Raw genomic sequence first — 57,550 nt, 5'->3', positions numbered from 1 at the left:
GGCGCAAGCCGTTCCTGTGCGGGGCCGCGCTGGTCGGGACGGTGGGCCTGCTCGGCATGGCGGGGGCAGACAATGCCTGGCAGGGCGCAGCGGCGTTCTGCGTCTATGCCACCGGGACCGCGGTGTTCCTGAGCCTCCATGTCACGTTCGCGATGCAACTGCTTCCCCGCCCCGATCGCAGGGGGCGCGACCTGGGGCTGGTCAACCTGACCAACACCGCCCCGGCGATCGTCGGCACGCTGATCGTGTGGCAGCTTGCCGCGCCGCAGGATTTCACGCCGGTCCTGCTGGCGTTCGCGGCGATCAAGGGCATCGGTGCGATCGTCATCCTCGCGGTGCGCGAGCGGCCGCGAATGCCGGCCCGCTAGCCGCGGCCCGCGCGGGCATCAATCGGTGGAGCAGCCCGCCACGACGTCGGCTTCCGACAGGCTGCCGAGCGCGACCCGTGCGAGGCTGAAACGCGCTGCCCCATCGGTCACCAGGCGAAACGGTGCGCTGATGCCGGCCATGTCGGCGCCCGCCGCGCGAAAGCACTTCAACGGCACGCCAAGCGTGCGCCATTCGCCGGTCGGCAGGGCGCTGAACGCGTCGATGGCCACGGGCGTGCCGCATTCCTGCCCCTCGCAACGCACGGCCATGTCCAGCGGCTGCGCCAGCGGCGCATCGAGGCGCACCGTGGCCAGCAGCAGGACGTCGCCATTCGTCTGCCGCGTCAGGTCTATCGCGTCGAACGTTCCCAGTTCGATCGCGGTGCCTGCCGGATCGGCCGCGATGGTGAAGCTTCGCGCGCCTTCCTGCACCTCGTGATCGGTCGCCGCGATCCGCACGCGGCCCGACAGCGCTTCGGCCGGGACGGTCGTGACCCGCAGCGAATCCCCCCCATCGGCGCGGGTGACGGTGAGCGACCAGGCGGAAGCCGGCACGCCGCGCTCGAAGAACACGCCGCCATTGCCCCCGTCGTCGGTGACGCCGCTGTCTTCGGCCAGGGGCGCCCATGGGCGGGGGCCGTCGGCGTAGCGCAGGCCGTATCCGAACGGGAACAGCGTCGGGCCGCCGTGCCGCGCCGTCGCCGGCCAGGCCGCCGGCAGCAGGCCGCGGAAATCGTGCCGGGGCGCGCCGTCCTCGCCCGCGAACAGCACGTCGGCCACGCCCCCGCCCTCGGACCCGGGCAGCCACGCGGTGACGAAGGCGTCGGCGGCATTGAGCGCCTCGTTCACGTAGAGCGGCCGCCCGGTGACCATGACGGCCACGACAGGGATCCCCTGCGCGCGCAGCTTGCGCATCGTCTCGATCGGCCGGCGCAGCTCGGGCCGCAGCTGGAGCGAGGCGATGTCGCCCTGGAACTCGGCATAGGGCGTTTCGCCGAAGACCACGATCGCCGCGTCGGGCCGCTGGCCATAGTCGCCCTCGACCGACAGTTCGGCATGGCCGCCGGCGGACGTCACCGCGCTCTCGATCCCGTCCCAGATCGAGGTCGCGCCGGGGAACAGGCTGTTGTCGAGCCCGGTGCCCTGCCAGCTCAAGGTCCAGCCGCCCGACTGGCGCGCGATATCGTCGGCCGCGTCGCCCGCGACGAGGATGCGCGCATCCGGCTTCAGCGGCAGGACGCCGGTGTTCTTGAGCATGACCAGCGACTTGCGCACCGCCTCGCGCGCGACCGCGCGGTGGTCGGCCGCGCCGAGCAGTTCGTACTGCCCGGAGAGCGGCCGCTGCGAAGGCTTGCCCATCTTGAACAGGCCGAGCCGCTGCTTGACGCGCAGAACGCGGGCCACGGCATCGTCGAGCCGCTCCATCGGTATCGTGCCGTCGCGCACCTGGGCCAGCGTGCTGCGATAGAGGCTGCGCCAGCTGTCGGGCGCCATGAACATGTCGATCCCGGCCGCGACCGCCTTCGGGCAGCTCGCGTTGGTGCAACCGGCGACCTGGCCGTGGGCGTTCCAGTCGGTGACCACCAGCCCGCCGAAGTTCATCCGCCCCTTCAGCACGTCGGTCACCAGCCCGCGATGGGCCGAGAGCTTGACCCCGTTCCAGCTGGAGAAGCTCGTCATCACCGTCGCGACGCCGTTCTCGATCGCCGGGATATAGGGCGCGCCGTGGACCAGCCGCAGCTCCAGCTCGGAGATCGCGGCATCGCCCTGGTCCTTGCCGTCGATGGTCGCGCCGTCGGCGAGGTAGTGCTTGGTGCTGGCGGCGACGTGCGGGCCGGCGAGGATGCGCGCGGTCGAAGGCGGCCCCTGGAGCCCGCGAATCATGCTGCCGACATAAGCGGCGACCAGCGCGGGGTCGGAGGAATAGCCCTCGTAAGCGCGGCCCCAGCGAAAATCCTGCGGCACGGCGACGGTCGGGGCGAACGTCCATTCCTGCCCGGTGACGCGGATCTCGACCGCGGTGACCCGGCCGATCCGCTCGATCAACTCGGGGTCGCGCGCTGCGCCGAGGCCGATGTTGTGGGGAAAGATTGTCGCGCCGACGATATTGCTGTGGCCGTGGACCGCGTCGGTGCCCCAGACGATCGGTATCGCCGGTTCGCCCGCGGGGGCGTCCATCGATGCCTCGTGGAACGCGTCGGCCAGCGCCAGCCAGTCCTGCGGCGGGGCGAGGTCGTTGCCGCCCGGACCCGAGTTGCCGCCGTTGAGGACCGAGCCGAGCCGGTACTCGCGCACTTCGGCGGGGGTGACGCTGGCGATGTCGGCCTGGATGATCTGGCCCACTTTCTGCTCCAGCGTCATCCGGGCGAGCAGGTCCTGGACCTCGGCCTCGTCCTGCGCGGTCAGGACGACGGGGAAGGCCACTTCGGGCCACCGCTCGGGATGGACGGTCGCCTCGGGCGGCAGGGCCTGGGCCGATTCGCCCGCGTCCGCAGCGCCCGTCTCGGCGCCCGTCTCGGCGCCCGTCTCCGCGCCCGGGCCGGTGCCCGGGGCGGTGCCCGGGCCGGCGGTTGCGAGCGCGGCGGCGGCCGCGGTCGATAGAAGCGTCTTCGAAAGCATGTATCCCCATCCCATCCGGCCGCGGCCGCCCGTCGTTCTCCTCGGGTCGAGCCGGGTCTGACAACCTTGACAGAAAATATCGCGGAAGGTCGCGATTTTTCCGCTAGTGACAGGTGCTGTTTGACAACGTTGACAGATTTATGCAACCAGTAAAGTCGCATTGGGTCGCCGGTGCCCGAGTCGGGCCAGGCGATCGGCGCATTACGAGAGAAATCCGCACGCGAAGATGCGGTTTTGGGAGGATACTGAAATGCACAGCCGGAGTTCACGAAACCGTTCCACGTTCCTGGCCGCCGCATCGGTCCTGGCCCTGGGCGTTGCCACCCCGCCGGCCTTCGCCCAGGCGGCGGACGCGGCCGACACCGGCCAGCAGGCGGCCCCCGAAACGGCTGCCCAACCGGCCGCGGAGCCGGGCGGCGACGTCATCGTCGTCACCGGCTTCAGAGCCTCGCTCGAGAGCGCGCTCAACGCCAAGCGCGAATCGAATCTGATCATCGAATCGGTCACGGCCGAGGATATCGGCAAGTTCCCCGACCAGAACGTGGCCGAATCGCTCCAGCGCCTGCCGGGCATCCAGATCGACCGCGAGAACGGCCAGGGATCGAAAGTCCGCATCCGCGGGCTGGAGCAGAACGTGACCCTGCTCAACGGCGAGCTCTTCGTCAGCGGGCTGGAAGTCTACAAGGTCGGCGAAGGCAATTATAACCGCAACGACAGCCTCGAAGGCGTGCCGTCCGAGCTGATCGGCGGGATCGAGGTGTTCAAGTCCCCCAATGCCTCGCTGCTGGCAGGCGGGCTGGGCGGCATCATCAACCTGAAGACGCGCAACCCGCTGAACCTGAAGGACGGGCTGACGCTGGCCGGCAATGCCAAGATGAGCAAGGGCAGCGAGATTTCAGGCTGGGAGCCGGCGGGCGCCGCGGTCCTGGGTTACAATTTCAACGACCGTCTCGGCGTGATCGCCTCTTTCAGCTACGAGAAGACGAACAATCACGTCAACGTGCTGGGCGGCGACAACCGCGGCAACTGGGCCTTCGACGAGGGGCGCCGCGACCGCGACACCGTGCCGACCAACTATTACGCGCCCGAGTACCGCTACGTCACCGATCGCGACCAGTATCGCCGGCGCTGGGGCGCCTCGCTGGGGATCACCTATCGCCCGACCGACACGCTCGAAGTCAGCGCGCAGTATTTCCATTCGGACCTGAAGATCGACACGCGCGAAGCCTCGGTGAAGTTTCCCTTCGGCCAGGGCGAATCGCAGGGCCTCGTCGGCGATTACACGATCAACGACAACGGCGTCCTGCTGGAGGGCACGGTCCGCGCCCAGTCGGCCGAGGCGATTTCGTTCGTCGACGTTTCGAACATCAAGTCCGACAACCTGCAGTTCGCCGTCGATTGGGACAACGACACCAATTTCCGCGCCTCGATCATGGCCAACTACGCCTCGTCGAGCATGGAGCGCGAGGTTGCCAACAACGACGTGCGCTATACCGCCTACGGCGTGCGCGGGCCGGGCACCTCGGGCCCGCAGCCCGGTTTCACGCCCAACGACGCCGCGCCGCCGACGTTCGATTTCACTTACGCCAACGGCGATTTCCCCAGCTTCGGGATCGCGCCGAGCAGCCCGCAAGACCTGTTCAGCAACCCCGAATACGGGTTCTTCAAGTCGCACTGGGCCTTCGGCGACCGGTCGGACATCGACGGGCATTCGCTGCGGGCGGACTTCGCCTACGACGTCGACGACAGCTTCGAGGACACGGTCACGCTCAGCGCCGGCTTCCGCTATGGCCAGCGCACGGTCGATTTCGTTTCCGGCCGCTACCTCGCCGATTACAGCGGCAAGGGCGAGATGGATGCCACCGCGATCCCGGAAGACGAGCGGGTCGAAGGCTATTCGTACAACTGGACGCCCTACGGCTATTTCCAGGACGGCGCGATCGGGTACAAGATCTGCGACCTGCCCGAACCGAACAAGCCGGCCGCTTTTGCCGGGTGCAGCCGCTTCGGCAATTCGCCGGCGCTGATCACCCCCTACCAGACGCCGGTGAGCAATCCCGAGCGGGTCGAGGCGATCGAGAACTTCGCCGGCGGCGGCCGCGTCCAGGGCGACACGGTGCTGGTGGCCGACCGGTCGCAGATGACCAATGCGCTCGAATGGATCCAGGCGCTCTATCCCGACACGCCGTTCACTTTCTTCGAAGACCCGCTGCAGACCTACCGCGTGAAGGAGGAGACCAAGGCCGGCTACGTCATGGCAGACGTGGGCGGGGTGGACGATCCCTATCACGTCAACGTCGGCCTGCGGGTCGTCAACACCAAGCTGACGGTGGACCAGAACCAGCCGGCCAATGCCGATCCCAGTTACTGGGGCACCGACAGCTGGAACGGCGTGCTGCGCGATTTCACGACCAATACCGTCGTGCGCAGCTATACCGATTTCCTGCCCAGCGCGAACGCGGTGTTTGACGTGAGCGAGGGGACCAAGGTGCGGTTTTCGGCCGCGCGCGTGGTCGCCCGCCAGCCGCTCGTCTCGCTGGGCCAGGGTTTCTCGACCCAGTTCACGCGCGACCCGGCGGACGACCTGTTCAAGTTCACCAACGGCTCGCGCGGCAACGCGGAGCTCGATCCGTTCCGCGCCTACCAGTTCGACCTCGGGGTGGAACACTACTTCGGCGACCAGGGCCTGCTGTCGGCGGGGCTGTTCTGGAAGGAAGTGGATAGCTTCATCGTCAACGAAACGGTGGCGGTCTTCGTCAACGACCAGGGCGGCGGCCGCATGGGGCCGGTCTCGCAGCCGGCGAACGGTTCGGGCGGCCGGGTCAAGGGGCTCGAACTGGCGGCGCAGTACGCGTTCGATTTCGGCCTCGGCTTTACCGCGAACTACACGTTCTCGGACACCGAGACAGACTTCAGCACCGATTTCACCGACAGCCTGCCCCTGCCCGGGGTCTCGAAGCACTCGGCCAACGGCCAGATCTATTTCGAACGCTACGGCTTCGCCGCGCGGGCCAGCTACAGCTGGCGTTCGAAGCAGTACATGGGCAACTTCGGCTTCGCCGACGGCTCGGTCACGCGGACGCTGGGCATCTACCAGAAGGCCTATGGCCAGCTCGACGGGCAGATCAGCTACAGCGTGACCGACAATTTCGAGGTCTTTGCCGAGGCGATCAACATCACCAAGGCCGATACCAGCGTCTACCTGCAGTTCCCCGAGCTGCCGTTCCGCTACCAGTCGGGATCGCGCCGGATCTACGGCGGGGTGAAGTTCACTTTCTGAGTTTTCGGTCCTCCCCGAAAACCGGTGGCGGCCCTTGCTTGCAACGGCCGCCATCGCGTTTTTCGGGGGGGGCTCGGCGGGGGGCTCGGCGGGGGGCGACCGGAAGCCCGCCGGGAAAGACGGGACAGGAAAGGCCGGGACGCCAGGGGGCAAGCCATGACGGGGGACGCGACGGGCGGTAGGGCGACGGGCGGTGATGCGACGGGCGGCGCGGGGCCGCTGCGATCGATCTGCATCGTCGGCGGGGGCACGGCGGGCTGGTCCGCCGCGGCCCTGCTGGCCCGGGTGCTGCGCGGCAGCGGCTGCCGGATAACGCTGGTCGAATCCTCGGCCATTCCCACGGTCGGGGTGGGCGAGGCGACGATCCCGCCGATCTTCGATTTCCTGCACAATATCGGCGCGGACGAGGTGGAATTCATCCGCCGCTGCCAGGCGACGTTCAAGCTGGGCATCCGCTTTCGCGACTGGCTGCACCCGGGGCACGAATACTGGCACCCGTTCGGCAGCCTGGGCGTGACGATCAACCGGCGCCCCTTTCACCATTACTACTGCCGCACCCTTGCCGAAGGGCACGGCGAAACGCTGGCCGACCTGTGCCCCGCCGCCGCGCTGGCCGAAGACGGCAAGTTCGCCTTCCCTTCGCCCGACGGGCAGTGGCCCGGCGGCGCCGTCGCCTATGCGCTGCATTTCGACGCCGGGCTGGTCGCGGCCTTCCTGCGCGACCATGCCGAGCGCGCGGGGGTCGAGCGGCTCGACCGGAGGATCGTCGGCGCGCGGCGCGGCGAGGGGGAAACGATCGCGGCGATCGCCTTCGACGACGGCACGGCGCTGTCGGCGGATTTCTACATCGATTGCTCGGGCTTTCGCGGCCTGCTGATCGAGGAAACGCTCGGCGCCGGGTTCGAGGACTGGAAGCACTGGCTGCCCTGCGACCGGGCGATCGCCGCGCCCACCGCGGCGCAGGCCCGGCGCGCGCCGCACACGCTGGCCACCGCGCAAAGCGCGGGCTGGCAATGGTGCATTCCGCTGCAGCACCGCACCGGCAACGGCCTCGTCTATGCCAGCGACTTCATCGACGATGCCGATGCGGAGGCGGAACTGCTGGCCGGGCTGGACGGCGAGCCGCTGGCGCAGCCGCGCGTGCTGCGCTTCACCGCCGGGCTGCGCCGGCGCGCCTGGGTCGGCAACTGCCTCGCGATCGGGCTCGCGGCGGGCTTCCTCGAACCGCTCGAATCGACCAGCATCCACCTGATCCACACCGGGCTCAACCGGCTGCTGGACCTGTTCCCCGATCGCGGTTTCGACCCCGCGCTGCGGGCTGCCTACAACCGCGACGTCCACCGCGAATACGCGCATATCCGCGATTTCCTGCTGCTGCACTATGCCCCCAACCGGCGCGAGGGCGAGCCGTTCTGGGACCACATGCGCGGCCTCGCCCTGCCCGATACGCTGGCCGAGAAGATCGAGCTGTTCGAACGGACCGGGCGGATCGCCGCGCGCCAGCGCGAGCTGTTCGCCGACATCAACTGGTTCTACGTCATGCACGGCATGGGGCTGGTGCCGGCGGCGATCGACCCGCTGGCCGGGGCCGTGCCCGCAGCCGAAGTGCGCGAGGTGATCGGGCAGTTGCGCGGCGCGATGCTGGCCTTCCGCCGCGCGGCGCCGACCCACGATGCAATCCTGGCACGCTTGCTCGACCCGGCGGAAACGCGGCGGCCGGCGTTCGGCGTGGGGGCCGGCTGGGCCGGGCGCTGATCGGGCGCTGACCGGGCGCTGATCGGGCGGGGGGACCGCCGGGGTGCGGGCGGGCCGGGCGCGCGCCGGTCAGGCCGCGGGCGGCGGGGCGACGGTGAGGCGTTCGACCAGGCTGTGCGTGTGGACCACTGTGGGGCCGGGATCTTCGCCCGCCAGTTCGCGCAGCAGCATGTCGGCCGCTGTATGGGCCATCTCGACGACCGGCTGGCGCACCGTGGTCAGCCGCGGCCAGACCACGCGCGCGATTTCCGAATCGTCGAACCCGGCCACGCTCAGGTCTGCCGGCACGTCGAACCCCAGCTCGCGCGCGGCCGACATCGCGCCCACGGCCATGTCGTCGTTCTGCGCCAGGATCGCGGTCGGGCGCAGCTTGCGCGAGAGGATGCGCCTCGTCGCCTCGTACCCCGATTCGAAGCTGAAATCGCCGGTTTCGACCAGTTCGGGCAGGTACGCGACCCCCGCGTCCTCGAACGCGGCGCGATAGGCGGCCAGCCGCTGTTCGCTGACCGGGTGGGCCGGGTCGCCCTTGATGATCGCGATCCGCCGGTGGCCCTGGCCGATCACGTGTTCGGCGATCTCGCGCCCGGCGGCGATGTCGTCCATCGTCGTCGACAGGCCCACGCCTTCGCGCGATTGCGGGGTGATGCGGGCGAAGGGCACGCGCGCCTGAAGCAGCCCGTCGAGCACCTCGGGATGGTCGGCCGCGGGCGGGGCCAGGATCACCCCGTCGAGCGCGGCGGAGCGGATCGTGGCGACGACGTCCTGCGGGTGGTCGCCGACCGATTCGACCGGCAGCACGATCAGGCGGTAGCGTTCGCCGTGCAGCCGCTCGAGCGCGCCGCGCTGCAGCTCGACCACGTAGCTCGGGCTGGGTTTTTCATAGACCAGCCCGATCAGGTAGGATTGCCGGCGCACCAGCCCCTGGGCCATGACATTGGGGTGGTAATTCAGCGTTTCCGCCGCGCGCAGCACCTTCTTGCGCAGCGCCGGCGTGATGTGCGGTTCGTTGTTGAACACGCGCGAGACGCTCTTGGGCGACACTTGCGCCAGCTTGGCGACATCGACGATCGTCGAACGCTTCTTTCCGCGGGCCATCGACGGTTTCGTGGCGCAGTTGTCTCACGCTGTCAACGCGCGGGGCGGGGCCGGGGCCGGGGCTGGTGGTTGGGCCGGTGGCTGGCCGACAGGCGCGCGGCGTCACGGGGCGGCGGGGGGAATCCCGTCGGGCAGCAGGAACAGCGGCAGGATGCGGGTGACGAGATCGCGCATCGCGCGCTCGTCCTGGTCGAGCATCTCGCGCAAGTGGGGGCCGATCACCGCGTCGCCGAACGCGCTGACCGCCATCATCAGCACGGCGGCGCGCACGCGGGCATCGGCGTTGTCGTCGTTCGCCTGGCCCATGATCGCCTCGACCAGGGCGCGGACCGCGTCGCGCACCGGGGCGAGCTGCTCGACGTCGCCCGACAGGATGATCCAGGCGGCGAGCTGCCCGGCGCCGCCCCGGTCGAAGGCGTCGAACACCTTGTCCGTCACCGTGCGCGGGGCAGCTGCGTCGGTCTTGAGCAGCTCGACCACGTTGTCGAGCGCATCGGTGAGATCGCGGATCATCTTGCCCATCAGCGAGGACTGCAGGCTCGCGGCGGAGCCGAAATGGTGCAGGACATTGGCGTGCGACATGCCGATCGCCGCGCCGACATTGGCCACGGTGACGGCCGACGGCCCGCGATCGAGCAGCAGCCTTCGCGCCGCGACGAGGGCCTCCTCGCGCACTTCGTCGCCCATGCGCTTGCGCCGCCGGACCCGCGGAACTTTCGGGTCTGCCATCTGCCCCTCCATGACCAGCCGGCCAAATCCGGCCTAGATGCCTGATAGCACATACAGAAGTGCCCGCGCGCGTCACCCCCTGCCTGCGTCTTGCAGGACTCGTCTTTACATTTACATCAATGTCAATTAAACGGGGTCCCGAAGACAAGGAGGTTTGCAAATGGCCCGTTCACGAACACCCGACGACCTGGCGATCCGCAAGCGCAACTGGAAATTCGGCCGGGGCGAGGCGCAACGGCGCTGGTGGCACGGGGGCGACCCTGGGCGCACGGCGTTCTTCAACGCCCTGTCCTCGACCTTCCCGGTGGGGGAGAAGTTCTTCATGACCGCGGTGCGCCACTATCGCGACGACGCCCCGCCGGCGCTGCGCGAACAGATCGACGACTTCATCTACCAGGAATCGATGCACACGCGCGAACACGTGTTCTTCAACAAGCAGGCACGCGAGGCGGGGTTCGACATCGCCCCGGCGGAAGACCGCGCGGCGCGCACGATCGCCTGGGCCAGGCGGCGCCCGCCGATGATGCAACTGGCCGCGACCTGCGCGCTGGAGCACTTCACCGCCACGCTCGCCAACGCGGTCCTGTCCGACCCGGCGCACCTCGAAGGCGCCGACCCGGAGGCGCAGCGCATGTGGCGCTGGCACGCGATCGAGGAAATCGAGCACAAGGCGGTTGCCTACGACACCTGGCTCCACGCCTCGCGCCATCTGCCGCGCTGGCGGCGCTGGCTGCGGCGATCCTTCGCGATGGGGGCGGCCACCGTCCGCTTCCACTATGTCGTCTTCGCCAATACGGCCGGCCTCCTGGCGCAGGACGGGCGCAACGACTGGCGGACCTGGGCCCGGCTGCTGCGCTATCTCTACGGGAGCGGCGGGGCCATGCGCCTGCTGGTATCGGGCGCGCTGGGATACATGCGCCCCGGCTTCCACCCGTGGCAGCACGACGACCGCGCGCTGGTCGCCCGCGCGCTCGAGACGCTCGCTCCGCCCGCAGACGGAAAGGTGCCCGCATGAAACGCCTCGTTGCGATTGCCGCGCTGCTCGTCGCCGCCGTCCCGGCCGCGGCCAGCGCGAGCCCGATCACCGGCCTGTGGGCCACGGGCAGCGAGGGTGGCAAAGTCGAGATCTACCGCTGCGGCGAGGCGCTGTGCGGCCGGATCGTCGATGCCCGCCGCCTGCGCGCGAACCCCGACTTGCGCGACGTGCGCAATGCCGACCGCTCGCTGCGAAACCGCCGGCTGAAGGGGCTGGTCGTTCTGCGCGATTTCCGCGGCGGCCCGCGCGAGTGGAAGGGCGGCCCGGTCTACGACCCGGAATCGGGCGACGGCGCGGCCACCGGCTACCTGACGCTGCGGGCCGACGGCAAGCTGGAGGTCAAGGGCTGCAAGGCCGCGATCTTCTGCCGCACCAAGACCTGGACCCGCCTGCGCTGAGCACCCCCGCCGGCGCGCCGCCCGGGGCGATGCCGGTCAGCTCTCGCGGCGATAGAGGGTCACGCCCTCCGGCCCGCCGAAGGCATAGGACAGGCGGCAGAAGACATAGGCTTTCTCGACCGCGCCGAGCGAGAACGAGGCCGAATTGGGTACGTCGAGCTTCCAGTTGCCCGAGCGCCGCAGCGCCCCGGGCAGGACGAGCGCCACGTGGCCGGGCGACCCGGTGCTGACGGCGATCACCGCCGCCCCCTCGCCTGCCGCCTCGCTCGCCCGGCGCAGCGCGGCCTGGCTGGCCGCGGGGCCGAGGCTGCGCCAGCGCGACTGCGGCGCGGCCACCTTCGCCGCGATCTCGTTGGCGGTCAGCCAGCCGCCCGTGGGGCGGACGAAGTCGTCCACCCCGAATTCCTCCTGCAGCACCTTGCCGACGAAGTAGTTGCACGCCGCCCGATCGGCGAGCGGTCCGTCGACCGGGTGGTCGGGGCACGAAAGGTATGCGCCGAGCCGCGTATAGAGCGCGCGCTGGGCCGGGGTGTCGAGCCAGGCCTGCGGATCGCCGTCCATGCACGAAGACGCCGCGGCCAGGGCCGGCTGCCCGGCCAGCATGAGCGCGGCCAGCGCGGTGCCGGCGCGCCGCCGGTGCATCACGGCCGGCGACCCAGCGTGACCCACCGGCTGGAAACCGCCGTCTGCATGGGGGTCGATGCGGGCACGTCGATATAGCGGACATTGATGTGATCGCCCGGTTCGCGGGCGGCCAGCAGGTTCTCGATGTCGGAAATGCTGCTGACGGTCTGCCCGTCGAAATCGACGACCCACATGCCCGGCTGGAAACCCGCCTTGTGCAGCGGCCCCTGCGGCTCGATGCACGACAGCACGGTAACCTGGCGCGGCTGCGGCGGCATGTAGGGGCGGAAGATCGGCACCGTCATGTTGCCGGCTTCGCACAGCCCCATCGCGGCCTTCCACTCGCGGCCCGCCTCGATTGCCACGGGCACCGTCGTTTCGCGCTGGACCGTCTGCGTGCGGTAATCCAGCCATTCCTTGTGCTGTTCGATTTCCGCGGTGGTGTTGACCACCCGCCGAAAATTGTCGGTGCGCTGGTGGCTGCTGTTGGAAAAGCGCATGCCGTGGGCGATGAAGCCGGCATAATCCTGCGCGGACAGCGCGGCGGCCGCCTTGTCGATATCGACTTCGGCCATTTCATCGTCGTTGGCGATGGCGGTCGCATAGTCGCGATGCAGCTTGGCCAGGTCGTCCTTGCCCGATGCCTGCGCCTGTTCGGCCGCCTTCATGTGCCGGTCGAACAACTGCTGCTTGCTGAGCGCGGGGAAGAACGCGGCCTCGAAACTGTCTAGCATGTCGTCGGTCGCGTCGTAGGTCACGACGCGGGTGCCTTCCATCTGCTCGACGTTGGCATTGGACGTGAAGTTCTCTTCCAGCGAGGTCTTCAGCCGCGACCGCCGGCTTCCGAAGCCGAGAACCTGCCAGCCCGACGAAGTCCGCTTGGTCTTGGCGCGGCGCGTTTCCTCCACGAACTGGCGCAGGACCTGGCGGACGTCGTAGCGCCCCTCCACCACCGAGGTTTTCGCATCGAGGAAGCGATAGCCGACGTTGACCTCGAAATCGCCGGCCGCGATCTTGTTCTGCTGGTAGAGCGTGGGCGCGGTCACCGTCAGCGAGGGCATCGAATTGCCGAAATTGACCAGCGAGCCGGAATAATCGCGCATGGCGATCACTTCGCCGTCAACCAGCAGTTGCACCCGCACTTCGTTGAGGGTCGCCGCGTGCGGCTGATACCCTTCGTAGGCCTTCGCGTATTGCCCGAGCTTGTCGTAGAACGGCTTGTACTGCTGATAGGCCTGGAACACCAGGTTGCCCACCGCCGGGTTTCCGGCCAGCGGCGGGTGCACGAAGGGCCTGTCGGGGCCGGCCAGCCAGTGCGTGGCCCACCGGTTCAGCGATTCCCCCTTCAGCGCCGCCGCGATCCCGGCGCGTTCGCGCGCATCGGGCATCGAGGCATCGTACCGGATCGGCACCGATATCGAGGCGGCCGTCCTGTCCGAATACTGGCTGGGCGTGAACGGGATGCCCCGCTCGTCGTAAAAGGTCAGCGACTCGGGATCGACCGACATGACCGGCAGGAGCCAGAGCCGCGGCGAAACACCGGTCGCCGCCGGCTGCGCGAAGCCCGCGGCGCGATATTCCTCCAGCTCTCCGCTCCCATCGGGAACGAAGAACTCGCTAACCATAAAGTATTGGGAATTAGGCTGGATTCTTTCCTGGGCAACGACCGGCGTCGCCAGCGATACAGCCATGACGGTCGCCAGCGACCGAAGTGCACGATATGTCATGATCCGTTCCCCCCAAACGCATCGAGGCAACTTGATTACGCCTGTCGGGGCCTGGGTGCAAGTTACGCAAATTTGCGGAACGGCCTGCGAAGAGCTGCTGCGACACGTTGTCAGGAGGAACTGCAGCGCCGACCTGCCGCGCGCCGCCCGGGGCTAGCGTCGGGCGCAGTCCCGGGGTTGCCACTGGTAGGCCTCGACCGTCTCGCCGCGGGGGAGGTAGGTGATCTCGAACCGGCGGCCGTCGCGCTCGACCTGGAGGGTCAGCGTCGCTTCCTGGTCGCCCTGGAGCGAATCCTGCGGGAAGCGGTTCACGATCCGGTCGCCGTTTCGCAACCCGGCCCGCGCGGCCTGCGATCCGGGCTTGAGGCCGGTGACCACGCGCTCCTCTGCAACGAGGACGGCGGGGTCGAAGCCCAGGTCGAAACGGCGCAGCGGCCGCGTGACGCGCGTGAAGCAGGGGCCGAATGCGTCGGGGGAGGGGAGTACGGTGTCCCCGGCCAGCATCGCCTCCAGCCCGGCCAGGCCGTCGTCGCCCAGTTCGGCGTGCAGCAGCCGTTCGAACAGCGCCCGGTCCATCGGCCGGCCCGCGCGCCGCTCGGCCAGCATCGCGCGCACGAGGTCGTCGAGGCTGCGCGCCCCGCCCGACGCCGCGCGAATATCCTCGTCGAGGGCGGCGAAATAGAGCGATCCGCGATCGTAGGGCAGGACGCGGATGCGCGTGTCGCGCCAGAACCCGGCCGGGACCTGTTCGTTCGGCGTCGCGATCAGGGCATTGGTGTAATAACGGCCCGCGGTCGCGTTCAGGTCCGCCAGGAAGGCCTCGTCGTCGATCAGGCCCGCCCGCCACGGCAACATCCGCTGGTAATGCACGGCCAGGCCCTCGCTGAACCAGGATGATGCCAGGCCGCTCGCCCCGTCGCCCCCGTCGCTGAGCGACCGGACCCAGGCGTGGAGCATCTCGTGCGCCAGCAGGCCCTTCAGCTCGTCGGCCGGGGTATGTTCGTCGAAGGTGAAGGCGAAGCTGTCGGTCAGGCCGATCCCGCTGCCCGGGTTGACCGCGTTGGTCCGGCCGAAGACCCCGAACGTCGCCGGCCTGTGGCGGAAGAAGCGGCCGTAGAAGGCGTGGAGATCGGCCGCCCATTGCATCAGTTCGTGCCCCGGGAAGCCGAGCGCCCCCTGCCAGGCGGCGAAGAACCCGTCCGACCGGAAGAGCTCGGGCCGGCCGGCCATGTAGTAGGTGGAGGCGAGATCGCCCGCCGACAGCGCGCGTTCGGAACGGGCATCGCCGACCCCGAGGCTGGAGACGCCGAGCGCCCCCGCGGGCAGGGCGGACAGGTCCCAGGCCACGCGCACGTCGCGCCGCACGTCGTCTTCGGGCAGGACGACGAAGGCCGTCCCCGCCCCGGAAAAGCCCGCCGGCCCGGTCCGCAACTCGTATTGCGGCAGGGCCATGAACGGCCGGTCGGGATCGATCGCGAGGGCATAACGGATCGTCAGCGGCCCTTCGGGCGGCCGCTCCGCGTGCCAGCGCCGGATCGCGTTCGCCGGATCGGGCCGCTCGTCCTCGACCGTCGTGGCCAGCGGCCCGCGCGCGTCGGTGAACGAAAGCTGCGCGATGTCCGCGGCGGACGTTGCGACGGTGTTGAGCACCAGCGGGAGGCGGAAGGTCGCCGGCGCATCGGCCACCGTCGCGGTGACGCCGAGCGTCTCGATCGTCCCGTCGCCGTCGCGGTCGCCGGGCGCCAGCAGCAGGTCGAAGCGGGGCGGCGATCCCTCCCGCGCTGCCTGCGGCGCTTCCTGCGGCGCTTCCCGGGCCGCGACCGGGGCGGCGAAGGCGAGCGCGGCGAGGACTGCCCCGGCGAGGGGCGCGGTGGCGGCGATGGCGGCGGCTTGGCGGGCGAAACTCATGCCCTGCACCCTATCGCAAGCATGCGCGCATGGCCTATGCGAAGCCGCGCGCGCCGGGCGGCGAGGCGCATAAATGATGCATCGGCGCGCGCCGCTCAGAGCGCGGGCAGCGGGATGCGATGCGTGCACTTGAGTTCCGAGAGCGTCGCGGTCGAGCGCACGTCCTCCACCCCCGGCAGGCGGAGCAGCCGGCGGAAGGTGAAGTTCTGGTACCAGGCGATATTGGGCGCCAGCACTTTCAGGATCACGTCCATCTCGCCGAACAGGGTATAGGCCTCGGTCACCTCGTCGATGTCCTGCAGCGCGTTGACGAATCGCTCGCGCTGGTCGTCGGTGAGGCGCGAGACCTTGAGCTGGGCGAAGATATACATGCTCTCGCCGAACTTCTCGCGGTCGAGGATCGCCACCTGCCGCTTGACGTAGCCCTGGTCCTTCAGCCGCTGGATCCGGCGCCAGCAGGGCGATTGCGAAAGGCCGACGTGCTCGGCGATCGCGCTCGATGAATCGGCGGCGTCGATCTGGAGCCGGTCCAGGATCTTGAGGTCGAGGCGATCGAGATCGGCGGACATTTTATGCTCCATCGGGCAAGGGCGGCGAAAATCGATGCTCCCGACTAGGCTGCTCGGGGCGAAAAGACAAATCTGATCGCCCCGCCCCGGCTAGGGTGGCCGCGACCGGCGCGCGAACGAAAGGGGTGGACATGCGCAAATCCGAACTGGCGATCTTCGACGGCGACTACGTCCGCGCGCACCTGGACTACCGCGCCTGCATCGCCGTCGTGCGCGAGGCGATGATGGCGCTTTCGGACGGGCGCACGCGCCAGTTGCTGCGCACGATGTTCCACATGGGCGAAGGGCGCACGTTCGCCCAGATGCCCGGTGCCCTGGGCGACGACGACATGTTCGGGGCCAAGATGATCAGCGTCTTCCCCTCCCCCGGCGAGCCCGGAACGCGCCGCCACCGCGGGGTGATCGCGATGTTCGAACCGGACGAGGGGCGCCCCGTGTGCATCGTCGATGCCGAGGAAGTGACGCATATCCGCACCGCCGCGGCGACGGCCATGGCGACCGACGTTCTCGCCCGCCGCGACGCGCGGTGCCTGCTGATCATGGGCACCGGCGGCCAGGCGCGGACGCACCTGCGCGCCCTGCCGCTGGTCCGCGATTTCGAACGGATCGCGATCTGGGGCCGCAACCCGGACAAGGTGCGCGCGCTGGTGGAGGAGTTTTCCGGCGCGCTGCCCGTCAGGCCGGCCGGCGAGCTGCCGGCGGAAGTGGCCAGCGCCGACGTGGTCTGCACGCTGACCGGCGCGCGCGAGCCGATCCTGGCCGGCCGCTGGCTGCGCCCCGGGTGCCATGTCAACATCGTCGGTTCCAGCGGCCCGGGCCCGGTGGAAGTGGACAGCGAGCTGGTCGCCCGCGCCCGCTATGTCGCCGACAGCCGCGCCTCCGCGCTCGACGCCGCGGCCGAGTTCCTCGTCGCGCGCGACGAAGGGCTGGTGACCGACGACCATATCGTGGCCGAGATCGGCGAGATCCTGCTGGAACGGAAGCCCGGCCGCCGCTCGGACGACGAAATCACCGCCTACAAGTCGCTCGGCCACGCGGTACAGGACCTTGCCGCCGCCGCCCATCTCTACCGGAGCTCCCGCCCATGATCCGCATCCGCCCGTTCCGCGCCGCCTTCGCCCTTGCCATGCTGGCCGGGGCGTCGAGCGCGGCGATCGCCGGCACCGAACGCTATGCCGTGGTGGCGAACGGGGAAAAAGTGGGCTTTCTCGTCGCCGAGACGGACGGGGAACAGGTCTCGGTCACCTACGACGTCAAGAACAACGGGCGCGGCCCGACGATGCGCGAATCGATCGTGCTCGACGACCGCGGCCTGCCGCGGCGCTGGCACCTGGAAGGGACCTCGACCTTCCAGAACGCGATCGACGAACGCTTCGTGCGCGAGGGCGCGCGCGCGCGCTGGACCGATTCGACCGGCAGCGGCTCGGCCACGGTGGAAGGGGAGGCGATCTACGTCGCGCAGGAGGGCAGCCCCTGGGCGCTGGGGCTCTATGCCCGGGCCCTGCTGGCCGATGCGGACCGCGCGATCCCGGCCCTGCCCGGCGGAACGCTGACGCTGAGCGAAGGCGAACCTGTCGAGGTCGGCGGCGTGCGCTATCGCGCGGTGTCGATCCACGGGATCGGCCTGTCGCCCGACACGGTCCTGCTGGACGACGACGGCGAGCTGTTCGCGCGCATTGCCCCCGGATCGGTGACCGTTCGCGAAGGCTTCGAGAACGAGGCCGAGGCGCTTTCCGCGCTCGCCGCGAGCCGCCAGGCCGAACGCTTCGCGCGCATCCAGGACAAGGTCGCGCATCGCTTCGACGCGCCGGTGCGCCTGCGCAACGTGCGGATCTTCGACCCCGAGGGCGGCACGCTGGGCGCGCCGGTCTCGCTCGTTTTCCATGGCGAGGAAATTGCCGCGGTCGAACCGCTCGACAGCCCCGCGACGCCGGGCGAAGTCGTGGTCGACGGGGCCGGCCGCACCGTCCTGCCCGGCCTGCACGACATGCATGCCCACGTCTCGCTGCAGTCGGCGCTGCTCTACATCGCAGCGGGTGTCACCTCGGTCCGCGACATGGGCAACGACAATGCCTTCCTGCTCGACCTGCAGGAACGGATCGCGCGCGGCGAAGTGGCCGGGCCGCGGATCGTGCGCAACGGGTTTCTCGAAGGGCGCAGCGAATATTCGTCGCGCAACGGCTTCATCGTCGACAGCGCGCAGGAAGCGCGCGCCGCCGTGCGCTGGTACGCCGCGCGCGGATACTGGCAGGTCAAGATCTACAACTCGATGAACCCCGACTGGGTGGGCGATATCGTGGACGAGGCGAAGAAGCACGGCCTGGGCGTGACCGGGCACGTCCCGGCCTTCACCGATGCCGATGCCATGATCGCCGCCGGCTACGACGAGCTGACCCATATCAACCAGCTCATGCTCGGCTGGGTGCTGGAACCGGGCGAGGACACGCGCACGATCCTGCGGCTGACCGCGATGAAGCGCACCGCCGGGCTGGACCTGTCGGCCCCGCGGGTGGCCGCGACGCTCGACGCGATGGCGGCGCGCGGGGTCGCGATCGATCCGACCGCGGTGACGCTGGAACTGCTGATGCTGAGCCGCGACGGCGCGATCAGCCCGGCGGTCGCCAGCTATTTCGACCACTTGCCGACCGCGCTGCAACGCCGCCGGCGGCAGGGGATCGCGCGGATCGAGAGCCCGGCCGACGAGGCGGCCTACCTCGGCGCGTTCGAAACGATCAAGCGCCTGCTGGCGCAGATGCACCGGCGCGGGATCGCGATCCTGCCCGGCACCGACGATGCCACCGGCCTTTCGGTCCACCGCGAGCTGCAGATCTATGGCGAGGCGGGCATCGCGCCGGCCGAGGTGCTGCACCTCGCGACGCTGGGGCCCGAGCAATACCTCGGCCGCGACCAGCGGCTCGGCTCGATCGCCCGGGGCAAGCTGGCGGACTTCATCCTGGTGGACGGCAACCCGCTGGAGGACCTCGCCGCGCTGCACCGCATCGCGATGGTGGTGAAGGGCGGCTCGGTCTATTTTCCGGAAGAGATCTGGCGCGAAGTGGGCGTGCGCCCCTTTGCCGCGGCCCCCGCCGTTACGCTGCCGGACGCGGGACAGGGCGGCGATACCGCGCCCTGACCGGCGCCGGGTGCAATCGAAAACAGGCCTCGGCGGCGCCGGGCGTGCGCGGGATCAGGGGCGCGCGGCGGCGGCGCGGCGCGCGTACCAGGCCGCGCCGGCCAGTCCCCAGGCGAGCAGCAGGGCATAGGGGCGCCAGTCCGCCTCCAGCCCGGTGAAGACGAGCGCGCCGGCGCAGATCGCGCCCGCGTTGCCCAGCACGACGACGGTCTTGCGGCGCGGGCGGAACGCCGCCTTCGCGTGGATTTCGGGATGGCGGCGCGCGACCCGGGCCGCGACCAGGCAGATGCTGCCGTATTTCACCAGGTTGGGGATGTTGACCGCCAGGAACAGGAACGTCAGTTCCATCGGCAGGAGCAGGCCCGCGCAGCCGAGGCCGAAGACCGCCAGCAGCGCGACGTGGGGCACGTGCCAGCGCGGATGGACGCGCGCCAGCGCCCGCGGCAGCACCCCGTCGGCCCCCATGGCCATCAGGCTGCGGCTGAACAGGGTGAAGATCGCGTTGAGGCTGGTGCCGATGGCGACGATCGCCGCCAGCACGACCAGCGGGCGCGCGACCGGCCCCATGAACCGTTCGGCGGCCTCGAGGATCGGCGCTTCGCTGGCGGCCAGGGCATCGCTGCCCATGACGCCGACGGCGACGAAGGCGACCGCGAGGTAGAGGACCGTCGCCGAACCGATCGACAGCGCGATGCCCAGCGGGATGCTGCGCCGGCTCCGCCGGATCTCCGCGCCCGCCTCGGTCGCGGCCTCGATCCCGAAGAACAGGCCCATCAGCAGGGGCGCCGCCGCGAGCACGCCCGAGGCGCCCTGCGGGAAGGCCGGGGCGAGGCGCCCGGCCTCGACCGTGCCGGCCCCCCAGGCGACGAACACCGCGAAGAGCACGATCAGCAGGCCGATCATAATCGTCTGGCTGCGCGCGGCGGTGCGCACGCCGAAGAGATTGGCCAGCAGCGCGAGGACGAGGAAGCCGAACATCGCCGGCTTTGTCGGCAGCGGCACGATCATCGAGATATAGCGGGTCAGGACCAGCGCGAGCACGACCATCGCGCCCATGTTGGCCACGATCCGCATCCAGGCGATGAAGAAACCCAGCGCCGGGTGGAGGAACCGTGCGGGCCAGACGAACGACGCGCCCGAAACCGGCAGGGCCGAGCCGAGGAAGGCGTAGCTGACCGCGATCAGGTACATCGGCAGGGCCGCCACCAGCACCGAGAGCAGCATTCCCGGCCCGGCGAGCCCGGCGGCCGGCGAAACGGCCGAGAAGATCGACACCCCGACCGCCGTGCCGAGGCCCAGCGACACCACGCCCCACAGGCCGATGCCCTGGCGCAGGCCGGCTTCGCCGCCGTCGCTCACGCGCAGGGATCCGCGGCGATGAAGGCGCGCATGTCGGCCAGGAAGGCCTCGCGCGCGGCGGCGTCGGAATAGAACATGTGGCCCGCGCCGTATTCTTCCGCGCGGTAGCGCGCGGCCGGGAGCGAGCTCTGCGCGAACAGGTAGTCGGCCGCGCCGATCGTGGTCGTAAGGTCGAACACCCCGGTGCCGACGAAGAGCCGCAGGCAGCGATCGGCCGCGGCCGCGCGCTCGACCGTTTCCATGAACGGCCAGTCGGAAAACGGCGAATCGGCCCCGCCATAGCGCCAGGTGCCCCCGGGCCGCGCGATGACCTTGTAATCCGCGCCCCGCGTGCCGGGCAGCAGGGCGTCGAGATAGGCGGGCATCGCCCGGCGATAGAGGTCGGACACGGCGGAGAAGGCATCGGGCCCGACGACCGGCCCCGCGTCGGCCGGCCGGGGTGCGAGGTAGCGCGCGTCGTAGCGGCCGACGACCTTGCCCTGCGCGCGCAGCAGCTCGACCCGGAACCGTTCCTTGGAAATCCGCAGGTCGTGGGCGAGGTAGAAGGCGGCGGGAATCCCGCTCAGCTCCTCCAGCCGGGCGGCGATCCGCCGGCGCTCCGCCGCGGGCAGCGCGGCTCCGGCGAAGAGCGCCGGGAGATAGTCCTCGTGCGCGAAGCGCGCCGCCTCTTCGGCGATCGCGCCGGGGATGCAGGGCCGCGCGGCCTTGCCGTGATAGCAGGCGATCGCCGCCAGCGAGGGCAGCGAGACGACGTAGCTGATGATGTTGTCGGGCCGCTGCGAGGTCTCGATCATGTTCAGCGCCTGGCCCAGCAGCACGACGCCCCGGATCGACGGCGCACTTTCCAGCGCGGCGAAGGCGTCGAGCATCGCGACCGCGCGGATCGTGCCGTAGCTTTCGCCCAGGATATAGACCGGCGCATCGCGCCGCCCGTTGGCGGCGAGCCAGGCATCGACCGCCTGGGCCACCGCGCGCGCATCGCCGGCCACGCTGTTGTAATACTGCGCGTCGGCGCCGTCGCGCGTGGAAAAGCCGGTGCCCGGCGGGTCGAGGAAGACGATATCGGCCAGGTCGAGCAGCGCGTTCGCGTTCGGCGCCAGCGGCGCGTGCGCGGGCAGGGGAGCGGCCGGGTCCTGCGGCACGTCGAGCCGCGCCGGGCCGAGCACGCCGAGGTGGAGGAAGGTCGAGGATGCGCCCGGCCCGCCGTTGAAGGCGAAGATCACCGGCCGGCCCGATCCTTCGCGGGCGGTATAGGCGATGTAGCCGACGCTCGCGTCCGGCGCGCGGTCCTCGCGAACAGCGGGGCCGTCGCCGGGAACGGGGCCTTCGCTCGAACCGGTCGCTTGGCTCGACACGGGAATCGTGTCGGCCGCGACCGAAATGCCCGGCGGCAGGGGCGGGGCGGGCGAGCGCGGCGCGTGCGCGGCCGCAGGCGCAGGCATCAGCGCCGCGGCGCAGGCGAGCAGGGCCGCACCCCGGCGGGCGATCGTGCGTCGTCTCATGATATCATCCCGGTCTCGCCGGCACGGGTGCGGGCGTCGCGATAGCTGTGCATGGCCCCGGTCATGATTTCCAGCCCCAGCTCGAGCCGGGCGGCGTCGATCCCGAAGCCGATGCGGACATGGCCCGGCGCCCCGAAATAGGCCCCGGGGGCGACGATCACGCCGCGTTCGTCGGCCAGCCAGTCGGCGAAGTCGCGGGTATCCTCGATACCCACCAGCCGGGGGAAGGCGATGCAGCCGTGGGGCGGCAATTCGCCTTCGACCAGTCCTTCGTCCAGCCAGCGCGCGTGATAGGCGTCGATGAACGGGCGGGCGCGGTCGACGATCGCGGCCGTGCGCTCGCGATAGGGGGCCGGGTTTTCCAGGATGCGCGCGGCGACCGCGTGCGAGAGCTTGGAAATGGCGAACTCGACCTCGCGGTTGAGCGTACGGATCGGCTCCATCACTTCGGCGTCGGCCACGATCCAGCCGCACCGCAGGGTTGAAAGGCCGTAGATCTTGGTCAGGCTGTTGATCGAGATGACGCGCGGGGAGATGCCCAGCGTCACCGCCGGCTTCACCGCCTCGCCGGCATAGGGGGCATAGACTTCGTCGACGATGACGTAGATCCCGTGCCGGTCGGCGATCGCGCCCAGTTCGCGCAGCGTTTCCTCGGGCACCATGAAGCCCGACGGGTTGTGCAGGTTCGACAGGACGACCAGCCGCGTCGCGGGCGTCAGCGCGCGTTCCACCGCCGCCGGGTCGATCGTGAAGCGCGGGCCGGTGCGCGCGAAGCTGTCGGCCTCGAACCCGCAGGCCCGGGCCAGCAGGCCGAACAGGTCGAAGCCGGGGCTTTCGACCAGCAGCCGATCGCCCGGGCGCAGCAGCGCGCGATAGACCAGCGAGAGCGCGCCGGTCGCCCCGGTGGTCGTCAGCACCTGTTCGCGCGCCACGCCGTATTCGCGCGCAAGCATCGCGATGACGTGCGGATTGCCGCTGGCGAAGGCGCTTTCGTAATGCGGGGTGATCGATTCGCCGAAGCTGTCGCCGACGAGCTTCGACAGCAGGTCGAGCGGTTCGGAGACCGAGCTTTCGAACAGGCTGACGAGATCGTCCCGCTGCGGCTGCATGCGGGCGAAGACCTGGCGGACCCAGTGCGAATAGGAAGCCGGCGCGGGGATGCCATGGGGGCGGGACGTCATCGGTTTCTCTCTTGCCCGTGGTCGCTTCCGGCGCGGCGAGGAACCGCCGGGCCATGTTTCATGCGGCGCGGGCTCACGAACGTGCGTGGGCCCGCGCCGGACGATCGTTCGTCACATCTGCACCTTGATCCCGGCCCAGAACCGCCGGCCCAGGATGTCGCCATAGGCGATCTGGGGGTACGAGGGCTGCTCGTCGGTCAGGTTGTCGACGCCGAGGCGGAAGGACATGGCCCCCGCGTCGAACTGCGCCGAGAGGCTGTGCGTCAGGTTGCTCGAGAGGATGGGATTGGGGTTGTTCTCGATCGTCGCGTCGAAGGCGGCCCTGGTCTCGTCGAGGTAGTAAGCCTGGTAGCTCAGGCGGACCGGCCCCTTGTTCCAGTCGAGGTTGAAGCGCCCCTCCCACGTCGGCTTGAGGTAGGTGTCGTCGGTACGCACGAAGGTCTCGCCCGTGACCGAGGTGGTCAGCAGCGAATTGTGCGTCGCGTTGATCCCGACGTGGAACCGGCCGAGATCGCCGCCCGCCGGTTCGAAGCGGTAGTCGATCGCGTAGATTTCACCCCGGTACCGGACGACGCCGGCGTTGAACGTGGTCGTCGTCCCGCTGAGAATCGCGCCGCCCGGGTTCAGGCCGTCGGGATTGGCGATCCGGCTGAAGGCGGAGCAGACTTCGGGATCGGGATCGACGTTGTCGTAACAGGCGGCGGCGAAATCCTCGGTGGTGAAGGGCGAGAGGCCGTCCTCGAGGTCGATCTCCACCCGGTCCGCGCTGATCGTCAGGCCGGGGATGAACGCCGGCTGGAGCACCACGCCGTAGGTGAAGGTATCGGAAACCTCGTTGCGCAGATCGGGGTTGCCGCCGGTGGTGATCGTCGCCCGCTGGAAGTTCTCGGCCGGGTTCTGGAAGCCGGCCAGCCGGTCGGCCGCGCTGTCGCCCGCGTTCGATCCGTCGGCCTCGACGCCGTAGCCGGGATTGGCCTCGAACAGGGCGAGGCAGTTGGCATAGCGCACGTCGGGGTTGGGCCCGCTGGAGATCCGGTCGGCATCGCATGGGTCGCGCCCGACCGAGCCGAGCGAGGTGGACGAAGGCGCGAAGAGCTGGGTCAGCGTGGGCGCGCGGAAGTTGCGGCTGCGCGAGGCACGCAGCGTGACCCCGTGGACCGGCTGCCAGCGCGCGCTGAGATCCCAGACTTCTTCCTTGCCCGCGATCGAGTTGTCGACGTAGCGGCCCGCCGCGCCCAGTTCGAGCGTTTCGACCAGCGGCACGTCCATGTCGCTGCTGACGACCGGGACCAGCAGCTCGCCCGAAAATTCGTCGGTGTTGTAGCCGCCCGACTGGGCAAGCTCCATCGTCCCGCCGCCGAACAGGCCGAGGCGGTTCGCCTCCATCGGCATGAAAGAGACCTGTTCGTCGCGGTGCTCGTAGGCGAGGCTGAACTGCACGTTCCCGCCCGGCAGGCGGAAGAGGTCGCCGCCCAGCGTCGCGAGGAAATCGATCTGCTCGTTGGTGTAATCCTGGCCGGCCCGAACGCTGACGTATTCCTGCGCCGCGCGGCTGACGTTTCCGTCGCCGAACGGGTTGATCGGGGCGCAGGCCGGGTCGTCGTTGTCCGGCGTGCCGTCGGCATTGATCGCGCAGACGATCGACCCGCCCGACAGCGCCGCGTCGATGGCGTTGGCGTATTTCGCGTTATCGACCTCCCAGCGGCGCTGCGACCCCTCGACCCGGGCGTAGCTGCCCGAAACGGTCCAGTAGAAATCGCGCCAGCCGGCGGCGAAGTCCCCCTCCAGCCCCACGACGCCGCGATAGGTTTCGGTCTGGTGGTCCTGCCGGTTCGACGGGGTCAGGTCGTGGAAATACTTCGACAGGAAGATCGGCGCGCCGAAGGCGAAGCCGGGGTTCGCCGCCGCCAGCGTGTCGCGCGCCTCGTCGCTGAGGAAGGGGTTGTCGGTGGTGAAGATCACCGGCCCGGCATATGTGCCGAAGTTCAGGATCGTGCGGCTGTGGCCCTGGGGAATCTCTTCCCCTTCGGTCCGGGCATAGAGCAGTTCGGCCCGGGCGGTCACCGCGTTCGACAGCTCGTAGCTGGCGATGAGGTTGCCGGTCAGCCGCTCGACCCCGCTGCGCAGGCCCACGAGGTCGCGATAGGCGAAGCCGTCCCCGCCGCTGGCGAAGGGGATGCCGACCTGCTCGCCCGGATCGAACGAGACGAGGCCGCCGTCGGGCGCGAACTGCAGCGGGGTTCCGTCAAGCTGGGTCAGGAACCGGGTGAAGGGGGCCGGGGTGTTGAACAGGACGCCGTTGGCGTTGAATTCCCAGAAATGGGCGTCGAGCAGCTCGGTGACCGAGGGAATGCCGTCGTCGGGGCCGGTGTCGTCCGGGTTGGAGACGGTCAGGCGGCCGAGCGCCGAGAGCGGCCGGTCGGCGAAGCGCAGCAGGGGCGAGCGGGCATAGCCGATATCGACCGCCACGTTGCCGCGGCCGTCGGCGAAGTTGGTCCCGGCCGTGCCGCGAAGGCTGTAGGTGTGATAGTCCCCGCGCGAGGAAATGCCGCTCTGCGCGTCGAGCTCGATCCCCTCGAAGTCGTCCTTGAGGACGTAGTTGACGACGCCGGCGATCGCGTCGGAGCCATAGACCGCCGCGCCGCCGCCTTGGACCACCTCGACCCGTTCGAGCAGGCCGAGCGGGATGATGTTGGCGTCCACCTGTGCGTCGCCGAGGCCGGAGGACGTGGTGACCATGCGCCGCCCGTTGACCAGCGTCAGCGTGCGCCCCGGGCCGAGGCCGAAGAGATCGGGGAACTGCTGTCCCGACCCGCTGCTCTCGCCGCCGCCGTCGGCCTGGCTCAGCTGGGGCGTATTGGTGGTCAGCTCGTTCAGCGCCTGGGCGGCCGTGGTGTAGCCGCGGCTCTCGATCACTTCCTCGTTCAGTACCGCGCGCGGGGCCGTTTCGTCCGCCGGGTCGCGGCGGATGCGCGAACCGGTGACGACGATCGGCGCGTTCTCCACCGCCGCGGGGGCGGCCGCGGGATCGGCCACGGCGCCGTCCTGCGCGTTCGCCCCGGCCGGCAGCGCGGTCAGCGCGGCGAGTGCGGATGTCGCCAGCAGCGTGGTGCGGGCGGTGGCGCCGGTCCGGCAGGTGCGTCGAATGAACATGTCGATCCCCATAGAATGTGATGTCGTTGCCGAGTCCCCCACGGCGCTTTCAAGGACTAGGCGCGATCGCGGCGCAAATTGTTGCAAATGGCGCGCCGTCGAAATGCGGTGCTGCATGAATTCATGACAGTTGCGTTTCAGAGCGCATAAGTTAGTCGCGATCTCGCGATTTGCCTGAATTGCCGAGGAAGGCGCTGACGTCTGCCCCGAATAGCCGCGCCACGGCCGGATCGTCGTACATCATGTGCCCGCCGGCATAGCAGTGGAGCGCGATCCGGCTCGCCGCGCCGGGCGGCAGGGCGGCCACGGTCGCCTCGTTCGCGGCGCAGCTGTTGAGCGAATCGTACAGGCCCGCGGCGACGAAGACCCGCATCGCCGGCATCTTTCGCAAGGCCCGCAGGGTCCACGGCTGCGACGGGCTGGGCGGCCCCTCGCCGGCCAGCGCGCGGGCCAGCGACTCCTCGGTGATCGGGGCCTGGTCGTACTGCCACCCGGCGCCGACCGGCAGGGCCTCGCCCTCGATCCCGGCATAAGTGCCGCCCTCGACGTCCAGGCTCTCGCGATAGTAGCGCAGGATCGCCGCCTCGGCGCGCGGGTCGTCGTCCGGCGCGCCGGCCTTGCGCATGTCGAACACGTCGAGCGTCTGCCCGCGGTCGGCCAGCAGCGCGGTGCGGAAATCGCGCGGCGACACCCACAGCGTCTGCGGGTCGATCGCCTCCGGGGCAATGCCGTGAAACCGTGCAAGCCCGGCAACGACCCGTGCGCGCTCCGCGTCCGACAGGCCCTGCGGATCGGCCAGGGCCGGGTACCAGGTCGCCCGCGCCCAGCGCTCGGCCGCGGCGATGGCGGCCACCGGGTCGGCCATGAGGTCGCCCGCCAGCTTGCCGTGGGCCGCGGCCGCGGCGGTGCGCCCCGGCAACGACAGCGCCCGCATCAGCGCCCGGTCGTCGCTTTCGCCCAGCGGGATCCCGCCCGAGACGAGCCCGATCCCGGCGACGTCTTCGCCGCTGTCGGCCAGCGCCTCTGCCGCACCGGCCGCGCGCCAGGTGCCGAAGCTTTCGCCGACCAGGAACAGGGGCGAGCCGACCCGGCCGTAAGCCGCGCGAAAGGCGACGATGAAATCGCGCGTGGCGGCGATATCGCCGGTCGTCGAATAGAGGCGCTTGCGCGCCGCGTCGGACCGGGCGCGGCTGAAGCCGGTGTCGGCGGGATCGAGGAAGACGAGGTCGCTGGCGGGCAGCGGCGTGGCCGGGTTGTCGACCAGCGCGCCGTCGCGCAGGACGCGGGGGCCGAGCGCTTCGAAGTGCAGCAGGCGCGAATCGGCGCCCGGCCCGCCGTTCCAGACGAAGGTCAGCGGGCGCGGGACTGCGCGCGTTTCGCCGGGCGCGAAATAGGCGGTGTAGAACAGGTCCGCGAGCGGTTCTCCCGCGTCGTCGCGCAGGGTCAGCGTTCCGGCGCAGGCGGTATAGGCGAGGGTGCGTCCCTCGATCGTCACCCGGTGCTCGCTCCGCACCGCGCCGTCGGCGCAGCCCGTTGCGGCCATCTCCGCCCCCGCCCTCGCGGCGGGGTTCGTCGGGGCGGGGTCCGTCCCGTCAATGCCCGTGGCGCCCGGGCCGGCGCAGCCTGCCAGGACCAGGGCGGCGGCCAGCGTGAATGGCGATCTGTTCATCGTTCGTCCTCCCGCGGCGATCCTAGCGGGGCGCGGCGGCCAAAATTATGCGAAGGGTGCGCGGCACGGCCCGCGGCGCACGCGCGGGCCACCGTCCGCGCGCCGGGGCGACAATTCACCGCGGCGGCAACAAGGGATTATTTATGCGCCGTCTGCCGGATATTCTGCAAGCCATGGATGGGAACGCTTCGAGGGCTGGGCCGGACCTGTCGCGCCGCGCGCTTCTCGCGGGGGCGGCGGCGCTGCCCGTCGCGTCGGGCCCCGTCGCGTCGGGCGTCGCCGCGCAGGCCCGCCCGCCCGCCTCCACCGCCGCCCCCGGCGAGGGGCTGGCGCGGGCGATGTTCGCCCCGATGCCGACGGTCCATCTCGATTCGGGGACCGCGCACCCGGTCCCGCTGGGCGCGCGCGACGCGGTGGAGCGCTACCTGCACAGCCGCGCGACCGGCGAGCGCTGGCCCAGCGGCGAGGTGGAGCGTCGGGTCAAGGAACGGTTCGCCCGGCTGGTCGGCGCTTCCCCGCGCGAACTGGCCTTCGTGCAGAGCACGACGGCGGGCGAACAGCTCGCGATCGATGCGCTCGACCTGCCCGGCCGCGGCGGACGGATCGTCACCGACACGCTGCATTTCTTCGGCTCGTTCTGGATCTACGAACAGCTCGCCCGGCGCGGGATGGAAATCGTCTGGCTCCGGCCCCAGGACGGGCGGATCGATCCTGCCGCCTACGAACGCGCGATCGACGGCGACACCCGGCTGGTGAGCCTGTCGCTGGTATCGACCTACAACGGGTTCGAACACGACCTGGCGCGAATCTGCGACGCCGCGCACGCGCATGGCGCGCGTGTCTATGCCGATATCATCCATGCCGCCGGCACCGTGCCGCTCGATCTTCATGCGACCGGCGTCGATTTCGCCGCCTGTGCCAGTTACAAGTGGCTGATGGGGGATTTCGGCCTGGGGTTCCTCTACGTGCGCGAGGGCCTGCTCGACCAGCTGCGCCGCCCGCGCTTCGGGTACTACCAGCTCGCCCGGTTCCGCTCGCACGTCTATCCGTTCGACCCGCCCGGCGATGGCGTGGCCGACATGGCCGCGCGCGACGACGCCGAAGGGCTGTTCGCGATGGGCACGCGCTCGCACGCGGTCATGGCCCAGCTCGACTGGACGCTCGCCGCGCTGCTCGAACTGGGGGTGGAGCGGATCGCGCAGGCGCGAATGCCCCTGCTCGCGCGGCTTCACGAGGCGCTGCCGGCGAAGGGCTACCGCGTCGTCACCCCGCCGGACAGCCGCACCCCGCTGCTGACCTGCTCGCTCGAGGGCGCGCGCGAACGGCTCGCCCCCGCGCTGGAGCGGGCCGGGGTCACGATCACGCTGTCGCGCAACCGGTTCCGCGTCTGCCCCTCGTTCTTCAACACGATCGACGACGTGGAGCGCCTGATCGATGCGCTTCCGCGCCTGCCGCAAGAGGATATCCGATGATCATCCGACGCCCACTGTCCCTCGCCCTCGCCGCCAGTGCGCTGGCGCTCGGCGCCGCGCCCGCCCAGGCGCAGGAATTCGACCGGCCGATGCCGCCTTCGTTCCTGCGCGCGATGGAGCCGATGGTCCCGCGCGACACGGCCGGCAGCGCGGTCGTCACGACCCGCCATGCCGGCGAATTCGGCGGGCAGCGGGTCGCCTACGACGCGATCGTTACCGAAACGCCGGTGGCCAACGCGGCAGGCGAGGCGGCGGCCGTGGTCGTCACTTACGCCTATGTCGCGCGCGATGCCGACCCGGCGCGGCGGCCGGTCCTGTTCGTCTTCAACGGCGGGCCGGGCGCCTCCTCCTCGCCGCTGCACATGGAGGCATTCGGACCGCGGGTGTTCGGGCCGGACGGGCGCACGCTGGTGAACAATCCGCACAGCCTGCTCGACGTGGCGGACCTCGTCTTCGTCGATCCGCCCGGCACCGGCGCGAGCATGCCGGTTGCCGGGACCGATCCGTCGAGCCTCTTTTCGGTATCGGGCGACGCGCGCGCCGTGGCCGAAGTCGTCCAGGCCTGGCGCGAGGCGAACGGGCGCACCGGCTCCCCCTTTGCCCTCGTCGGCGAAAGCTACGGCTCGGCCCGCGCGCTTGCCATGCTGGGCGCGCAGGCCGACGGCGACCTGCCGCTGCCCGATGGCGTCGCGCTCCTGTCGATGTCGATCGGCGACGCCGGTGGCCCGGTGATCCGCGACGTCGTGCTCCTGCCGACGCTGGCCGCCGTGGCCTGGTATCACGGGGCGATCGAGCGCCGCGGCCGGAGCGTGCAGCAGGTCTACGACGAGGCGCTCCGCTTCGCGCAGGAAGACTATGCCGGCGCGCTCATCCGCGGGCCCTCGCTCGAGCCGCGCGAAAAGGCGGCGATCGCGCGGCGGCTTGCCTCGCTGGTCGGCCTGCCGGTCGCGACCCTGCTCGAAAACGACCTGCGGCTGGACAAGCAGGGCTTCATGCTCGGCCTGCTGGCGGACCGGGGGCTGCGGACCGGCCAGCTCGACGCGCGGGCCACGCGCGCGATCGCCGAATCGAACTTCCAGCCGCCGTTCGACGACCCCTCGATGACGCTGGGCACGTCGACCGGGGAGACGATCGCCGCCTACCTGGCGGACGAGCTCGGCTATACCCTGCCCAGCCCGTACCGGAGCCTGAACCTGGGCATCAATTTCAAGTGGGGCTGGGGCGAAGGGACATCCTATCGCAGCGCGCGCTTCACGCCCTACCTGGCGCGGGCGTTCGAGCTGAAGCCCGATCTCAGCCTCCTCACCGTGGGCGGCCTCTACGACATAACCACCCCGGCCTATGCCGGGCTCTTCGCGCTCGACCAGGCCGGCATCGGCGAGGGACGGCGCACGTCGAAACTCTACCCGGCCGGCCACTCGGTCTTCGAAGACCCGGAACAGCTGGCGGCCATGGCGGCCGACATGCGGCTCTGGGCCAGGGGGCTTTCCGCCGGCGGGCAGTAACCGTCTATCCCCGGGCGCGGCCGACCCTCCGCGCCCACAGGGGCGCATGCGCGGTCTTCGGGCCGCGCATGCGCCTTTGCCTGTGCGTGCCGCCGCGCCGGGCGCCGGCAAATCCGCGAAAGGATGGGAAGGGGATTGGTGCGCGACGCAGTCCGGAGCGAACCCGCCTCATTCTCTTTCCCTGATAATGGCCGAAAACAGGGAGATTTGCAGGAACTGAAGCGAACCGGCTGCTACCTACGCTGTGAAAGGCGCGGTCATCCGCGTCTTGCGCTCGAATTTCCCTATTCCTGATAACAGGGAATCGACCTCGACCGATCAGGGAAGTTTCCTCCGCGAACAGGGATCGTGGGCGCCGTATCAGGGCGGCCCAGCCTATGCTCTTTTCAGCCGTTCAATCAGCTGTTGGCAGAGGCGATCCAGCAGTAGCCGCATACCGGGATCGGGTTCGATCGGCGCAGTTCGCCATCGGCGATGTTCCAGAAACAGGGTCGCCCAGAGCGCCGCGGGCCCGCCTTTCCAGCTGCCTCTTTCGAGCGCGAAGGCGAGTTGCCTTTCGTCGAACTCAAAAGGGTCTCCAAGACCCAGAAGGGCGGCGAGGTCATATCCTTCAACGAGATGTGCGAGTTCGACCGAGTCTTTCCACTGCAGGTCCTCGGGGATGTTATCGAAGTGACCCGCGCAAACCTCCTGCAGCCAGGCGGGCGTAGTGCTTGCAAGCGTGCCGCACATGCTGTGACGCAAGAGTTTGATCTCGTCGGTGTCATCGTAGCCGAAGAGGAAGGGCAGGAGGTCGCCAAGTGTCGGGACCTCGACGAATTTCGATTTGCGGAGAACCCGATGTCCGCCTCGCAGGTTTTTTGACCCGTTTGCATCCCCTTTTGAATGCCTGGCGACCTTGTCGCCAGGATCCGGAAGACCAAGACCCGGAAGTGTACCGAACCATCGGAACGGGCCGAGCTCAAGCGTAGCCGGATTGTAGTCACACCAGATAACGCAGCCCGCCTGCTTCGAAGCAAGGCGCATATTGACTGTCACGCTCCGCTTCTTTCCACCTCTTGCCATCGATTTGAGCTGGATGTGCCGGAGTACGCTCCTGGCCTCGACCACGAGATCGTAGCCGCTGGTGTCGACTTCGGAACGAAGCACTTCAAAATCCCGGCAACCATCAAGCCAGAGGCGGCTGGTCAGCTCAGCGACAAATCGATGTTCGGGGACTTTCTCGAGGTCAGCGGAGCGAAGATAGGCGGGTTCGTCTGGAGCCATGTCTCCACGTTGCTTCCTCCGGCTGCGAAGTCGAGCAAATTGTGACTCATCGTCCGTAGACCGATTGGCATAATGGCGGCCCTGTCGGCGCATGGATGTTCGACAGGTCTTTGGCACGAATGTGCGCCGGCTTCGGCTGGAGAAGGGCCTGTCGCAGGAAGAGTTCGGCTTTGCAGCCGGTATAGACCGGACCTATGTCTCGGGTGTCGAGCGTGGTCTCCGAAACCCGACGCTTTTGCTCGCGGAGAAGTTTGCCCGAGGCCTCGATGTCGAGCTCAGCGAGCTGCTCCGTCGCTCTGAGTGTTGACTTCGAGTGCACGATTCGAACAGCCCCCATTTCCAGTTCGATCCTTCGAGTGTCGGATGGTTGCACAGGCGTGCGAAAAGAGGCGAGCAGATCCTCAACCCGGATCTGATACGCATCATCGAGGCAAATCCCGAGCTCGTGCCAGATGATATACTTCGGGATCATGTGGTCCGCGCACTGGAGAAACCGCTTCCCGCCAAACGAGGTAGAAGGCGAAGACCGTCACAGGAGCTGAAGGAACTCTACATTATCGCGCTCTACGAGCATCTGCTTCCCCGCTTGCAAAAGCGGATGGCACGTGAACGCCGCGGCAAACGAAAGTTACGCGGGAGTTCCGGCCCAGCTGATCGGCTCTGCGAAATGATCGGAAAGCGCTTTGGCATGGAACCGGAGAGCGTCCGCAATCTCATCTCCTCACGAAATAATCCGCGAAATTAATATGAGGGCTTTGCCTGCGGGCAACTGACATCAGGCGCTTTCCATCAGACGAGGAGAGCACCCGGACATGTCCCACTTGCCCATAATCAGCCCGGAGCGGCTCGAAAGCGTCGCCGTCGGCGAGCTCGTTCCGCACGAGCGCAACGCACGCACACACTCGAAGAAGCAGCTGAAGCAGATTGCCGACAGCATCAGGCGCTTTGGCTTCACCAATCCCGTGCTTGTGGACGGCAAGAACTCGGTCGTCGCAGGTCATGGTCGCATCGAGGCGGCAAAGATTCTGGGGATGAGCCATGTACCGGTACTGCGCCTTGAACATATGACCGAGGCCGAGAAGCGAGCCTATGTCATTGCGGACAACCGGCTTGCGGAGCTGGCCGGCTGGGACAATTCGCTGCTGGCGCTGGAATTCGAGACCATCGCCGAACTCGACCAGGAGTTCGAGCTCGCTCTCACCGGCTTCGATGAGGCCGAGATCGAAGCGCTGCTGAGCACGCTCGATCCGGATGCGCCGGAAGAACAGCCGATCGACATCGACAAGAGCCAGCCTGTCGTAACCCGCGCCGGCGACATCTGGCTTCTCGGCGATCATGCGATCATCTGTGGCGATGCGACCGATTCGGAGGTCTATCGCCGACTCCTCGGTGACGAGAAGGCACAGATGGTCTTCACTGATCCGCCCTACAATGTGCCGGTCAACGGTCACATCTGCGGGCTGGGCAAGGTGAAGCATGACGAGTTCGTGATGGCCTCGGGCGAAATGAGCGAGGCTGAATTCACCGGCTTCCTCACGCGTGTTGCCAGCAATCTCGCAGCATTCAGCGCCGATGGTGCCGTTCATTTCATCTGTATGGACTGGCGCCATATGGGCGAACTGCTTGTCGCCGGCCGGGCGGCCTATTCGGAGCTGAAAAACCTCGTCGTCTGGAACAAGGACAACGGCGGCATGGGGGCGTTCTATCGGTCGAAGCACGAGTTGGTGTTCGTCTTCAAAAATGGCAGCGCGGCGCATATCAACAACTTCGGGCTTGGCCAGCACGGGCGCTATCGGACCAACGTCTGGGATTACGCAGGCGTCAATTCCCTCAAGGCGGCACGCGACGAGGAACTCGCCATGCATCCGACGGTAAAGCCCGTTGCGATGGTGGCAGATGCCATACGGGATTGCTCGCGGCGTGGCGGTATTGTTCTCGATGCCTTCTCAGGTTCGGGAACGACCATCATCGCGGCTGAGCAGACCGGCCGCCGTGCGAGGGCAGTCGAGCTCGATCCTCGCTATGTCGATGTCGCCATCCGGCGGTGGCAGGAGGCCACGGGCGGTACGGCGCTTCTCGCCAGCTCCGGAGTGAGCTTTGACGACTGCGCCGCGCTCGCTGCGGATCTGGAAGCGTAGGCATCGAAGCAACACCGGCTTGCCCCGCGTCTGCTCACGGGTTTTCCCGAGAATTGGAATGAGTGTTTTCAGCTCCGCATTTCTCCATCCGGGCGCGGTTCATCATTAGCAATTCGGGAAACACAATGAGCGATGAGGACGACTACACTGTCGGTTATGGCAGACCCCCCAGGCATTCACGCTTTCGGAAGGGGCAGTCGGGTAACCCCGCTGGACGCCCGAAAAAACAAAAGGCGTCGGTCGATCTTCGGTCAATGCTCGAGCGCGTCGCAAGCGAGGAGGTCGACATTTTGGGCAGGTCGGTGACGATGTTGGAACTCGAGCTGATGGCAATTCAGCGAAAGGCTGCCAAGGGCGATATTGCTGCCAGCAAGCATCTCAACGCACTCAGAACGCAGGCGGGCTGTAACCAGCCTCAATCATCAAGGGGTGGGGTGTTGGTCGTGCCAGGCATGATGCCTCTCGACAAATGGAGTGCGGCCGCGGCGCTTCAGCAAGAGAAGTTCCGCGGGAAGCAGGAGACGGATGTAGACTAGGCCATGTTGACAAAAGACTTCAGCCATAGTCGCGTGGCGGCGAGATTGAGGAAGCTTTCGAAGGAGAGAAGTGTTTTGTCATAGCGGGTGGCGATGCGGCGCTGCTGTTTGAGCTTTCCGAACATGCGATCGACGCGGTTGCGGTCCTTGTAGCGGCGATAGTCGGGATGTTGTGGTACCCTGCGGTTGGAGCGGGGCGGGATGATCGGCAGGATGCCCCTGACCAGCAGGCTTTCCCGGAAGCGATCACCATCATAGCCCTTGTCCGCGAGCAGCGCCTTGGGTGTGGCAACGGGGATCGCCATCAGCGGTTCGGCAGCGGTGTAATCGGAGGCCTCGCCGCCAGACAGGATGAAGCCGACAGGCAGTCCTTGATTGTCGCAGTGGGCGTGGATTCTGCTCGTAAAGCCGCCGCGTGATCGACCAAGAGCGTTCGCACAAGCCCCCCTTTTCCGCCCGCTGCCGAGACGTGGCCGCGAACGCTGATGCTGTCGATCATGTGCTGCCAGTCGTCGGTAAGACCCAGATCGACCAGTGTCTGCAGGAGAGCATCCCAGACACCCTGTTCGGCCCAGCGACGGAGGCGCACATAGACCGAGTTCCATTTGCCGTAGCGCTCGTGCATGTCGCGCCAGGGGCAGCCGACCCGCAGCACGTGAAGCATCCCATTGAGAAAGCGCCGGTTATCGCCCGAAGGCCGAGCCCAGCGACCACTTTCAGGCGGCGGCAGTGGCCCGATCAACTCCCACTCCGCGTCCGACAAATCGCCACGGCCCATGACTGCTCCTCAAAAAGCAGCCTTGAATCAGAAGCTGGCCTCCTTGGGAATCCCTTTTGTCAACACGGCCTAGGGTCCGGACCCATAAACGGGATTCACAGCAGCGCCGGGATATGATTCACCTGCCTCCAGTGAGGAGGCATGACAGGTGGCGGATTTCTTCTGGTTTTCGCACGAGCAATGGGCGCGGATCGAACCGCTCCTGCCGCAGGATACTCGTGGGATGCCGCGGGTAGATGATCGGCGGGTGCTCTCCGGCATTGTCCATGCGAAGAGCGGTGGTCGCTGGGCTGATTGCCCAGAGCACATCTATGGCCTGAAGAAGACGCTCTACAACCGCTTCCGGCGCTGGGCCGAGCGAGGCGTGTGGGAGCGCATCTTTGCCGACCTTGCCGGGATCGACGGCGTGCCATCCAGGCTGTTCATCGACAGCTCGTGCATCAAGGTTCACCGCACTGCTGGTGGCGCAAAAGGGGGGCTTGGCTCATGGTATCGGCATCACCAAAGGCGGCAGGAACACCAAGCTCCATGCCATCTGCGACGAGAAGGGCCGACCCCACGTCCTCCTGCTGACGCTAGGTAACACCCACGATGCCAAGGTCGCCATTCTGGCGATCAAGGCTGTCCCGCCTTCAGATCATCTGGTCGCTGACAAAGGTTACGACAACAACGCCTTGCGTTCATGGCTGACCGAACGCGGCACGACGCCGGTCATCCCGTCAGAGTCCAACCGCAAGGTCCCGATCGAACACGATCGGCAAATCTACCGCCCGCGCAACGTCGTCGAGCGCATGTTCTGCCGCTTCAAAGACTGGCGCCGCGTAGCCACCCGGTTCGATCGCAATATCAAAACACTCATGGCAACCATCGCCATTGCCGCCTTCGTCACATGGTGGCTCTAAATGAGTCCGGACCCTAGCATTACAGTTGCGCTTTCGGTGAAACTCTGAATCAATGGGTCTCCATGGCAGGGAGGCCGTGGATGAGTGGTGCACCGATCGAGACGGCGCTGGAGCTATGGGCGTCATCGCTACGGGATGTGAAGGCGCGGATGCGGGGGCTTTTCACGCAAGAGCGCGTGGCGGCGTCCGCCGGAGCGTTCCTGGACGGCTTGCTTGGCGACGAGCGGCGCAAGACCGGATGGATGCGGGCCGAGGCGGCGGGCGATCCGGGGCCGTGGCGGCAGCAGGCAATCAGCGGTGTCCAACTTATGTGTTGCTGACATGGGTTTCGTCAACTATACGCCGCCGCGCACCATCGGCGCGACCTTCGGTATCGAATTCCAGCAAGGCATGCCTGCGTGACGCAAAAGAGCGGTCTTTCTCACAAAGATCGGACCAACGTTAGGGCCAGGTTCAAAGGCCCAATGCACTAACAATCCGACCGGACCACTCGATGGGGGCTGGCAGGATTGCCCCTAGGCTTCAACCTGCCGGGGACGTAATGTCGGCCGCGGGCCGCCGCCTGCAACGGGCACGGCATGGGACGCGCTAAATCAACGAGTGGCATGCGCGCCGCGCGCGCTCACCCGCCATAACGGCCAGCGCTGCGCAATGCGTGTGCGGTCATACGCCAATGGCCGGAGAGTGCCGCTCGGCCGAAGGCTTCAGGGTTGGCGTCGCAAACCTGCGCACGGTTGCTGTTGACACGGCTCTCATTTCTCCACGACAAGGAATTTGTCCGGACATACCCGCCTTGGGTGTGTCTGGTGGACGAAAGGAAGCGACATATGAAACATAAGAATGCTGGGGGAGCGGTATCGCGCCGGATGGTGCTGGGGGCCGCCGCAGGCATTGGTGCGAGCGCGGTGCTCAGTCCCTCGGCCGCGTTGTCGGCCGGCATACAGCCTAGGCAGCCCACCCATGTTCGGGGGGACGGCACATACGCGGTGGTGCCCTTGAGCAAGGACGTGTTCACGCTCGGGGTGGCGCAGTCGCGCGTCATTCCCGTCGATCTCTCGAACCTCAAGCAGACCCGGAAAGCCAATCTCGACCACATGCTCAGGCTGATCGATGGTTCGACGATCGGCTTCGGCCGGCCCGACCTGCTCTTCTTCCACGAGTTCCCGATCACCGGCTGGCACAACTGGGACCGCGCCGAAGCCTTGCGCGTGGCGATCGAGATTCCGGGCGAGGAGACCGAGGCGATTGCGGTCAAGGCGCGGGAATACGGCATGTACATCGTGTTCGGCTCCTACGCCCGCGATCCCGACTGGCAGGATCACGTTCTCTCGATCACGACCGTGATCGACCCCACCGGCCGAATTATCGACAAGCACTGGAAGGCGCGAAACGTCAAAGGCATGTTCGGCGGGGAGCAGGAGCTCTTCACGACCACCATCTACGACGTCCTCGACCGCTATGTCGAAATGTACGGCGCCGACGCGGTCATTCCGGTGACCCGCACGCCGATCGGCAACTTCATGACCAGCTCCACGCAGCGCGAGCCCGAGATCTTTCGCGCGGGGGCGATGAAGGGGGCCGAGGTCATCCTCCGCACGGCAACGGGCGGCTTTTCGCCGATCGACGTTCAGGCGACCGCGCTCTACAACGGCGTCTACACCGCAATCTGCAACAATGCCATTTCGACCGGGAGCCCGTTTTTCGAGGATAGCGGCGCCGGCGGCTCCGCGATCTACGGCCCCGACGGCAATGCGCTGGACGTGGCGGACAGCCCCAACGAGACGCTTGTCCTCGCGCGCATCCCGATCGCGCAGTTCCGGGCGCGGCACCGGCAACCCGTGCTCCACAAGGAGCTCTATATGGCGGAGTACGAACAGTACGTTCCGCCCTATGCGCCCAATCTGTTCCAGGATTACATTCCCAGCGGCCTCGAGGATGCCGGCCGGCACCTGAAGGACAAGCGGCGCTGGAAATAGAAGCCCGCTCGGACGCCGTGCGATCCGCCTACGCCTCCTGAAACATGCTTGTCAACAATTTGTCTGGACAAGTCATAGTTGTCCAGACAAATTACCATCGATCGAGCTTGGTCGATTTGGGAGGGTTCAAGTGAGACAATCTGCATCTTCGCGTCGAATGCTTGCAGGCCTGCTGGCGGGCACTGCGCTTGCCGTCGCCGTGCCGGCGATGGCGCAGTCCACCGAGACGGACGCGCAGGCTCCGACCGGCGAAAGCGCGACTGCTGGAGAGCCGGCGGCGAGCATGATCGTCGTTACCGCGCGCAAGCAGGAGGAAACCCTCCTCGACGTTCCGATCGCGGTGAGCGCGTTCGATTCCGCGCGGATCGAGGACCGGCTGGCGCAGGATGTCGGCGATCTTGCCGCATTCACCCCGGGCTTCCAGATTCAGGAGTCGTTCGGCCGAAGCTTCGACCGCCCGGTCATCCGCGGCGCCTCCAATATCCTGATGGCCGAGGGCAAGGTCGGGGTTTTCCTCGACGGCATCCCCTTCTTCGGCGACTTCTCCTCGCTCGACCTCGCCAACGTCGAGCGGGTCGAGGTGATCAAGGGGCCGCAATCGGCCGTATTCGGGCGTGGAACGCTTTCGGGCGCCATCAACGTCGTTCTGAAGCGCCCTGGTGACGAACTGGAAGGCAAAATCTCCGCCACCGTTGGCGAATACGACCGCCGCGAGCTGAGCGCCTTCGTTTCCACGCCGATCACGCCATGGCTCGGGGTGCAGGCGGGCGCCAAGTTCTACGACATCGACGGGCAGTTCGACAATACGGCGGTGGCGGGCGAAAGGCTCGGCGACCAGAACACGCGGCAGTACATGGCCGGTGTCTATCTCGACCCGTCGCCGGACATGAGCCTGTCGCTGCGCTGGCTGCATCAGCGCGACGACGACAGCCACTATGCCATCGGCCTCCAGCCTGCGAGCGAGAACAACTGCTTCCTCGACACGCGCCCCTACTACTGCGGGGAGGTCGAGGCGCCGGACACCTACGGTATCAACTCGGACCGCCTGCAGCGCCCCGGCATCTATCGCAATGCCGACCGGTTCCTCGGCGACTTTTCGTGGGACATCGCCGGGTCGGGCTACGAGTTCTCGTTCCAGGCGGGGTACAGCGATCTGGTGGAGGTGATCGGCACCGACCAGTCCTACGACGATCGCGACTTCTTCCTGCTCGGTTCGCCGGTGGTCTGCGGGTTCATTCCCATCGGCAATCAGCTCTGCACCCAGTCCGGCTTCAACACGACCACCGGCGTGCACCGCAAGACCGAGACCTACGAAGCGCGCATCACGTCCCCCGGGACCGACCGCTTTCGCTGGAGGCTCGGCGCCTACACCAGTCTCGATCGTTCCACGCCGATGGAGGAATATCTCGAGGCCAGCGAACTCGGCCTCGACATGCTTGGCGATGCCCGCCGGATCCGCAACCGCGCCGTGTTCGGCGGCATCGACTTCGACGTGACCGAGGCGCTGACTCTTGGCGCCGAGCTTCGCCACCAGGTCGACAAGGTGCGCAACACCACGTTGAGCTATCGCGCGGGCGATCTGTTCGCGCCCGAATATCTGGCGGACCTCGCGTTCCCGAATCCCGACCAGATCGTCGGCGAGGCGGGTGTCCGCAGCGCCACCTTCAAGGCGACCCTGCCGCGCTTCACCGCCAATTGGGCCGTGTCGCCCGATCTGGCGCTTTACGCCCAGTATTCGCAAGGCAACTCGCCGGGCGGCTTCAATACCGTCGGCGCTCCGGAGGAGACGTTCGACGAGGAAAAGCTCACCAACTATGAAATCGGGCTCAAGACCAACCGCTGGGGCTTCGACTACCTCAATCTGTCGCTGTTCTGGCAGGATTACAGCGATCAGGTTCTCACCAGCACCTACCAGACCGAGACCCGGATCGACAGCTACAGCGTCAACATCGGGAAGACCCGCATCCGCGGGCTGGAACTGGAAGGCGCCTATCCGCTGATCGGCAGGTCGGTCAGCCTCCAGTTCAACTATACCTATCTCGACGCCGAGATACGGCGCGGCATCGATCCGGACCAGGCCGTCCTGCTGCTGGGGGCCGAATGCAAGACCGACGGGGACACCAACCTCGACCTTCCCGGATGCCGAGAGGCGGCCTCGGTTGCCGGCAACCGGCCACCGCTGGTATCCAAGCACAGCGGCGCGATCGGCCTGCGGACCGAACACGAGATCGCGCCGGGCTGGTCGCTCTTCTCGGGTGCGGACCTCGTCTATCGCAGCAGCTTCTTCGCGCAGGTGCACAACCTTGCGGAGAGCGGCGATTCAACGAGGGTGAACCTGCAGCTCGGCGTGCGCGACGACAACGGCCTGCGGGTGACGCTGTGGGGCAAGAACGTCTTCGGGGACGAAACGCCGGTGGGCATCCTGCGCTACGTCGATCTCGGCGCGGGCGTGCCGAGCGCGCCATCGGGCGACTCTTCGCGCGCCTTCGCCATCACGCCGGCTCGCAAGGCCGAATTCGGCCTGACGGTCAGCAAGGCCTTCTGAACGGGGACGAGACAAAAGAAAGGGCCGGGACCTGTCGGTTCCGGCCCTTTTTTCTCGTGTTCACCCGGTTTGCGGCTACTCGGGCCGGGCGCTTTCCGCGTCGATCTGCTTCTTGAAATAGGTCCAGCTGGTTTCGTTCGGCCGGCGGTCGTCAACGGGCGGCGGCGCGGTAAAGGCCGGATAGTCTGCCTCGATCCGCTCGCGCATGGCGGGCGGAAGGTCCGAGAACCCGCCGAGCATCCGCCCGGTCGCGTTGAGGACCATCATGCCGGGCCGTCCGCCCATCTTCATCCACGGCAGCCAGTCGGCGATCCGCACCCAGGCGACGAAGGCGTCCGCGGTGTCGGTGCTGCCGTCCAGAACCGTCTCGGCTTCGGCGGAGAAATCGAAGATCTCCATCGCGTGGTACTTGTTGCCGACGTAGTCCTGATAGGCGCCGCCGAGCGGGTTGCGGTAGAAGAGCGGCACCTCGATCGGCATGGAGAACCAGCGCCCCTTCACGGCCGCGTTGGGGATGGCGTAGGGTTCGCCCCCGGCGCCCACCGGATAGACGGGGTGCATGTTCACCGGATCGTTGGCGACGTGATAGACTTTCACCGTCTCGTCGCTCCACGGATTGGTCCATCGGTCCAGCACCGCGCCCGTCTCCGGGTCCTGGTAGAACATCAGTTCGCGGCTCACCATTCGGTACCCGGTGCCGCGTTCCGGATCGGTTACCGTTCCGCACTGGCGGATGTTCATCCCCTCGACGTCGAACAGGTGCCGATCGGGTTCGCCCGGCACGCGCGAGTAGGCGCGCCCGGTCCAGTGGAACACGACCGGCACGTTGTCCTTGACGCTGCATCCCATCTTGCGGGACACGGTCACGGCGTCCTGCGGATCGGCGAGATCGAGCGTCCGCGCTCCCGCACCGCTGGCGAGGAGGCCGGAGACCGCGCTCGCCGTAACCAGGGCGCGGATCGTTCCGCGGGCGCTCATCGGTCGAGCTCCACGAGCTCGTACCAGGTCTGCATGTAGCCCGCGACGCCGCCCTGAACGAAGATCGCGTCGTCGTCGGCCGTGACCCAGACCTCGTAGGGCGGATGCGCGCCGTCCTTGCTCGCCATGCCCGCATCCTCGTCGGTGAAGCGGAAGTGGCGGCACTCGAACGTGCCCGCTTCCACCGTCACGGTTTCCTCGCCGACATACTCGAGGAAAAGATTGCCTTCCGCGATCAGCGGCGGCGTCGCGCCACGGTGATCCACGGAGGGGAGGAACACGCGGACGGGCCGCTTGTGAGGCCCCTTCGAAATGTCGACGCAGCGCGTGAGATAGGCGTCGCCGACGATCGGATGCGTCCCGAACCCGTCGTAATCGCCGCCGGTCGAGACCGTCTGCGATACCCGTCCGATCGACGGGCCGTGGCTCTCGCACTCGATCGTCTCGCCGCTCATGCGGAACCAGCCGGACCCCATGAAACGGTCGCCGACGGTGAGCCGCAGCAGGCAGTCCAGCGGCCGTCCGTCGGGCCCCAGCGAGTAGATGACGTCGCGCAGCACTTCCGGGTCGGGATCCTCGAGCTCGCAGAGCGCGCGAATCGTCACGGCGCCGTCGGTGTGATGGGTGAAGGTGAACCGCTCGCGGCCCCGTTCCTGTCCGCGCCGCTCCGGCTTGTTCGAGGTGTAGCGGATCAGACCGGTTATCGTTCTGTGCTTCATGATCTCTCTCCCTTTTTGTCGGCCGTCAGGCCAGTCCCGGTGCCTCGATCAGCAGCGTCTGGCATTCGCAGAGACCTTCGCGCAGCTTCTTGACCTCGGCGTACTCGGGCGAATTCCAGAACCGCCGCGCGGCGTCCTTGTCGGGCCACTCCGAGATGACGATCGAGGCATTGTCGCCGAAGTCCCCTTCCAGGCGCTCCGCCCCGGGACCGCGCAGAAGATATCGACCCCCGAACTTGGTCACCAACTCGGCGGCGGCGCCCGGGTAGCCGGAGGCGAGGAATGCGTCTCTGTCGGCGACGACGGCGGTTACGATCACATAGGCAGGCATCGGGGTCTCCTTAGAATTGTCCGGACAAATTACGGGAATTCGCTTGCAATGCAAAGGGTGGCGAGGGAAAGCGGCCGTGAACGGATTTGACGAGGAGAACGACATGCATGCACGAGTGGCGATCATCCGGCAATGCGGCGGACCCGAGGTCATCGAATGGCAGGACCTCACGTTGCCCGCACCCGCACCGGGCGAGGCGCTGGTCCGGCATAGCGCGGTCGGCCTCAACTTCATCGACACCTACTACCGTGCGGGGATCTATCCGGCCGAACTTCCGACCGGGCTCGGCATCGAGGCGGCCGGCGTCGTCGAGGCGGTGGGGGAGGGGGTGACCCAGGTCGCCCCGGGTGATCGCGTCGCCGTGATGAAGCCGCCGCTCGGCACCTATGCGACCGCGCGCCTCTATCAGGCCGCCGATCTCGTGCGGCTGCCCGACGACATCGACGATGAGACTGCGGCCGCGGTGATGGTGAAGGGCTGCACCGCGGAGTTCCTGATCGAGCGCTGCGCCAAGGTCGAGAGCGGCTGGCCCGTGCTGGTTCACGCGGCGGCCGGGGCAACCGGCCAGTATCTCGTCCAGTGGCTGAAGCACGTCGGGGCAACCGTGATCGGCACGGCCAGCACGGCGGAAAAGGCGGAGATCGCGAGAGCCGCCGGCGCCGACCACGTCATAAGCTCGCGCGATGAGGACATTGCGGCGCGGGTGCGGGAGATCACCGGGGGCGCGGGCGTTCGCGTCGTATTCGACGGCGTGGGCCTGGCGACCTGGGAGGCGTCGCTCGACAGTTGCGGCAAGCGGGGGCTGATCGTCAGCTTCGGCAACGCCGACGCGCCGGTGGGCGGCGTCAACCTCGGCATTCTTGCGACGAAGGGCTCGCTCTACAACACCCGGCCGATGCTGTGGGACTACTATTCCAATCCGGAGGAGGTGCGCGCGGGCACCGAGCGCGTGTTCGAAATGATCCGCAAGGGCGTGCTCACCGTGCACATCGGCCAGCGTTTCCCGCTCGAGGACGCGGCTCGCGCGCACGAGGCGCTTGAAGGGCGGCAGACGGTCGGGGCGACCGTCCTGCTGCCGTGACGGGCTCTACCGGAGCTCGATCAGTTCGGTGAGCTCCCCGGCCGATCCGACGAACGCCGCCACGCGCCGGCCGGCGTAGAGCGGCCCCTCGCGTCGGGTCGGCGGCGCAATGAAGTCGAGCCCGGTCGCGTCGAGATCCTCGACCGCCAAGGTCACCATCGCGTTGCCGGGCGGAAGCATCCCGTCATGCCGCGCGCGGGGCCGGGCCGCGTCCGGATAGTCGTCGACTTCCACGATCGGCATGCGCTGGTGCTGGATCATGGAGATCGTCGTCTCGGTGCCGTCGGCGAGGCCAAAGGCCTTGTTGATCATGGTGTAGTTCACCGAATAGGTGCCGCCTTCCTCGAACCCCAGGCGGGTCTTCAGGTGCTCCATCGTCGCCGCGCGATCGGGCGTCGCCAGAATCACGATGAAGATGTGGTCCACGTCCGATCCCGCCCGCGGCAGGTCCGACGTGGGCATGTCGCTCCGCACCTGGTTGAAGTAGAGCATTTCGCGCCCACGGCCGAGCACCTGCATCGGGATGAACTGCGGCATGCCCGCGATTTCCTTGGGCGGGCCGATCGTCTCGAAGCCGCTCCCTTTCACCCGCTCGGCCAGATCGTACACGTCGCGCACGGTGATTTCGAACGCCGCCCAGCCGTAGGTGCGCATCGGCACGAAGTCGGTGTGCAAGGGGGCCTCCACGAGGCGGATGAAGCCGGCCGCACCGCTTTGCGGACGGAGCAGGGCGTAGCGCTGCCCGGCGACCTTCGGAGTCCCCCAACTGGCGGCGAGATCGGGCTCGATCTCGCCCCGTCCGGCAAGCTCCAGGCCCAGCAGATCGCGATAGTCCGCGAGCGCCGCGTCGAGATCGGGCGTCGATACCGTGCCGCACTTGATGCGACCGTGTCTGTCGAAGGTCATCAATCCGAGCTCCCTCAGCGCGGCCGAAAGCGCGCCTTGCGCTTCGCGAGGAACGCCTCGACACCTTCGTCGAAGTCCTCGCCGTCGAATGCGCCGTTGAACTGGGCGAGCGTTTCCTCGTCGTCCTCGACCTGCCCGTCGAGGATGCGGCGGACGATCCGCTTGCTGGAAACGACGCTGTGCGGCGATGCCTCGGCTACGGCGCTGGCGATCGCGTCGGCCTGGGCCGCGGCATCTTCGCTGACGACATCGACCAGCCCGATGCGCGCGGCTTCCATGCCGTCCACCAGATTCCCGGTGAAGAGGATGCGCTTCGCCTGCGAGGGGCCGACGATGTCCACCAGCAGCTTCGTGTCGTGGAGCGAGTAGACCAGACCGAGCCGCGCGGGCGTGATCCCCAGCTTCGCCGAAGGTGTAGCCACGCGCAGGTCGCAGGCGATCGCGAGGCCGCAGCCGCCGCCCACGCACGCGCCTTCGATCAGCGCGATCGTCGGCTTGTCGGCGCGGGCGAGCTCGTGCTGCGCGCGGCGGATCGCCGCCTGGTTCTTCGCCCTCCATTCGGGATCGCGCGCGCCCGTCGAGAACTCGGCGATGTCGGCGCCGGCGGAGAACGCGCCGGGCGCTGCCGACTGGAGGACCAGCACGCGCACGGCGGCATCCGCCATGGCATCGGCGAGAAGCTCGGGGAAAGCCTCCCACATCTCCTGATTGAAGGCGTTCTTCTTGTCCGCGCGGTCGATCAGGAGCCGTGCGATCGCGCCCTCGCGCTCGTGCCGGAGGGGAGCGGTCATGCCGGCGTCTGCTGTGCGAAGTGGTTGGCGATCTGGCGGCGGCTGGCGATCCACACGCCTTTCTTGGCGGTCACGTGGCGCAGGAATTCCTCGAACGCCCAGATCCGCCCCGGGCGGCCGATGATGCGCAGATGCAGGCCCAGCGACATCATCTTCGGATTGCCTTCCTCGCCCTCTCGGTAGAGCTGGTCGAAGCAGTTCTTCGCATATTCCAGCCACTGGGTCGGCGTCATCGCCGGGTCGATCCACATCTTCATGTCGTTGGAATCGAGCTGATAGGGCACGATCACCAGCGGCTTGCCGGGGACGGTGTCGCGGTCCCAGAAAGGAACGTCGCCCGAGTAGTCGTCCATGTGGTATTCGAACCCCTGCTCGATCAGCAGGCGGCGCGTGTTGTCGGTGTGGAAATAGCGGCTGAGCCAGCCGTACGGGCGCACGCCGACGGTCTTCTCGATGGAGGAGACGGCCTTGGCGATGAACTCCGCCTCCTGCGCCTCGTCCATCTTGAACTGGTGAACCCAGCGCCAGCCGTGGCTGACCGGCTCATGGCCGAGATCGGCAATGGCGCGGGCGATCTCGGGATGGTTCTCGAGGCTGAGGGCCGCAACCGTCCAGCTTGCCATGGCGTCGTAACGCTCGAGCAGCTTCACGATGCGCGGCGCGCCCGCCTTGATCCCGTAGAGATAGTTCGATTCGTTACCGTAATTGCGGATCGGCGACTTGATGTGAATGCCGAGCTCGTCGACCGGCTCCATCCCTCGGTCGCCGCGCGCGACCGTCATCTCGGAGCCTTCTTCCACGTTCACGACGATCGACAGCGCGACCTTGGCGCCGTTCGGCCAGTCGATGCGTTCTTCCTGCATCAATGCATCTCCTCCCCGCCCGAGACGTTGAGCGCCTCGCCGGTGACGTAGAAAGCCTCGTCCGACGCCAGCCAGGCGCAGGCTGCGGCGGTGTCGCTGCCGAGGCCAGGCCGCCCCATCGGGTTCTTCGCTTTCATGTTGTCGAGGTACGCCTCGACGCTGTCGAAGCCGAGCAACTTGGAGAAGTACTCGTTCTGCTTCGCGCCGAGACCCGTGGTGACGTGGTTGGGACACACGGCGTTGACGGTGATCCCGTGCTGACCCAGCTCCACCGCGCTTGCCCGGCTGAGGCCGACCATGCCGTGCTTCGAGCTGACATAGGCGGGGACGTGCGGGAAAGCGGACTTGGCCGCCTGGCTTGCGATATTGATGATGCGTCCCCCGCGCCCGGCGGCGACCATCGCTTTGCCGGCGGCCTGAGTGCAGTAGAAGGCGCCCGACAGGTTGACCGCTATTACCTTGTCCCAGTCTGCCGGATCGACCTCGAGCAGGGGCTGCATCATGAAACCGATGCCGGCGTTGTTCACCATCACGTCGATCGCGCCGAACTGCGCCACGGCCTGATCGACGAGCGCGCGGCATTGGTCGGCCTGGCTGACATCGCAGGCGATCGCCGCGACCTTGGCGCCGCGGCTGCGCAGCTCTTCCGCCACGTCTTCGGCCTCGGCGGTGATCGACTGATCCGACACGACGCAGTTGGCGCCTTCGTCGGCAAACCGCTGCAGGATCGCCTGACCCAGGCCTTTCTCGCGGCCCGAACCGGTGACGACGATCGTCTTCCCCTCGAAGCGGCGCATCACAGGGCCTCAGTCGTCACGAACAGCGGGTTGTCGGCAAACTGCTGGAACTCCGCCGCGACCTTCTGCACCGCCTCGCTGCTGGCGTCGCCCTCGAAAGCGTCGATGCCGGTGATGTCGATCACTTCGAAATAGGCATAGGGGGGCGTCGCATCCGACCCGAACAGGCCGGTCGCGCGATAGACCTGGAAATCCTCGACCGACTTGAGGCCGCGAACTCCGGGAATATCGGTCGTGCGCGCCCATTCCTCGTAAGCGGCGGGATCCACGCCTTCCTTCAGGTTGAACAACACGATGATCCGCATCAATCCTCTCCTTCAAACACGGGCGGTGCGATGAATCCGCCGAGATGGGGTTCAAGCCGGCGGGCGAGCTCGATCAGGCCGAGCTCGTTGCCCGGCGCGCCGACGAGCTGGACGCCCACGGGCATCCCCTCGGCATCGGTCCCGGCGGGAATGGTGAGCGCGGGCAGGCCCGCGACGCTGGCGAGAGCGGTGAAGTCGGCCTGGTTGGCCGGCGCGCGGCCGCCCTGCGCGAACGCCGCCTGCGGCGCGGTTGGCAGCAGCAGGGCACCGCCGCCGACGGCGGCCACCACCGCCTCGCGCGTACGCGCGAGCAGGGCTTCGCCTTCCGCCACCTCGGCCTCGCTGCGCTGACGGCCATAGTCGAGCAGGAACTTGAGGTTGTCGGAAACGCCCTCCGGCTTCTCGACGAGGAGCGGGGCGAGGCGCTCTGCCAGTTCGTGCGAGGCGCGCACGAACCCGGCAAGGCGGACCGGCTTTGCTTCCAGGTCGAGCTTGTCCTGCGGGGCGAGGCCCTCCGCCTCCAGGGCGGCAAGCGCGCGTTCGTAGCCGGCGAGAACGCTTGCCTCGCAGCGCACGCCGCCGAGGCCCGCGAGCAGGGCAACGTGACGGATGGGCCGCGCAGGCTGCGCATCGGCGAGAACACGGAACGATGTCTCGAGCTCGTCCAGTGTGCGGGCGAGGGGACCGATCGTATCGAACTCCGCAACGACAAGTTCCAGCCCCTGCTGCGAGACCGCGCCGCGGGTGGGCTTGAGGCCGTAAACGCCGCAATAGGCCGCGGGAATGCGGACCGAGCCCAGCGTATCCGTGCCGAGTGCGACCGCGCACAGCCCCGCGGCGACCGCCGCGCCGCTTCCGCCCGACGACCCGCCGGGGGTGCGGCCCTGTCCGTGAGGATTGAAGGCCCGGCCGAACCAGGGGTTATCGGTGTCCGCGCCGAGCGCGGCTTCATGCATGTTGAGCGTGCCGAGGATCGCCGCGCCCGCCGCGCGCAGGCGGGCAACCGCCTCCGCGTCCGCTTGCGCGACCATGCCGCGCCGCGCCGCCAGACCCGCGCTGGTTTCCAGCCCGCGCACATCGATATTCGCCTTGACCGCGACCGCCATGCCTTCAAGCGCACGCGGAGACCCGGAGGCGATCCTGCGCGCGGACTCCGCGGCGGCTTCGCGTGCGCCGCCTTCGTCGACCTCGATGAAGGCGCGCAGGCCCGGATCGCGGGCGCGGATCCGATCGAGCAGTCCTTCGATGGGAGCCGCGGTCGTCAAAGCTTCCGCTCGTCGATCAGGCGAATGGGCTTCTGCCGCACGTCGATCTGCGTATCGGCGGCGGTTTCGCCGGGCGCGACGAGGCGCGTCGAGACCTCGACGCCCAGGCCCTGCCGGAGCAGCGTCCCGAGCTGGGCTTCGTCGGTACCGCCCCGGCTCTCCAGCACGACCAGCAGTTCGTCGCGGCCATTCTCATCGCGCGAGACGCGGCAGACGTATTCGCCGGTCAGGTCCGCGCGGTTCTCAATCAGCGATCCGATCGCATGCGGGAAGACGTTGATGCCGCGCAGCTTGACCATGTTGTCGCTGCGGCCCTTGAAGCCGGCAATGCGGCGGAAGACCATGCCGGTCTGGTTGGCGCCCGTCAGTTCGTGCGTGATGTCGTGCGTGTTGAAGCGGATGCAGGGCGCGATGTCGTCCTTGAACAGGCAGGTGACGACCATGTCGCCCGTCTCGCCCGGCGCGACCGGGGCGCCGGTGTCGACATCGAGCAGCTCCAGATACTGCGCGTCCTCCCAGACGTAGAGGCCGTCGCGCTCCGGACCTTCGCCGGCGATCGAGCCTGTGTCGCCCACGCCGTACCAGTCGTAGGCCTTGGCGCCGCCCCACGCCTTCTCCACGCTCGCGCGATCCTCTGTCCCCAGGTGGCCGCAGATCATCCTGATGCCGATCCGGTCGAGCAGTCCTTCGGCTTCGGCGACTTCGGCAAGCTTGCGGATGTAGTCGATGAAGCCGACCAACGCGGTCACGCCGAAGTCCGCCATCAGGTTGACCTGATTGACCGAGCGCGTCTCCACGCCGGTGCCGGCGGAAAGGAAGATCGAGTTGGTGAAATGCGTCACCGCCTCGCGGATGTAGTGGCCGCCGTTGATCATGCCGTGGCCATAGACCGACTGGACCACGTCGGACGGCGAGAGCCCCTGCCAGCGGTACATCCGGCCGACGAGAAGATTGGTGATCTCGCGCCCCTTCGGGCCGAACAGCAGCGCCTGCGGACGCCCGGTCGTGCCCGAGGTGGTATGGAAGATCACCGGCGCGCGGTCCTCGCCGCCGACGCCGGCATAGTCCCCGTAGGGCGGATGGTCCGCGATCGAGGCCATCAGGTCCGACTTGTCGTAGGCCGGCAGCTTCGCGAGGTCATCCAGCCTGCGGATGTCGCCCGGCTCGATGCCCTTCGCTCCCCAGAGGCGCTGGTAGAAGGGAATTTCCCAGCCCCGCTTCATCACCTTCTGGAACTGCCGTTCCTGAATCGCACGAAGCTCGTCGCGGCTCATCCCGGTGTAGCGGCGCACGAAGGCGTCGCCGATGGGATAGTCCTCCAGCATCTGCCGGTGGTCGAGGGCCTCGAAATAGGTGGGAAAGCTCATCTTGGTTCCGTGAAATAGCTGAGAGGATTGTCGAAGATGCGCGGGTCGGCCTCCGGTCCGGCGAGTTCGCGCGCGAGCCCGCGCTTGGCGGCGGTCTGCTCGTCGCTCATCGGCGCTTCCACGCTCCCGAGCGTATGATCGACGCGGCGCTCGATCATGCGGCCGTCGGACAGGGTTATCACCACGCGTTGCGGGTCGAGGGCGTTGGGATCCTCGTTGCCGTCGAGCGTGATCGCGAACTTGGCAGCGAGGGCCCTGATCGCGGGATCCGCGAAAGTGGCAGGCGTGAAGCGGCGCGGGTCGATCCGGCCATCCGCCAGCATCAGCGCGGTGAGGAAGGGAAGCGAAAGGCGCGCGTAGGACGCAGTCATGTCGTCGCTGGCCGGGCGTGCCACCAGCCGATGGATCAGCGGCGGCACGAAAGCCTCGATACGCGTGACGGTCGCAGGCGTGATCTCGCCCGCGCGAAGGAGCGTGTCGAGCGTGCCGAGCACGGCGTGGCTCGCGCGGCCTGAAGGAAAGGGCTTGATCGCCACCTCTTCGATCCGCCACGTCTCGCCGATCGTGTCGGTGTAGCGGGCCAGCTCGCCGTCCTCGACGATGCCGTAGAAGCCGAACGGCCCCTCGAGCGGATCGTGCGGGCCGGTCAGGCCCGCGGCCGCGAGATCGACCGCCGTGATCGCCGCCCGGACCGCAACCGCGATCTGGATCGGCAGGGCGATCGAGCCCTCGAGATGCGCCTGCATCGTGCCCGCTGCCTGGCTGTAGGCGAGGCCGAGGACGTCCTCCAGCCGATCGACTCCCTCGATCCGCGCGACCGCGAGAGCGGCGCCGAGAACGCCCGCGGTGGCGGGTCGGAAGAAGCGCATCGCCCCTGTCGAGGCCACGCCGATGCCGCTGGCGACGTCGACTCCTACGGCGAGCGCGGCCAGCGCCGCTTCGGGGTCGCATCCGCCGCGCCGGTCGATCGCCGCGCCGAGGGCGGCGGTCACTACCGAGAGCGCGTGAACGACGGCTTGCGAGTGCACCGCGTCCCATTCGAGGCAGTGGATGCGAAAGCCGTTGAGGAAGGCCGCCGAGGGTGCGGGGAGACGCTCGCCCGATCCGATCGCGCGCGCCTCCGGTCCTGCGCCCCATCGGCGCGTGGCGTCGGCGAGACCGGTGGTCTCGGAGAACGATCGGCCGGCTGCACCGACCGCGAGGGTGTCGCCCAGGAGGTGCTCGGCCGCGGCGCGCGTGGAGGGGCCGAGCCGATGATCGGCGCGGGCGAAATCGAGAAGCCGCTGCGTCGCGCTCACGTCCAATCCTCCAGCATGACGACGATGTCCGCGACGCTGTCCCCTTCGAGCGCGAGCGCGATCGCGCGATCGGCCTCCCGCTCGGGAAGACCGCCCCAGACGATCAGCGATCGCGCCTTGTTCAGCACGCCCTCTACCGGCAGCGGCCGCTCGGGGTCGCCCCGCGTATCGGCGAGCTCGACCGTTTCGCCGCCGGCAGTGAGGCGGGCGCCGAAATGGGCCGGGTAGCGCGCCGTGATGTCAGGCGCTTCCGCGACCTGGACCGCGGCCCTGAAGGCAGCGAGCTCCGGATCCGCGATCGCGTCGGGCTCGTAGTCCTCGGGCCGCGGCTCGCCGCGCAGCGCGACGACCGCGATCGAGTGCTGAAGCGAGAACTTCGCTTCGATCACTGTCCGCGGTTCCGGCCGGTCGCAGAAGGCGATCGCGTCGGCGTAGGTTTCGAGACTGACGGGGCCGTGCAGCGCGCCGCGGGCTTTCAGCTCCAGGGCGGCGTCGATCGCGGGATGGCTGTGGCGGCAGGCGGCCCAGGGCTTGAAGCTGACCTGATGAAGACGCCAGCCTTCGTCGAGGGCCAGCGGATCCGGTCGTTCGGTCATGGCGGTATAGAAGCCCTGCGCGCCTTCCAGTATGCCGCGCGAACCGGTGAAGCCGTGGCGGGCCAGCCGGGCGATCCAGAGACCCGAGGCCGCCGCTTGCGCCACGTGCAGCTGTTTGGTCATCACCGGCGCGTGCCGCATGTGCCAGAGCCCGCCGGCGATCGAACCGATGTTGCCGAATGCGGCGACCAGACTTCCCGTATCAAGGCCAAATATCGAACCGGCGGCGGCGGCGCTGCCGAAGCCGCCCGCGGTCGAACTGTTGTGCCAGAGCGCATAGTGCCGGGCATCGAGAGTGCAGCCGATCGCGATCACGGCCTCGTAGCCTCTCACCCCCCCGTCGAGCATGGCCGCGAACGGCGCCTCCGCCTCGCGGGCGGCCGAGAGCGCCGCAGGCCATACCACCGGACCGGGGTGCAGAATCGCGGCGCGATGGACGTCGTCCATCTCGAGCACGTTGCCGAGGAACGCGGCGCGGGTCAGCACATCGGGTTCGGCGGCGCGAACCACGGCAGCGACATCGCTCCGCCGCGCGCCCGCCACGCAGCCGAGCCAGTCGAGCAGGTGAAGCCGTGCGCGGTCCTGCACATTTTTTGGCACCGGCCGGCAAAGATGCTTTGCAAGTCGTTCTGTTAGGCTAGGATTGGTGTCAGACACGGCGAGCACCGCCGGGGCAACAAAGTGGGGAGAAGAAGACACCGTGGCCAGCACCGCCGAGAAGGTCGAACGTAAACCGCGCTACCTCGAACTCGCCGATCTGCTGCGCGCGGACATTCTCGCCGGACGTTTCGACGACACCGACGGCTTCCCGACCGAGGCCGTTCTTTGCGAGGAACACGGCGTCAGCCGCTTCACGGTGCGCGAGGCGCTGCGCAAGCTTCAATCGGAAGGTCTGATCAAGCGCCGCCGCGGCTCCGGCACGATGATCCAGCCCGCCTCGGCCCGTGCCGGCGCGCTGCACCAGCCGCTGTCTAACGTGGACGAGATTCTGCAATACGCCCGCGACACGCAGTTCATGTTCAAGGAACGCGGCCGCGTGACGCTGCCGAAGAAATATGCCGAGCAGGCGGGCCTGGAGATTTCGGGCAAGTGGCTGCACTTCAGCGGCATCCGCACGCAGACGCACGACGGCCTGCCGATTGCGCTGACCGACGCCTACGTCCACCCCGAGCTTGCCGAGGCGGCGCAGAAGATCGAAACCGCGCGAAGCACGATCTTTCAGCAGTTGGAGGAGCATGCAGGCGTTTCGGTGTCCCGCGTCACGCAGGATATTCAGGCGGTCGCGGCCACGGCCGCGATAGCGGATCAACTGAAGGTGCCGCGGCGCAGCCCCTGCCTTCGCATCCTTCGCAGCTATCTCGACGATAGCGGGCGCGCGTTCGAGATTTCCGTCAGCCACCATCCCGGGCATCGCTTCGCCTACAGCATGCACATCGACGTGGATAGCTGACGCGCTCATCGAGCTAGTTGTCCTGCCCGAGGGCCGGTGCGGCCCGCGGAGTCCACTGATCGGAGTGCGCGAAGCGGATGGCCGGCGCAATCTGGTGCGCGCCGTCGGCATCGACGAGCAATCCGCGGTCGGCGACGTGGGGCTGCGAGAGCGCCTCGCGGAAGTCGAGCACGGGGGCGAAGGCGACGTCCTTGTCGGCGAACCATGCGATCCATTCGTCGCGCGTGCGCGCGGCGAACTGCTCGGCGAGATAGTCGCGCAACAGCGCCTGCGCCTCCCCGGCGGGCGCTTCGCCCAGCGGGATGAGATCGGGACGGCCGAGCGCGTTAAGCAGGTTGGCCACGAACTTCGGCTCCCGCCCGCCCAGAGCGACGAGGCGACCGTCTTTCGTGGCGTAGACCTGGTAGAAGGCGGCGCCGCCCAACGAGCGCTGGCTCGCCGACACCGGCGGATCGCCGCCTGCGATCGCCTCTCCGGCAATGTGCGCGCACCAGGGGAGGAGGGAATCGAACATAGCGCAGTCGACGTAGTCGCCCCGGCCGCTCTTCTCCCGCCCGATGATCGCCATGAGCACGGCCGAGAGCGCCGTGAGACCCGCGGCCATGTCGGCCGATGGCACGCCGGGAACCGCCGGTCGGGCGCCCGGAACGTCGTTCACCGAAAGAAAGCCGCTCAGCGCCTGTACGACCATATCATGACCCGGATGATGCGCCATCGGTCCGCTCTGCCCGAACGCGGAAATGGAGCAATAGACGATCCGCGGGTTGCGCGCCGCGACCGCTTCGTAGTCGAAGCCAAGGCGCTTCATCGCGCCCGGCCGGAAGCCTTCGACGAACACGTCGGCATCGTCGATGAGGTCCCACAGCCGGTCCCGGCCGCTGTCCGTCTTGAGGTCGAGCGCCAGGCTCGCCTTGCCCCGATTGAGATTGCGGAACCACACGGACTGTCCGGCCTCGATTGGCTCCATAGCCCGCGCCGGATCGCCCGATGGCGGCTCGATCTTGATCACCTGCGCGCCCTGATCGGCCATCATCAGCGTCATCATCGGCCCCGGCAGGAACACGGACAGGTCGATCACCTTGATGCCGTCGAGCTTGCCCATGGCGGTCAGACGACCCCTTCGTGGCGGAGCTGGGCCACCTCGGCATCGTCGTAGCCGAGGCCTGCCAGCACGGCATCCGTGTCGGCGCCGAGAAGCGGGGCGGCGCGGAGCGGGGGGCGTTCGCCGGAGACCCGGAACGGGCTTCCGAGCACCTTCAGGTCCTCGCGGTCGGGATGGGCGACCGTCGCCACCATGCCGGTCGCGTGGGCGAAGGGATTGTCGAGCGCCTGGTCGAGCGAATGCACGGGCGACACGGGCATGTGCCCCTGCAACAATTCCATCCAGTGCGCGGTCGGCTGTGCAGAGAACGTGGCGTCCAGTTCCTCGGTCAGCGCCTCGCGGTTGGCCAGGCGATCGGCTGGCGTTGCGAAGCGGGCGTCCGCCGCAAGGTCCGCGCGTCCGATCCGGTCGGTGAGAATGGTCCAGAACTTGGGAAGCTGCGCCATCACGAAGACCCAGCCGTCCGCGGTGCGGAACATCTGGCTCGGCGTCACCGAGGGGTGGGCGGACCGCGAGGTGCGCGCGGTGACGTCGCCTTCATTCAGATACCAGAGCGCCGGATAGCTCGTCTGGTGCAGCGCGGAGGAGAGAAGATCGACATCGACGTCGCGCCCTTTTCCGCTGCGCTCCGCATCGACCAGCGCGGCGAGCAATCCGATCGTCATCATCGTACCGGTCATGAAGTCGACCATCGAGAGGCCGAAGCGCGTCGGGGGCGCGTCGGGCTCGCCGGTCAGGCTCAGATAGCCGGCCTCGGCCTGCATGAGGTAATCGTAGCCGGGCCAGCGGGCCCGCTCGTTGTCGCGACCGTAGGCGGAGAGATGCGCGCATACCACCGCTGGATTGACGTCTTTCAGCGCATCGTACGTAAGGCCGAGCTTCTCCGGCAGGTCGCCGCGCATGTTGTTGGCGACGACGTGGACCTCGCCGGCCAGCTTGCGGAATATCTCCTGCCCCTTGTCGGAGCGGAGGTCGAGCGTCAGCGACTTCTTGTTGAGGTTGAAGGTCTGGAAATAGACGCTTTCCCCCTCGCGAAGGTAGTGTGGCCCCACCGCCCGGGCGCTGTCGCCGACGCGGGGCGGTTCGATCTTGATCACTTCCGCGCCGAGCTGTGCGAGGAGCATCGTGCCGTAAGGGCCCGCGCCATACTGCTCGGCCGAAAGGATCCGGTAGCCGGTGAGGGGCAGATCGGTCATGCCGGGTTCCGCTTGACCCACTGGCGCGAGATGATGATGCGCTGCATTTCGTTGGTCCCCTCTCCGATGCACATCAGCATCGCATCACGATAGAAGCGTTCGATCTCGTATTCCTTCGAATAGCTGTATCCGCCGTGGATGCGCATGCCTTCCGAAGCGTTGGCGACCGCGGCTTCCGACGCGAAGTACTTCGCCATGCCGGCTTCCATGTCGCAGCGCTCCCCCCGATCGTAGGCGCGCGCGGCATCTTCGACCAGAAGGCGCGCGGCCCGCGCACGCGTCGCCATTTCGCCCAGCTTGAGCTGAATGGCCTGGTGTTCGCAGATCGGCTTGCCCATGGTCCGGCGCGTCTGCGCATATTCGGTCGAGAGGCGCAGCGCCCCATCGGCCATGCCCACGCCGCGTGCGGCGACATTGATCCGCCCGAGCTCGAGGCCGCCCGTCGCCTGATAGAACCCCTGACCTTCGACGCCGCCGATGAGGTTTTCTTTCGGCAGCCGATAGTTGTCGAAGACCAGCTCGGCGCTGTCGATCGCCTTGTAGCCCAGCTTGTCGAACTTCTTGCCGACGCTGAACCCTTCCTGCTTGGGCGCGATGAACAGGCTGATGCCCTTGTGGCGCGGCTCGGCTTTCGGGTCGGTCTTCACCAGCAGAGCGAAGCAGCTTCCCTCGATGCCGTTGGTGATCCACGTCTTGGTGCCGTTGATGACGTAATCGTCGCCGTCCCGGGTGGCGCTGGTGCGGATCGCCTGCAGGTCGGTCCCCGCGTCTGGTTCAGTGAGAGCGAGGCCGCCCCGAATCTCTCCGCTCGCGAACTTCGGCAGCCAGTGCGCCTTCTGCTCGGGCGTTCCGAAGCGCTCGACCGCGGCCGCCATGATGAGGTGCGAATTGAAGATCCCGGTCAGCGCCATCCAGTGCGACGCGATCTTCGAGACGATGCTCGCGTAAGTCGTCGCCGGCAGGCCCAGGCCGCCGTACTCGCGGCCGATGGTTGCGCCGAAAAGACCCATCTCCTTCATCTGCTCGACCAGACCGGCCGGATAGATGTCGCCATGGTCGTGCTTCATCACGATGGGCTGCACTTCGCGCTCGACCCAGCGGTCGATCGCCTCGAGCAGGGCCGCTTCCTCGTCGGGGTCGATGGTGCGCGTCGTCGCTGCAGGGTTGTTTGCCATTGTCGTCTGCCCTCAGCTTTCCATCGGGCCGAAGCCACGCTTCCAGATCAGCATGGAGCGCTTGAAGGTGCAGACCACGTTGCCGTGCTGGTTCTTTCCGATCGTCT

At 68.0% G+C, this 57,550-nt stretch carries 46 protein-coding genes and 2 pseudogenes (2 of these 48 cut by a window edge); 17 read left to right on the top strand and 31 right to left on the bottom strand.

Annotation, left to right across the window (positions count from 1 at the left end; all coding sequences use genetic code 11):
- Positions 1-368, top strand: the 3' portion of a protein-coding gene (locus GRI72_RS11820) for an MFS transporter (protein WP_160734220.1). 832 nt of this gene lie to the left of the window's left edge; 368 of the gene's 1,200 nt are visible here — the last part of the coding sequence; its start codon lies beyond the left edge, outside the window; its stop codon occupies positions 366-368.
- Between the two features lie 18 nt (positions 369-386).
- Here GRI72_RS11820 and GRI72_RS11815 read toward each other — a convergent pair whose 3' ends face one another.
- Positions 387-2,987 carry a glycoside hydrolase family 3 protein gene (locus GRI72_RS11815; RefSeq protein ID WP_160734123.1) on the bottom strand — a complete coding sequence of 867 codons (2,601 nt, stop codon included), beginning with the start codon at positions 2,985-2,987 and terminating at the stop codon, positions 387-389.
- A gap of 250 nt (positions 2,988-3,237) precedes the next feature.
- On the opposite strand from GRI72_RS11815, the gene GRI72_RS11810 reads away from it, so the two are divergent.
- On the top strand, positions 3,238-6,267 hold the full coding sequence (locus GRI72_RS11810; RefSeq protein WP_160734122.1) for a TonB-dependent receptor: 3,030 nt from the start codon (positions 3,238-3,240) through the stop codon (positions 6,265-6,267).
- Between the two features lie 156 nt (positions 6,268-6,423).
- A complete protein-coding gene (locus tag GRI72_RS11805; protein WP_160734121.1) occupies positions 6,424-8,022 on the top strand; it encodes a tryptophan halogenase family protein in 1,599 nt (532 codons plus the stop codon).
- A 69-nt stretch (positions 8,023-8,091) separates the two neighbouring features.
- Here GRI72_RS11805 and GRI72_RS11800 read toward each other — a convergent pair whose 3' ends face one another.
- Both GRI72_RS11800 and GRI72_RS11795 read right to left on the bottom strand, forming a co-directional pair.
- Complete coding sequence (locus tag GRI72_RS11800) at positions 8,092-9,117, bottom strand: LacI family DNA-binding transcriptional regulator (RefSeq protein ID WP_160734120.1); 1,026 nt, start codon at positions 9,115-9,117, stop codon at positions 8,092-8,094.
- Between the two features lie 102 nt (positions 9,118-9,219).
- Positions 9,220-9,846 carry a TetR/AcrR family transcriptional regulator gene (locus GRI72_RS11795; protein ID WP_202389093.1) on the bottom strand — a complete coding sequence of 209 codons (627 nt, stop codon included), beginning with the start codon at positions 9,844-9,846 and terminating at the stop codon, positions 9,220-9,222.
- Positions 9,847-10,006: 160 nt separating this feature from the next.
- Here GRI72_RS11795 and GRI72_RS11790 point away from each other — a divergent pair, with 160 nt between their 5' ends.
- Positions 10,007-10,861: a metal-dependent hydrolase gene (locus tag GRI72_RS11790; protein WP_160734118.1), complete on the top strand. Its 855-nt coding sequence runs from the start codon at positions 10,007-10,009 to the stop codon at positions 10,859-10,861.
- Positions 10,858-11,280, top strand: coding sequence for a DUF2147 domain-containing protein (locus GRI72_RS11785; protein WP_160734117.1), 423 nt, complete (start codon positions 10,858-10,860; stop codon positions 11,278-11,280). The genes GRI72_RS11790 and GRI72_RS11785 overlap by 4 nt, the downstream gene beginning before the upstream one ends.
- A gap of 36 nt (positions 11,281-11,316) precedes the next feature.
- On the opposite strand, the gene GRI72_RS11780 is transcribed toward GRI72_RS11785, so the two are convergent.
- From GRI72_RS11780 to GRI72_RS11765, 4 genes are all read right to left on the bottom strand, one after another.
- Positions 11,317-11,922, bottom strand: a complete 606-nt coding sequence (locus GRI72_RS11780; protein WP_160734116.1) for a hypothetical protein — start codon at positions 11,920-11,922, stop codon at positions 11,317-11,319.
- Positions 11,922-13,529: a PDZ domain-containing protein gene (locus tag GRI72_RS11775; RefSeq protein ID WP_160734115.1), complete on the bottom strand. Its 1,608-nt coding sequence runs from the start codon at positions 13,527-13,529 to the stop codon at positions 11,922-11,924. Before GRI72_RS11775 ends, GRI72_RS11780 begins: the two co-directional genes overlap by 1 nt.
- A gap of 255 nt (positions 13,530-13,784) precedes the next feature.
- A complete protein-coding gene (locus tag GRI72_RS11770) occupies positions 13,785-15,539 on the bottom strand; it encodes a M61 metallopeptidase family protein (protein WP_160734114.1) in 1,755 nt (584 codons plus the stop codon).
- A gap of 95 nt (positions 15,540-15,634) precedes the next feature.
- Entirely contained in the window at positions 15,635-16,108 is a 474-nt protein-coding gene (locus tag GRI72_RS11765) for an Lrp/AsnC family transcriptional regulator (RefSeq protein WP_160734113.1), read from the bottom strand.
- A gap of 131 nt (positions 16,109-16,239) precedes the next feature.
- Here GRI72_RS11765 and GRI72_RS11760 point away from each other — a divergent pair, with 131 nt between their 5' ends.
- Both GRI72_RS11760 and GRI72_RS11755 read left to right on the top strand, forming a co-directional pair.
- A complete protein-coding gene (locus GRI72_RS11760; protein WP_160734112.1) occupies positions 16,240-17,196 on the top strand; it encodes an ornithine cyclodeaminase family protein in 957 nt (318 codons plus the stop codon).
- The gene (locus GRI72_RS11755; RefSeq protein ID WP_160734111.1) at positions 17,193-19,241 is read left to right on the top strand and encodes an amidohydrolase family protein; all 2,049 of its coding nucleotides are present in this window, start codon (positions 17,193-17,195) and stop codon (positions 19,239-19,241) included. The genes GRI72_RS11760 and GRI72_RS11755 overlap by 4 nt, the downstream gene beginning before the upstream one ends.
- Before the next feature lie 54 nt (positions 19,242-19,295).
- On the opposite strand, the gene GRI72_RS11750 is transcribed toward GRI72_RS11755, so the two are convergent.
- The 5 genes from GRI72_RS11750 to GRI72_RS11730 form a co-directional block, all read right to left on the bottom strand.
- Complete coding sequence (locus GRI72_RS11750; RefSeq protein ID WP_160734110.1) at positions 19,296-20,600, bottom strand: amino acid permease; 1,305 nt, start codon at positions 20,598-20,600, stop codon at positions 19,296-19,298.
- Positions 20,597-22,102, bottom strand: coding sequence for a S10 family serine carboxypeptidase-like protein (locus GRI72_RS11745; protein ID WP_237487120.1), 1,506 nt, complete (start codon positions 22,100-22,102; stop codon positions 20,597-20,599). Before GRI72_RS11745 ends, GRI72_RS11750 begins: the two co-directional genes overlap by 4 nt.
- Positions 22,099-23,283 (bottom strand): pyridoxal phosphate-dependent aminotransferase, encoded by a 1,185-nt coding sequence (locus tag GRI72_RS11740; protein ID WP_160734109.1) that lies wholly within the window; start codon positions 23,281-23,283, stop codon positions 22,099-22,101. The genes GRI72_RS11745 and GRI72_RS11740 overlap by 4 nt, the downstream gene beginning before the upstream one ends.
- Positions 23,284-23,394: 111 nt before the next feature.
- Positions 23,395-26,436, bottom strand: a complete 3,042-nt coding sequence (locus GRI72_RS11735) for a TonB-dependent receptor domain-containing protein (protein WP_160734108.1) — start codon at positions 26,434-26,436, stop codon at positions 23,395-23,397.
- A 151-nt stretch (positions 26,437-26,587) separates the two neighbouring features.
- Positions 26,588-28,105 carry a S10 family serine carboxypeptidase-like protein gene (locus tag GRI72_RS11730; protein ID WP_237487117.1) on the bottom strand — a complete coding sequence of 506 codons (1,518 nt, stop codon included), beginning with the start codon at positions 28,103-28,105 and terminating at the stop codon, positions 26,588-26,590.
- A gap of 173 nt (positions 28,106-28,278) precedes the next feature.
- Here GRI72_RS11730 and GRI72_RS11725 point away from each other — a divergent pair, with 173 nt between their 5' ends.
- Together GRI72_RS11725 and GRI72_RS11720 are read left to right on the top strand one after the other, a co-directional pair.
- Positions 28,279-29,577 (top strand): aminotransferase class V-fold PLP-dependent enzyme, encoded by a 1,299-nt coding sequence (locus GRI72_RS11725; protein ID WP_202389092.1) that lies wholly within the window; start codon positions 28,279-28,281, stop codon positions 29,575-29,577.
- Positions 29,574-31,082, top strand: coding sequence for a S10 family serine carboxypeptidase-like protein (locus GRI72_RS11720; protein WP_237487114.1), 1,509 nt, complete (start codon positions 29,574-29,576; stop codon positions 31,080-31,082). The genes GRI72_RS11725 and GRI72_RS11720 overlap by 4 nt, the downstream gene beginning before the upstream one ends.
- 375 nt (positions 31,083-31,457) lie before the next feature.
- Here the strand turns inward: GRI72_RS11720 and GRI72_RS11715 are convergent, their stop codons facing one another.
- Positions 31,458-32,348, bottom strand: a complete 891-nt coding sequence (locus GRI72_RS11715) for a hypothetical protein (RefSeq protein ID WP_160734107.1) — start codon at positions 32,346-32,348, stop codon at positions 31,458-31,460.
- Positions 32,349-32,394: 46 nt separating this feature from the next.
- Positions 32,395-32,820, bottom strand: a complete 426-nt coding sequence (locus tag GRI72_RS15055) for a hypothetical protein (protein WP_474100210.1) — start codon at positions 32,818-32,820, stop codon at positions 32,395-32,397.
- Between the two features lie 340 nt (positions 32,821-33,160).
- Between GRI72_RS15055 and GRI72_RS11705 the strand changes: the two genes are divergently transcribed.
- Both GRI72_RS11705 and GRI72_RS14605 read left to right on the top strand, forming a co-directional pair.
- Complete coding sequence (locus GRI72_RS11705; RefSeq protein WP_160734105.1) at positions 33,161-34,486, top strand: site-specific DNA-methyltransferase; 1,326 nt, start codon at positions 33,161-33,163, stop codon at positions 34,484-34,486.
- 125 nt (positions 34,487-34,611) lie between these two features.
- Positions 34,612-35,022, top strand: coding sequence for a DUF5681 domain-containing protein (locus tag GRI72_RS14605; RefSeq protein WP_202389091.1), 411 nt, complete (start codon positions 34,612-34,614; stop codon positions 35,020-35,022).
- Here GRI72_RS14605 and GRI72_RS11700 read toward each other — a convergent pair.
- Positions 35,019-35,800: pseudogene (locus GRI72_RS11700) on the bottom strand (IS5 family transposase). The gene GRI72_RS14605 and the pseudogene GRI72_RS11700 sit on opposite strands and share 4 nt — an antisense overlap.
- Positions 35,801-35,948: 148 nt before the next feature.
- Between GRI72_RS11700 and GRI72_RS11695 the strand changes: the two are divergent.
- From GRI72_RS11695 to GRI72_RS11680, 4 genes and pseudogenes are all read left to right on the top strand, one after another.
- A protein-coding gene (locus tag GRI72_RS11695; protein ID WP_337191184.1) for an IS5 family transposase occupies positions 35,949-36,702 on the top strand; the annotation gives its coding sequence in 2 pieces (ribosomal slippage) (positions 35,949-36,280 and positions 36,279-36,702; 756 coding nt in all).
- A gap of 80 nt (positions 36,703-36,782) precedes the next feature.
- Positions 36,783-37,001 (top strand): annotated as a pseudogene (locus GRI72_RS11690) (IS701 family transposase); the annotation flags it as partial.
- A 696-nt stretch (positions 37,002-37,697) separates the two neighbouring features.
- Positions 37,698-38,678, top strand: a complete 981-nt coding sequence (locus tag GRI72_RS11685; RefSeq protein ID WP_160734103.1) for a nitrilase-related carbon-nitrogen hydrolase — start codon at positions 37,698-37,700, stop codon at positions 38,676-38,678.
- Positions 38,679-38,835: 157 nt separating this feature from the next.
- Positions 38,836-41,223: a TonB-dependent receptor gene (locus GRI72_RS11680; RefSeq protein ID WP_160734102.1), complete on the top strand. Its 2,388-nt coding sequence runs from the start codon at positions 38,836-38,838 to the stop codon at positions 41,221-41,223.
- Between the two features lie 75 nt (positions 41,224-41,298).
- On the opposite strand, the gene GRI72_RS11675 is transcribed toward GRI72_RS11680, so the two are convergent.
- From GRI72_RS11675 to GRI72_RS11665, 3 genes are read right to left on the bottom strand one after another with little or no spacing between them, the layout of a single operon-like run.
- Complete coding sequence (locus GRI72_RS11675) at positions 41,299-42,201, bottom strand: DUF1838 family protein (RefSeq protein WP_160734101.1); 903 nt, start codon at positions 42,199-42,201, stop codon at positions 41,299-41,301.
- Positions 42,198-42,920, bottom strand: coding sequence for a DUF3108 domain-containing protein (locus GRI72_RS11670; protein WP_160734100.1), 723 nt, complete (start codon positions 42,918-42,920; stop codon positions 42,198-42,200). Before GRI72_RS11670 ends, GRI72_RS11675 begins: the two co-directional genes overlap by 4 nt.
- A 25-nt stretch (positions 42,921-42,945) precedes the next feature.
- On the bottom strand, positions 42,946-43,251 hold the full coding sequence (locus tag GRI72_RS11665; RefSeq protein WP_160734099.1) for a DUF1330 domain-containing protein: 306 nt from the start codon (positions 43,249-43,251) through the stop codon (positions 42,946-42,948).
- 103 nt (positions 43,252-43,354) lie between these two features.
- Here GRI72_RS11665 and GRI72_RS11660 point away from each other — a divergent pair, with 103 nt between their 5' ends.
- Entirely contained in the window at positions 43,355-44,332 is a 978-nt protein-coding gene (locus tag GRI72_RS11660) for a quinone oxidoreductase family protein (RefSeq protein ID WP_160734215.1), read from the top strand.
- Positions 44,333-44,338: 6 nt separating this feature from the next.
- Here GRI72_RS11660 and GRI72_RS11655 read toward each other — a convergent pair whose 3' ends face one another.
- Genes GRI72_RS11655 through GRI72_RS11615 form a run of 9 tightly spaced genes read right to left on the bottom strand, consistent with a single transcriptional unit; the run spans position 44,339 to position 53,231 of the window.
- Complete coding sequence (locus GRI72_RS11655; protein ID WP_237487112.1) at positions 44,339-45,238, bottom strand: VOC family protein; 900 nt, start codon at positions 45,236-45,238, stop codon at positions 44,339-44,341.
- 14 nt (positions 45,239-45,252) lie between these two features.
- Positions 45,253-46,029: an enoyl-CoA hydratase/isomerase family protein gene (locus GRI72_RS11650; protein ID WP_160734097.1), complete on the bottom strand. Its 777-nt coding sequence runs from the start codon at positions 46,027-46,029 to the stop codon at positions 45,253-45,255.
- A complete protein-coding gene (locus tag GRI72_RS11645; protein ID WP_160734096.1) occupies positions 46,026-46,892 on the bottom strand; it encodes a polysaccharide deacetylase family protein in 867 nt (288 codons plus the stop codon). Before GRI72_RS11645 ends, GRI72_RS11650 begins: the two co-directional genes overlap by 4 nt.
- On the bottom strand, positions 46,892-47,689 hold the full coding sequence (locus GRI72_RS11640; RefSeq protein ID WP_160734214.1) for an SDR family NAD(P)-dependent oxidoreductase: 798 nt from the start codon (positions 47,687-47,689) through the stop codon (positions 46,892-46,894). Before GRI72_RS11640 ends, GRI72_RS11645 begins: the two co-directional genes overlap by 1 nt.
- Entirely contained in the window at positions 47,689-47,994 is a 306-nt protein-coding gene (locus GRI72_RS11635) for an REDY-like protein HapK (RefSeq protein WP_202389090.1), read from the bottom strand. The genes GRI72_RS11640 and GRI72_RS11635 overlap by 1 nt, the downstream gene beginning before the upstream one ends.
- Positions 47,994-49,259, bottom strand: coding sequence for an amidase (locus tag GRI72_RS11630; RefSeq protein ID WP_160734094.1), 1,266 nt, complete (start codon positions 49,257-49,259; stop codon positions 47,994-47,996). Before GRI72_RS11630 ends, GRI72_RS11635 begins: the two co-directional genes overlap by 1 nt.
- Positions 49,256-50,626, bottom strand: coding sequence for a phenylacetate--CoA ligase family protein (locus GRI72_RS11625; protein ID WP_160734093.1), 1,371 nt, complete (start codon positions 50,624-50,626; stop codon positions 49,256-49,258). Before GRI72_RS11625 ends, GRI72_RS11630 begins: the two co-directional genes overlap by 4 nt.
- A complete protein-coding gene (locus GRI72_RS11620) occupies positions 50,623-51,924 on the bottom strand; it encodes an MmgE/PrpD family protein (RefSeq protein ID WP_160734092.1) in 1,302 nt (433 codons plus the stop codon). The genes GRI72_RS11625 and GRI72_RS11620 overlap by 4 nt, the downstream gene beginning before the upstream one ends.
- On the bottom strand, positions 51,921-53,231 hold the full coding sequence (locus GRI72_RS11615) for an MmgE/PrpD family protein (protein ID WP_160734091.1): 1,311 nt from the start codon (positions 53,229-53,231) through the stop codon (positions 51,921-51,923). The genes GRI72_RS11620 and GRI72_RS11615 overlap by 4 nt, the downstream gene beginning before the upstream one ends.
- Here GRI72_RS11615 and GRI72_RS11610 point away from each other — a divergent pair.
- Positions 53,221-53,970: a UTRA domain-containing protein gene (locus tag GRI72_RS11610; protein ID WP_160734090.1), complete on the top strand. Its 750-nt coding sequence runs from the start codon at positions 53,221-53,223 to the stop codon at positions 53,968-53,970. The two genes, GRI72_RS11615 and GRI72_RS11610, sit on opposite strands and share 11 nt — an antisense overlap.
- Positions 53,971-53,983: 13 nt before the next feature.
- On the opposite strand, the gene GRI72_RS11605 is transcribed toward GRI72_RS11610, so the two are convergent.
- The 4 genes in view from GRI72_RS11605 to GRI72_RS11590 are tightly spaced (at most 12 nt apart) and all read right to left on the bottom strand, a layout consistent with a single transcriptional unit that may run on beyond the window.
- Positions 53,984-55,072 (bottom strand): CaiB/BaiF CoA transferase family protein, encoded by a 1,089-nt coding sequence (locus GRI72_RS11605; protein ID WP_160734089.1) that lies wholly within the window; start codon positions 55,070-55,072, stop codon positions 53,984-53,986.
- A 5-nt stretch (positions 55,073-55,077) separates the two neighbouring features.
- Positions 55,078-56,268, bottom strand: coding sequence for a CaiB/BaiF CoA transferase family protein (locus GRI72_RS11600; protein WP_160734088.1), 1,191 nt, complete (start codon positions 56,266-56,268; stop codon positions 55,078-55,080).
- Positions 56,265-57,443 carry an acyl-CoA dehydrogenase family protein gene (locus GRI72_RS11595; RefSeq protein WP_160734087.1) on the bottom strand — a complete coding sequence of 393 codons (1,179 nt, stop codon included), beginning with the start codon at positions 57,441-57,443 and terminating at the stop codon, positions 56,265-56,267. The genes GRI72_RS11600 and GRI72_RS11595 overlap by 4 nt, the downstream gene beginning before the upstream one ends.
- A 12-nt stretch (positions 57,444-57,455) precedes the next feature.
- Positions 57,456-57,550, bottom strand: partial view of a MaoC family dehydratase gene (locus tag GRI72_RS11590; protein ID WP_160734086.1) — the 3' end only. It continues 415 nt past the right edge of the window; 95 of the gene's 510 nt are visible here — the last part of the coding sequence; its start codon lies beyond the right edge, outside the window — the gene reads right to left on this strand; it ends in the stop codon at positions 57,456-57,458.

The sequence above is a fragment of the Pelagerythrobacter marinus genome, from assembly GCF_009827515.1.
Classification (GTDB): Bacteria; Pseudomonadota; Alphaproteobacteria; order Sphingomonadales; family Sphingomonadaceae; genus Pelagerythrobacter; species Pelagerythrobacter marinus.
This window is presented reverse-complemented; position numbering and strand designations above follow the sequence as displayed.

Coding starts and splice junctions, on each gene's coding strand:
- GRI72_RS11815 (WP_160734123.1), bottom strand. CDS start 2,987: ATGCTTTCGAAGACGCTTCTATCGACCGCGGCCGCCGCCGCGCTCGCA.
- GRI72_RS11810 (WP_160734122.1), top strand. CDS start 3,238: ATGCACAGCCGGAGTTCACGAAACCGTTCCACGTTCCTGGCCGCCGCA.
- GRI72_RS11805 (WP_160734121.1), top strand. CDS start 6,424: ATGACGGGGGACGCGACGGGCGGTAGGGCGACGGGCGGTGATGCGACG.
- GRI72_RS11800 (WP_160734120.1), bottom strand. CDS start 9,117: ATGGCCCGCGGAAAGAAGCGTTCGACGATCGTCGATGTCGCCAAGCTG.
- GRI72_RS11795 (WP_202389093.1), bottom strand. CDS start 9,846: ATGGCAGACCCGAAAGTTCCGCGGGTCCGGCGGCGCAAGCGCATGGGC.
- GRI72_RS11790 (WP_160734118.1), top strand. CDS start 10,007: ATGGCCCGTTCACGAACACCCGACGACCTGGCGATCCGCAAGCGCAAC.
- GRI72_RS11785 (WP_160734117.1), top strand. CDS start 10,858: ATGAAACGCCTCGTTGCGATTGCCGCGCTGCTCGTCGCCGCCGTCCCG.
- GRI72_RS11780 (WP_160734116.1), bottom strand. CDS start 11,922: ATGCACCGGCGGCGCGCCGGCACCGCGCTGGCCGCGCTCATGCTGGCC.
- GRI72_RS11775 (WP_160734115.1), bottom strand. CDS start 13,529: ATGGTTAGCGAGTTCTTCGTTCCCGATGGGAGCGGAGAGCTGGAGGAA.
- GRI72_RS11770 (WP_160734114.1), bottom strand. CDS start 15,539: ATGAGTTTCGCCCGCCAAGCCGCCGCCATCGCCGCCACCGCGCCCCTC.
- GRI72_RS11765 (WP_160734113.1), bottom strand. CDS start 16,108: ATGTCCGCCGATCTCGATCGCCTCGACCTCAAGATCCTGGACCGGCTC.
- GRI72_RS11760 (WP_160734112.1), top strand. CDS start 16,240: ATGCGCAAATCCGAACTGGCGATCTTCGACGGCGACTACGTCCGCGCG.
- GRI72_RS11755 (WP_160734111.1), top strand. CDS start 17,193: ATGATCCGCATCCGCCCGTTCCGCGCCGCCTTCGCCCTTGCCATGCTG.
- GRI72_RS11745 (WP_237487120.1), bottom strand. CDS start 22,102: ATGAGACGACGCACGATCGCCCGCCGGGGTGCGGCCCTGCTCGCCTGC.
- GRI72_RS11740 (WP_160734109.1), bottom strand. CDS start 23,283: ATGACGTCCCGCCCCCATGGCATCCCCGCGCCGGCTTCCTATTCGCAC.
- GRI72_RS11735 (WP_160734108.1), bottom strand. CDS start 26,436: ATGTTCATTCGACGCACCTGCCGGACCGGCGCCACCGCCCGCACCACG.
- GRI72_RS11730 (WP_237487117.1), bottom strand. CDS start 28,105: ATGAACAGATCGCCATTCACGCTGGCCGCCGCCCTGGTCCTGGCAGGC.
- GRI72_RS11725 (WP_202389092.1), top strand. CDS start 28,279: ATGGATGGGAACGCTTCGAGGGCTGGGCCGGACCTGTCGCGCCGCGCG.
- GRI72_RS11720 (WP_237487114.1), top strand. CDS start 29,574: ATGATCATCCGACGCCCACTGTCCCTCGCCCTCGCCGCCAGTGCGCTG.
- GRI72_RS11715 (WP_160734107.1), bottom strand. CDS start 32,348: ATGGCTCCAGACGAACCCGCCTATCTTCGCTCCGCTGACCTCGAGAAA.
- GRI72_RS15055 (WP_474100210.1), bottom strand. CDS start 32,820: ATGATCCCGAAGTATATCATCTGGCACGAGCTCGGGATTTGCCTCGAT.
- GRI72_RS11705 (WP_160734105.1), top strand. CDS start 33,161: ATGTCCCACTTGCCCATAATCAGCCCGGAGCGGCTCGAAAGCGTCGCC.
- GRI72_RS14605 (WP_202389091.1), top strand. CDS start 34,612: ATGAGCGATGAGGACGACTACACTGTCGGTTATGGCAGACCCCCCAGG.
- GRI72_RS11680 (WP_160734102.1), top strand. CDS start 38,836: ATGCTTGCAGGCCTGCTGGCGGGCACTGCGCTTGCCGTCGCCGTGCCG.
- GRI72_RS11675 (WP_160734101.1), bottom strand. CDS start 42,201: ATGAGCGCCCGCGGAACGATCCGCGCCCTGGTTACGGCGAGCGCGGTC.
- GRI72_RS11670 (WP_160734100.1), bottom strand. CDS start 42,920: ATGAAGCACAGAACGATAACCGGTCTGATCCGCTACACCTCGAACAAG.
- GRI72_RS11665 (WP_160734099.1), bottom strand. CDS start 43,251: ATGCCTGCCTATGTGATCGTAACCGCCGTCGTCGCCGACAGAGACGCA.
- GRI72_RS11660 (WP_160734215.1), top strand. CDS start 43,355: ATGCATGCACGAGTGGCGATCATCCGGCAATGCGGCGGACCCGAGGTC.
- GRI72_RS11655 (WP_237487112.1), bottom strand. CDS start 45,238: ATGACCTTCGACAGACACGGTCGCATCAAGTGCGGCACGGTATCGACG.
- GRI72_RS11650 (WP_160734097.1), bottom strand. CDS start 46,029: ATGACCGCTCCCCTCCGGCACGAGCGCGAGGGCGCGATCGCACGGCTC.
- GRI72_RS11645 (WP_160734096.1), bottom strand. CDS start 46,892: ATGCAGGAAGAACGCATCGACTGGCCGAACGGCGCCAAGGTCGCGCTG.
- GRI72_RS11640 (WP_160734214.1), bottom strand. CDS start 47,689: ATGCGCCGCTTCGAGGGGAAGACGATCGTCGTCACCGGTTCGGGCCGC.
- GRI72_RS11635 (WP_202389090.1), bottom strand. CDS start 47,994: ATGCGGATCATCGTGTTGTTCAACCTGAAGGAAGGCGTGGATCCCGCC.
- GRI72_RS11625 (WP_160734093.1), bottom strand. CDS start 50,626: ATGAGCTTTCCCACCTATTTCGAGGCCCTCGACCACCGGCAGATGCTG.
- GRI72_RS11605 (WP_160734089.1), bottom strand. CDS start 55,072: ATGGGCAAGCTCGACGGCATCAAGGTGATCGACCTGTCCGTGTTCCTG.
- GRI72_RS11600 (WP_160734088.1), bottom strand. CDS start 56,268: ATGACCGATCTGCCCCTCACCGGCTACCGGATCCTTTCGGCCGAGCAG.
- GRI72_RS11595 (WP_160734087.1), bottom strand. CDS start 57,443: ATGGCAAACAACCCTGCAGCGACGACGCGCACCATCGACCCCGACGAG.